General features: G+C 69.2%; 52 protein-coding genes and 6 pseudogenes (2 of these 58 running past the window's edge). 25 read left to right on the top strand and 33 right to left on the bottom strand.

Translation table 11 applies throughout. The features are described 5' to 3' along the window. Positions 1 to 143 carry the end of a hypothetical protein gene (locus AMK29_RS20050; protein ID WP_143202924.1) on the top strand. Its footprint begins 403 nt before the window's first position, so only the last 143 of its 546 coding nucleotides appear in the window; its start codon lies beyond the left edge, outside the window; its stop codon occupies positions 141 to 143. A 587-nt stretch (positions 144 to 730) separates the two neighbouring features. Further along, the gene (locus AMK29_RS20045) at positions 731 to 2,656 is read left to right on the top strand and encodes a potassium channel family protein (RefSeq protein WP_079196988.1); all 1,926 of its coding nucleotides are present in this window, start codon (positions 731 to 733) and stop codon (positions 2,654 to 2,656) included. A gap of 53 nt (positions 2,657 to 2,709) precedes the next feature. Here AMK29_RS20045 and AMK29_RS37255 read toward each other — a convergent pair whose 3' ends face one another. The 4 genes from AMK29_RS37255 to AMK29_RS20025 form a co-directional block, all read right to left on the bottom strand. Further along, positions 2,710 to 3,285: a DM13 domain-containing protein gene (locus tag AMK29_RS37255; protein WP_073814638.1), complete on the bottom strand. Its 576-nt coding sequence runs from the start codon at positions 3,283 to 3,285 to the stop codon at positions 2,710 to 2,712. A gap of 451 nt (positions 3,286 to 3,736) precedes the next feature. Beyond that, positions 3,737 to 5,365: an ABC transporter permease gene (locus AMK29_RS20035; protein WP_073814637.1), complete on the bottom strand. Its 1,629-nt coding sequence runs from the start codon at positions 5,363 to 5,365 to the stop codon at positions 3,737 to 3,739. Next, complete coding sequence (locus AMK29_RS20030) at positions 5,362 to 6,252, bottom strand: ABC transporter ATP-binding protein (RefSeq protein ID WP_073814635.1); 891 nt, start codon at positions 6,250 to 6,252, stop codon at positions 5,362 to 5,364. Before AMK29_RS20030 ends, AMK29_RS20035 begins: the two co-directional genes overlap by 4 nt. A 470-nt stretch (positions 6,253 to 6,722) precedes the next feature. Next, a complete protein-coding gene (locus tag AMK29_RS20025) occupies positions 6,723 to 7,943 on the bottom strand; it encodes a serine/threonine-protein kinase (RefSeq protein ID WP_158071336.1) in 1,221 nt (406 codons plus the stop codon). A 524-nt stretch (positions 7,944 to 8,467) separates the two neighbouring features. On the opposite strand from AMK29_RS20025, the gene AMK29_RS20020 reads away from it, so the two are divergent. After that, positions 8,468 to 8,671 (top strand): hypothetical protein, encoded by a 204-nt coding sequence (locus tag AMK29_RS20020; protein WP_073814632.1) that lies wholly within the window; start codon positions 8,468 to 8,470, stop codon positions 8,669 to 8,671. Between the two features lie 159 nt (positions 8,672 to 8,830). On the opposite strand, the gene AMK29_RS20015 is transcribed toward AMK29_RS20020, so the two are convergent. The 3 genes and pseudogenes from AMK29_RS20015 to AMK29_RS37670 all read right to left on the bottom strand — a co-directional run. Next, positions 8,831 to 9,373, bottom strand: a complete 543-nt coding sequence (locus AMK29_RS20015; protein WP_143202923.1) for a hypothetical protein — start codon at positions 9,371 to 9,373, stop codon at positions 8,831 to 8,833. 536 nt (positions 9,374 to 9,909) lie between these two features. Beyond that, positions 9,910 to 10,461, bottom strand: coding sequence for an SMI1/KNR4 family protein (locus AMK29_RS20010; protein ID WP_073814629.1), 552 nt, complete (start codon positions 10,459 to 10,461; stop codon positions 9,910 to 9,912). 44 nt (positions 10,462 to 10,505) lie between these two features. Continuing rightward, positions 10,506 to 10,835, bottom strand: a pseudogene (locus tag AMK29_RS37670) (DNA/RNA non-specific endonuclease); the annotation flags it as partial. Positions 10,836 to 10,917: 82 nt separating this feature from the next. Here AMK29_RS37670 and AMK29_RS20000 point away from each other — a divergent pair. Further along, the gene (locus AMK29_RS20000) at positions 10,918 to 11,550 is read left to right on the top strand and encodes a PASTA domain-containing protein (protein ID WP_073814627.1); all 633 of its coding nucleotides are present in this window, start codon (positions 10,918 to 10,920) and stop codon (positions 11,548 to 11,550) included. Positions 11,551 to 11,837: 287 nt separating this feature from the next. On the opposite strand, the pseudogene AMK29_RS37245 reads toward AMK29_RS20000, so the two are convergent. Further along, positions 11,838 to 11,927 (bottom strand): annotated as a pseudogene (locus AMK29_RS37245) (e9imm peptide); the annotation flags it as partial. A 71-nt stretch (positions 11,928 to 11,998) separates the two neighbouring features. Here AMK29_RS37245 and AMK29_RS19990 point away from each other — a divergent pair. Continuing rightward, positions 11,999 to 12,217: a DUF6233 domain-containing protein gene (locus AMK29_RS19990; protein WP_073814626.1), complete on the top strand. Its 219-nt coding sequence runs from the start codon at positions 11,999 to 12,001 to the stop codon at positions 12,215 to 12,217. A 54-nt stretch (positions 12,218 to 12,271) separates the two neighbouring features. On the opposite strand, the gene AMK29_RS19985 is transcribed toward AMK29_RS19990, so the two are convergent. Further along, positions 12,272 to 12,754 carry a hypothetical protein gene (locus AMK29_RS19985; RefSeq protein WP_158071335.1) on the bottom strand — a complete coding sequence of 161 codons (483 nt, stop codon included), beginning with the start codon at positions 12,752 to 12,754 and terminating at the stop codon, positions 12,272 to 12,274. Between the two features lie 226 nt (positions 12,755 to 12,980). On the opposite strand from AMK29_RS19985, the gene AMK29_RS19980 reads away from it, so the two are divergent. Beyond that, positions 12,981 to 13,400 (top strand): DUF3592 domain-containing protein, encoded by a 420-nt coding sequence (locus AMK29_RS19980; protein WP_073814623.1) that lies wholly within the window; start codon positions 12,981 to 12,983, stop codon positions 13,398 to 13,400. Positions 13,401 to 13,551: 151 nt separating this feature from the next. On the opposite strand, the pseudogene AMK29_RS35765 reads toward AMK29_RS19980, so the two are convergent. Then, positions 13,552 to 13,701, bottom strand: a pseudogene (locus AMK29_RS35765) (IS110 family transposase); the annotation flags it as partial. 22 nt (positions 13,702 to 13,723) lie between these two features. Then, a complete protein-coding gene (locus AMK29_RS19970; RefSeq protein ID WP_073814621.1) occupies positions 13,724 to 14,653 on the bottom strand; it encodes a glutaminase in 930 nt (309 codons plus the stop codon). Positions 14,654 to 14,733: 80 nt separating this feature from the next. On the opposite strand from AMK29_RS19970, the gene AMK29_RS37955 reads away from it, so the two are divergent. Further along, the gene (locus AMK29_RS37955; RefSeq protein WP_382620615.1) at positions 14,734 to 14,976 is read left to right on the top strand and encodes a hypothetical protein; all 243 of its coding nucleotides are present in this window, start codon (positions 14,734 to 14,736) and stop codon (positions 14,974 to 14,976) included. A gap of 126 nt (positions 14,977 to 15,102) precedes the next feature. Here the strand turns inward: AMK29_RS37955 and AMK29_RS19960 are convergent, their stop codons facing one another. From AMK29_RS19960 to AMK29_RS19945, 4 genes are all read right to left on the bottom strand, one after another. Continuing rightward, positions 15,103 to 15,423, bottom strand: a complete 321-nt coding sequence (locus AMK29_RS19960; protein ID WP_073814620.1) for a hypothetical protein — start codon at positions 15,421 to 15,423, stop codon at positions 15,103 to 15,105. A gap of 24 nt (positions 15,424 to 15,447) precedes the next feature. Then, entirely contained in the window at positions 15,448 to 15,783 is a 336-nt protein-coding gene (locus tag AMK29_RS36205; protein ID WP_143202922.1) for a hypothetical protein, read from the bottom strand. A gap of 406 nt (positions 15,784 to 16,189) precedes the next feature. Further along, positions 16,190 to 16,567 carry a nuclear transport factor 2 family protein gene (locus AMK29_RS19950; protein ID WP_073814617.1) on the bottom strand — a complete coding sequence of 126 codons (378 nt, stop codon included), beginning with the start codon at positions 16,565 to 16,567 and terminating at the stop codon, positions 16,190 to 16,192. A 1,069-nt stretch (positions 16,568 to 17,636) separates the two neighbouring features. Then, positions 17,637 to 17,912 carry a hypothetical protein gene (locus AMK29_RS19945; protein ID WP_241845532.1) on the bottom strand — a complete coding sequence of 92 codons (276 nt, stop codon included), beginning with the start codon at positions 17,910 to 17,912 and terminating at the stop codon, positions 17,637 to 17,639. A 165-nt stretch (positions 17,913 to 18,077) separates the two neighbouring features. Here AMK29_RS19945 and AMK29_RS19940 point away from each other — a divergent pair, with 165 nt between their 5' ends. Further along, a complete protein-coding gene (locus AMK29_RS19940) occupies positions 18,078 to 18,305 on the top strand; it encodes a hypothetical protein (RefSeq protein ID WP_198942293.1) in 228 nt (75 codons plus the stop codon). Positions 18,306 to 18,605: 300 nt separating this feature from the next. Here the strand turns inward: AMK29_RS19940 and AMK29_RS37950 are convergent. The 3 genes and pseudogenes from AMK29_RS37950 to AMK29_RS19925 form a co-directional block, all read right to left on the bottom strand. Then, positions 18,606 to 18,815 (bottom strand): annotated as a pseudogene (locus tag AMK29_RS37950) (pyridoxamine 5'-phosphate oxidase family protein); the annotation flags it as partial. A gap of 129 nt (positions 18,816 to 18,944) precedes the next feature. Beyond that, on the bottom strand, positions 18,945 to 20,021 hold the full coding sequence (locus AMK29_RS19930; protein WP_073814853.1) for a serine hydrolase domain-containing protein: 1,077 nt from the start codon (positions 20,019 to 20,021) through the stop codon (positions 18,945 to 18,947). A gap of 241 nt (positions 20,022 to 20,262) precedes the next feature. Then, entirely contained in the window at positions 20,263 to 21,159 is an 897-nt protein-coding gene (locus tag AMK29_RS19925) for an alpha/beta hydrolase (protein WP_073814615.1), read from the bottom strand. A 119-nt stretch (positions 21,160 to 21,278) separates the two neighbouring features. Here AMK29_RS19925 and AMK29_RS19920 point away from each other — a divergent pair, with 119 nt between their 5' ends. From AMK29_RS19920 to AMK29_RS19900, 3 genes are all read left to right on the top strand, one after another. Next, positions 21,279 to 22,367 (top strand): helix-turn-helix domain-containing protein, encoded by a 1,089-nt coding sequence (locus AMK29_RS19920; RefSeq protein WP_073814613.1) that lies wholly within the window; start codon positions 21,279 to 21,281, stop codon positions 22,365 to 22,367. A 1,566-nt stretch (positions 22,368 to 23,933) separates the two neighbouring features. Beyond that, positions 23,934 to 24,701 (top strand): SDR family oxidoreductase, encoded by a 768-nt coding sequence (locus AMK29_RS19905; protein WP_073814612.1) that lies wholly within the window; start codon positions 23,934 to 23,936, stop codon positions 24,699 to 24,701. 136 nt (positions 24,702 to 24,837) lie between these two features. After that, on the top strand, positions 24,838 to 25,761 hold the full coding sequence (locus tag AMK29_RS19900) for an RNA polymerase sigma-70 factor (RefSeq protein WP_073814610.1): 924 nt from the start codon (positions 24,838 to 24,840) through the stop codon (positions 25,759 to 25,761). Positions 25,762 to 25,899: 138 nt separating this feature from the next. Here AMK29_RS19900 and AMK29_RS19895 read toward each other — a convergent pair whose 3' ends face one another. Continuing rightward, entirely contained in the window at positions 25,900 to 26,184 is a 285-nt protein-coding gene (locus AMK29_RS19895; RefSeq protein WP_073814608.1) for a hypothetical protein, read from the bottom strand. Between the two features lie 392 nt (positions 26,185 to 26,576). Between AMK29_RS19895 and AMK29_RS19890 the strand changes: the two genes are divergently transcribed. Then, a complete protein-coding gene (locus AMK29_RS19890; protein ID WP_073814606.1) occupies positions 26,577 to 26,888 on the top strand; it encodes a hypothetical protein in 312 nt (103 codons plus the stop codon). Positions 26,889 to 27,355: 467 nt separating this feature from the next. After that, a complete protein-coding gene (locus AMK29_RS19885) occupies positions 27,356 to 28,225 on the top strand; it encodes a helix-turn-helix domain-containing protein (protein WP_073814604.1) in 870 nt (289 codons plus the stop codon). A 58-nt stretch (positions 28,226 to 28,283) separates the two neighbouring features. Here AMK29_RS19885 and AMK29_RS19880 read toward each other — a convergent pair whose 3' ends face one another. Next, the gene (locus AMK29_RS19880; protein WP_073814603.1) at positions 28,284 to 29,036 is read right to left on the bottom strand and encodes a ZIP family metal transporter; all 753 of its coding nucleotides are present in this window, start codon (positions 29,034 to 29,036) and stop codon (positions 28,284 to 28,286) included. 1,641 nt (positions 29,037 to 30,677) lie between these two features. On the opposite strand from AMK29_RS19880, the gene AMK29_RS36455 reads away from it, so the two are divergent. Next, positions 30,678 to 30,869, top strand: a complete 192-nt coding sequence (locus tag AMK29_RS36455) for a hypothetical protein (protein WP_158071334.1) — start codon at positions 30,678 to 30,680, stop codon at positions 30,867 to 30,869. Further along, positions 30,863 to 31,183 (top strand): outer membrane protein assembly factor BamB family protein, encoded by a 321-nt coding sequence (locus AMK29_RS37945; protein WP_158071333.1) that lies wholly within the window; start codon positions 30,863 to 30,865, stop codon positions 31,181 to 31,183. The genes AMK29_RS36455 and AMK29_RS37945 overlap by 7 nt, the downstream gene beginning before the upstream one ends. Positions 31,184 to 31,654: 471 nt before the next feature. On the opposite strand, the gene AMK29_RS19870 is transcribed toward AMK29_RS37945, so the two are convergent. Further along, complete coding sequence (locus tag AMK29_RS19870) at positions 31,655 to 32,044, bottom strand: STAS domain-containing protein (RefSeq protein ID WP_079197004.1); 390 nt, start codon at positions 32,042 to 32,044, stop codon at positions 31,655 to 31,657. Between the two features lie 126 nt (positions 32,045 to 32,170). Between AMK29_RS19870 and AMK29_RS19865 the strand changes: the two genes are divergently transcribed. Continuing rightward, complete coding sequence (locus tag AMK29_RS19865) at positions 32,171 to 32,530, top strand: helix-turn-helix transcriptional regulator (RefSeq protein WP_073814600.1); 360 nt, start codon at positions 32,171 to 32,173, stop codon at positions 32,528 to 32,530. Positions 32,531 to 33,722: 1,192 nt separating this feature from the next. Here the strand turns inward: AMK29_RS19865 and AMK29_RS19860 are convergent. The 4 genes and pseudogenes from AMK29_RS19860 to AMK29_RS19845 all read right to left on the bottom strand — a co-directional run. After that, positions 33,723 to 34,715, bottom strand: coding sequence for a LacI family DNA-binding transcriptional regulator (locus AMK29_RS19860; protein WP_241845528.1), 993 nt, complete (start codon positions 34,713 to 34,715; stop codon positions 33,723 to 33,725). Positions 34,716 to 34,829: 114 nt separating this feature from the next. After that, positions 34,830 to 36,998 carry an alpha-galactosidase gene (locus AMK29_RS19855; RefSeq protein WP_073814598.1) on the bottom strand — a complete coding sequence of 723 codons (2,169 nt, stop codon included), beginning with the start codon at positions 36,996 to 36,998 and terminating at the stop codon, positions 34,830 to 34,832. A gap of 38 nt (positions 36,999 to 37,036) precedes the next feature. Next, positions 37,037 to 39,085 (bottom strand): beta-galactosidase, encoded by a 2,049-nt coding sequence (locus tag AMK29_RS19850; RefSeq protein WP_241845527.1) that lies wholly within the window; start codon positions 39,083 to 39,085, stop codon positions 37,037 to 37,039. Then, positions 39,082 to 39,678: pseudogene (locus tag AMK29_RS19845) on the bottom strand (carbohydrate ABC transporter permease); the annotation flags it as partial. The gene AMK29_RS19850 and the pseudogene AMK29_RS19845, both read right to left, overlap by 4 nt. A gap of 45 nt (positions 39,679 to 39,723) precedes the next feature. Between AMK29_RS19845 and AMK29_RS19840 the strand changes: the two are divergent. Next, the gene (locus AMK29_RS19840; RefSeq protein WP_241845525.1) at positions 39,724 to 40,347 is read left to right on the top strand and encodes an amidase domain-containing protein; all 624 of its coding nucleotides are present in this window, start codon (positions 39,724 to 39,726) and stop codon (positions 40,345 to 40,347) included. Continuing rightward, positions 40,347 to 40,832 (top strand): hypothetical protein, encoded by a 486-nt coding sequence (locus AMK29_RS19835; protein ID WP_073814594.1) that lies wholly within the window; start codon positions 40,347 to 40,349, stop codon positions 40,830 to 40,832. The genes AMK29_RS19840 and AMK29_RS19835 overlap by 1 nt, the downstream gene beginning before the upstream one ends. Before the next feature lie 740 nt (positions 40,833 to 41,572). On the opposite strand, the gene AMK29_RS19830 is transcribed toward AMK29_RS19835, so the two are convergent. The 5 genes from AMK29_RS19830 to AMK29_RS19810 form a co-directional block, all read right to left on the bottom strand. Beyond that, positions 41,573 to 41,770 carry a DUF6207 family protein gene (locus AMK29_RS19830; protein WP_073814838.1) on the bottom strand — a complete coding sequence of 66 codons (198 nt, stop codon included), beginning with the start codon at positions 41,768 to 41,770 and terminating at the stop codon, positions 41,573 to 41,575. A 35-nt stretch (positions 41,771 to 41,805) separates the two neighbouring features. Next, the gene (locus tag AMK29_RS19825; protein WP_073814592.1) at positions 41,806 to 42,099 is read right to left on the bottom strand and encodes a hypothetical protein; all 294 of its coding nucleotides are present in this window, start codon (positions 42,097 to 42,099) and stop codon (positions 41,806 to 41,808) included. Next, positions 42,068 to 42,535, bottom strand: coding sequence for a hypothetical protein (locus AMK29_RS19820; RefSeq protein ID WP_073814590.1), 468 nt, complete (start codon positions 42,533 to 42,535; stop codon positions 42,068 to 42,070). Before AMK29_RS19820 ends, AMK29_RS19825 begins: the two co-directional genes overlap by 32 nt. 297 nt (positions 42,536 to 42,832) lie before the next feature. Next, the gene (locus AMK29_RS19815; RefSeq protein ID WP_143202921.1) at positions 42,833 to 43,318 is read right to left on the bottom strand and encodes an FG-GAP repeat domain-containing protein; all 486 of its coding nucleotides are present in this window, start codon (positions 43,316 to 43,318) and stop codon (positions 42,833 to 42,835) included. 63 nt (positions 43,319 to 43,381) lie between these two features. Further along, complete coding sequence (locus AMK29_RS19810; RefSeq protein ID WP_143202920.1) at positions 43,382 to 43,975, bottom strand: hypothetical protein; 594 nt, start codon at positions 43,973 to 43,975, stop codon at positions 43,382 to 43,384. 823 nt (positions 43,976 to 44,798) lie between these two features. Here AMK29_RS19810 and AMK29_RS19805 point away from each other — a divergent pair. The 5 genes from AMK29_RS19805 to AMK29_RS19785 all read left to right on the top strand — a co-directional run bounded on the left by AMK29_RS19805 (position 44,799) and on the right by AMK29_RS19785 (position 49,256). Next, positions 44,799 to 45,404 (top strand): dihydrofolate reductase family protein, encoded by a 606-nt coding sequence (locus AMK29_RS19805; protein WP_073814584.1) that lies wholly within the window; start codon positions 44,799 to 44,801, stop codon positions 45,402 to 45,404. 859 nt (positions 45,405 to 46,263) lie between these two features. Then, positions 46,264 to 46,953, top strand: a complete 690-nt coding sequence (locus tag AMK29_RS19800; protein WP_073814582.1) for a hyaluronoglucosaminidase — start codon at positions 46,264 to 46,266, stop codon at positions 46,951 to 46,953. A gap of 13 nt (positions 46,954 to 46,966) precedes the next feature. Beyond that, a complete protein-coding gene (locus AMK29_RS36750; RefSeq protein WP_198942282.1) occupies positions 46,967 to 47,128 on the top strand; it encodes a hypothetical protein in 162 nt (53 codons plus the stop codon). A gap of 780 nt (positions 47,129 to 47,908) precedes the next feature. Beyond that, on the top strand, positions 47,909 to 48,202 hold the full coding sequence (locus AMK29_RS19790) for a hypothetical protein (protein WP_073814580.1): 294 nt from the start codon (positions 47,909 to 47,911) through the stop codon (positions 48,200 to 48,202). Between the two features lie 343 nt (positions 48,203 to 48,545). Beyond that, positions 48,546 to 49,256 carry a bleomycin resistance protein gene (locus AMK29_RS19785; protein ID WP_073814578.1) on the top strand — a complete coding sequence of 237 codons (711 nt, stop codon included), beginning with the start codon at positions 48,546 to 48,548 and terminating at the stop codon, positions 49,254 to 49,256. Positions 49,257 to 49,437: 181 nt separating this feature from the next. On the opposite strand, the gene AMK29_RS19780 is transcribed toward AMK29_RS19785, so the two are convergent. Further along, complete coding sequence (locus AMK29_RS19780; RefSeq protein WP_073814576.1) at positions 49,438 to 49,962, bottom strand: MarR family winged helix-turn-helix transcriptional regulator; 525 nt, start codon at positions 49,960 to 49,962, stop codon at positions 49,438 to 49,440. A gap of 99 nt (positions 49,963 to 50,061) precedes the next feature. Here AMK29_RS19780 and AMK29_RS19775 point away from each other — a divergent pair, with 99 nt between their 5' ends. Continuing rightward, the gene (locus AMK29_RS19775; protein WP_241845521.1) at positions 50,062 to 51,576 is read left to right on the top strand and encodes an MFS transporter; all 1,515 of its coding nucleotides are present in this window, start codon (positions 50,062 to 50,064) and stop codon (positions 51,574 to 51,576) included. Between the two features lie 214 nt (positions 51,577 to 51,790). Here the strand turns inward: AMK29_RS19775 and AMK29_RS19770 are convergent, their stop codons facing one another. Next, positions 51,791 to 52,582: a bestrophin-like domain gene (locus AMK29_RS19770; protein ID WP_073814573.1), complete on the bottom strand. Its 792-nt coding sequence runs from the start codon at positions 52,580 to 52,582 to the stop codon at positions 51,791 to 51,793. A 453-nt stretch (positions 52,583 to 53,035) separates the two neighbouring features. On the opposite strand from AMK29_RS19770, the pseudogene AMK29_RS19765 reads away from it, so the two are divergent. Further along, positions 53,036 to 53,227, top strand: a pseudogene (locus AMK29_RS19765) (IS110 family transposase); the annotation flags it as partial. 386 nt (positions 53,228 to 53,613) lie between these two features. Here the strand turns inward: AMK29_RS19765 and uvrA are convergent. Further along, on the bottom strand, positions 53,614 to 56,045 hold the 3' portion of the coding sequence (gene uvrA, locus AMK29_RS19760) for an excinuclease ABC subunit UvrA (protein WP_073814572.1). Its footprint extends 37 nt past the window's final position; only the last 2,432 of its 2,469 coding nucleotides appear in the window; the start codon falls outside the window, past its right edge; the stop codon is at positions 53,614 to 53,616.

Genomic DNA, 56,045 nt, shown 5'->3' with positions numbered 1-56,045 from the left:
TCCCGATCAGCAGAAGCCAGTACGAGGAGCTACGCAAGAACGACCAGCGCATCGCGTTCGCGGCGTTCGGTCTCTTCGCGGCGGGCGGCGGCGGCCTGACGCTCCTCTTCGGAAAGCTGGACTCCCTGGCCGACCGGTCATGACCCCCCTCTCTCGCTGCGGCACGTCTTACAGCACCCGCCGACGCCTGTGTGGTGGCCGACCTGGGTGCCTATGTCTTCGTGCTGACGCTGCTCCCGCAGGGCGGAGACGCAAACCTCAGCACCTTCATCGCACTCTGGACTCCATTGACTGCGGCACTCGGCGCCTACCTGAGCCTGAGCCGCCGCTGTCCGCAGCAGCAGGCACCGGCGGTGAGCCCCACGCGTCCAGCAGACCTACAGGTGAGAAGCCCCGAGAAGGACAGATGCACACTGTGCCGACGCGCAACGCGAGAAGCGGCTTCCCGGAAAGCACAGGATGGTTGATCCTGTGCCTCCTGGCACAGGATGGACGGCTGCGAGCAGCGCCACCCCGTCGTGGACGCGCATCAGCGCGGGATTCGTCGCGTTCGTCTACCTCATCGCGCTGGTACGAACCCTGGCCTTCTGCACGCCGGTGGGACGCGCACCGAGGGAGAAGCGACTGACACTTGACCCGCCCGCCTGATCAGGCAGGTCCGCCTCGACACGGGGGAATCGTGAGCGCGCTACCGCACCAGGGATCCGGAGATCCACAGGACAGTGGCCACATGGTGGTCTGCGGTGACGATGCACTGGCGATCCGGCTCGCCGCCGAACTGCGCGAGGTCTACCGACAGCGGGTCGTCCTCGTCGCTCCCTCCGGTGACCACGCCGAGGAGACGGAGCCCATCGCCGTGGTGTCCCGCGCGGCGCGGCTTCTGCGCCGTCCCGACAGCCCCGGCGGCACACCCCCGCCCCCGCAGGACGTCACATCATCTTCTCCCTCGGAGGCGGCGCTGCTGCGGGCCGGGGTGGACCGGGCCGCGGCCCTGGCCCTGCTGTACGAGGACGACGAGACGAACCTGCGCGCCGCGCTCGCCGCCCGCCGCCTCAGCCCCGGCCTGCGTCTCGTGGTCCGGATGTACAACCGCAAGCTCGGGCAGCACCTGGAGGAACTCCTCGACCAGGCCGCCCTCCTGGCCGCGCCCGGGACCGACCGAGCCCTTCTCGACGCGTCCACCACGGTCCTGTCCGACGCCGACACCGCGGCCCCCGCGCTCGCCGCCACCGCCGTCGCCGGGACAAGCAAGGTCGTCCAGGCCGACGGAGTACTGCTGCGCGCCGCCGAACGCACACCGTCCGAACGCGGCGAGGCGGCGGATCCCGGCCTGTGCACCCTGGCGCTCCTGTCGTCCACCACGACCGACCCGGCGGGCGCCGAGGGCTCGGACACCAGCGGCCCCCAGGCACCCCTCCTGCTCCCCGACGACGAGGCCGTGGCGAGCGCCGCCGGACGCGGGAGCGTCGTCCTGGAGACCGTCCGGTACGCCGGCCACGCCCTCTCCTCCCGGCGCCTGGCCCGTCGGGGGGTGCCGTTGCGCGACCTCTTCTCCGCCCGCCTGCGGTGGGCACTCACCGGCATCGTCGGCTGCGTCCTCGCATTGACGCTCACCACGACACTGCTCACCGACGCCGACCCCGTGCACGCCGCGTACCTCACACTGCTCGACCTGTTCTCGATCAACGACCCCGCAGTCGAGGAGTCGACCACTCGCCAGATCCTCCAGCTCCTGACCGGCCTCGTCGGCCTCGCCCTGCTCCCCCTCCTCGTCGCCGGCGCGCTGGAGGCGCTCGGCACCTTCCGGGCCGCCGGTGCGCTGCGCCGACCGCCGCGCGGGCTGTCCGGCCATGTCGTGCTGCTGGGTCTCGGCAAGATCGGCACCCGTGTCCTGGCCCGGCTGCGGGAGCTGGACATCCCCGTCGTCTGCGTCGAGGAGGACCCCGACGCCCGTGGCATCCCGCTCGCCCGCGGCCTCGGCGTCCCCGTCGTCCTCGGCGACGTCACCGAAGAGGGCATCCTGGAGGCCGCCAAAACCCATCGGGCGCACGCCCTGCTCGCCCTGACCAGCTCCGGCACCACCAACCTGGAGGCCACGCTCTACGCCCGTACGGTCAAGCCCGACCTGCGCGTCGCGCTGCGCCTGTACGACGACGACTTCGCCACCGCCGTCCACCGCACCCTGCGCACCGCCCACCCCGACGCCCTCACCCGCAGCCGCAGCGTCACCCACCTCGCCGCACCCGCCTTCGCCGGAGCGATGATGGGCCGCCAGATCCTCGGCGCCATCCCCGTCGAACGCAAAGTGCTGCTCTTCGCCGCCCTCATCGTCGCCGGGAACCCCCAGTTCGAAGGCCGCACCGTCGCCGGCGCCTTCCGCCCCGGGGCATGGCGCGTCCTCGCCCTCGACACCGCCTCCCCCGGAGCACGCCGTCCCGACCTCGCCTCCTCACACCAGGAAGGCGACGAACCCCAGCTTCTGTGGGACCTGCACCCCGGCTACGTCCTACGCCCCGAGGACCGCGTCGTCATCGCCGCCACGCGCCGCGGCCTCGCCGAACTCCTGGACACCTCAACACAGTCTCGACCTGCAACACCGTGGCCTGGACCGCCTATCGTGCACCGGCGGGCGGACGACGGGAACGCGGCATGCTGATGCCCGGGCACAAACCGTGCTCCAGGGCATCAACTCGAAACGTCCGGCGGGTGTCAGACCCGCACCAGCGCCGCGGCGCCGAAGGAGACGTCGAACCGGTCGCACCAGATGCTCACGCTCGGGAACGTCGACCAGTCGATGTCCGGGGGCAACGGATAGTTCTGGTCCCCCTTGTTGCCCTTGAGCTTGGCGAGATTGACATACCGACCGTCGTCGAAGACGCCCCAGCCCGCCTTCCCCTCCTTCACCGGTGCATCGCTCAGCCAGACGCGGAGGTCGGGGCCGTTGCTCGTGTCGAGCCCTTCGAGACGCAGCGTGTGGCTGCCGTCGGCAAGGCGGACGACCTTCACGGAGCCGGCGGTCGAGTGCTCATGGCTGATAAAGGTGCCCCGCGCGAGGGTGACGGGATCCGCGGGCCCGCTGGGAGATCCCGCCGCGGACGAACTCGTGTCCGTCGTGGGTGACGCCACGGGCACGGTCGCGGGTGCGCCGGGCGCGGGCAGCGCTTCGTTGACTGTCTCGTCCACCCACAGGGCCCACGGTTTGAACCACACGAGTCCCGCCACCACGGCGATCGTGACGGCGATGCCCAGCCCAGCCCACAGTCTCTTCCGTCGGACGCGTTCCACAGGCTGCTCTCCTTCATGCTTCGTCGACCTCGTTTGGCGTCCAGCTAACGCGCCCCGGGGTATCCGTGGAAGACCCAGCAGGAAATAACGCCCACTTCGCCGCCACCCTGGACGCCCGCCTGGAGCAGAACGTCCCCGCGACCCGCCCCTGAGAGCGGGCGAATGCCAGGGCGCTGGGCGGCCGCTTCGCCGTGCGGTCCAGCTTTGCCGCAGCCCGTCATCGGCTTCTCCCAGCGCCACCGGGAGAGCTGCGGATCGGCGTACTGCGGGGGCTGCGCCGGTTGTCCAAGAGCCTGGCCCGCCAGCCCCGGTCCGACGATGAGGGCCGTCCACCAGGCAACGACGGAGCAGGCCGGAATCCATATGCCTCGAAGCAGCTCCTCTGCACCAGCTTGTCGGCCGGTCGAGTGCCGAGCGGCGAAGGTGCATCTGCGCCTTCGCCGCCGTGTGGTCAGGTGCGGAGGTCGCGATGTTGATAGCGGATGATGCCCGCGGCAGTGGCGAGCGTGGCGGCAGCCGTCATCAATATGACCGCAGGCCAGTTGACGGGATCGCCGGGTACTGCGGCCAGGTGCGCGAACGGAGATAGCTGACCGACCCATGCCGGCCATCCGGAACTGTCGGCAATGACTTTCAGCAGGAACCCGCCTGCTGCTGGGAGCGCTCCAACGATGGCGACTGCGCGCGGGGCCCAGCCCAGGGCGAAGACACCGGCGCCGAGGCAGAGGAGGGCGATGGGCACGACGTTCCATGCGCCGGACAGCGCGGCGGTGAGGCCCAGTTCGGCACCGACGGCTTGTGTCCCGCTCCAGGTGGCGAGGCCGGCGATGGTGGTGAGAACGATGACGCCGCCGAGGGCGGCGGTGATCTCGGCGGTGAGCACTCTCGTGCGGGTGAGGGGCTGGGCAAACAGGAGGGTGAGGCGTCGGCCGGTCTCGTCGGCGGCGAGCGTGGCGAGTCGGACCGCGGCGAAGGTACCCGCCGGGACGGCCAGCAGCGCGAACAGCGTGGCGGTGTAACCCTGGACGGTGCCGAGCCCGGCGAAACCGGCCTGCGCGGCGAGATCGGCGAAGTGCGGGTTGCCGGTGAGAAAGTCCGTCATGGACACGGCCAGCACCCCGATGAGGAGGTAGTAGGCGCCGACACCGGCCGACCAGGCGACCAGTGGCCGCGCGAGCCGCCGTACGGCGAACGCCTGGACCGAACCGAGCAGCCTCATGCGCGGGGCCCGGCCGGAGGGAGCGCGCAGATAGCCGTCGCGGATGTCGCGCCGCTCTGCCGCAACCGCGGCTGCTGTGGCGAGCACCAGGCAGGCGGCGAACAAGGCGAGCAGAGGCCAGATCCGGTTCCCGTCGTAGGGGCGGGCCAGTGCCGTCAGGCCGAACGGCGAGAGCCATCGCAGCCATCCCACGGCGGCGACACCGTCGCCGACCATCCGCAGCAGCATGCTGATGCCGAGCACAGCAACCGCCGCGCCGCTGGCCGAGGCCCGGGTCGCGAACACCTGGGCGGTCATCGCGCCCACCGCGGCGAAGAACGCTCCACACAAGGCCAGCCCGGCACTGTGCACGGCTGCGCCACCCGCGGCGACACCCGCTGCGGTCAGGCCGGCGAATGCTGCCGTGCCCGCGAGGAGCGACGCCGCGATCAGGACGGCGAGGTGGCGTGCCACCACGGTGGTGACCGGCAGTCGCCCTGCGAGCAGGACGTCCCACCGGCCGGCGTCCTCCTCGCCCCGGGTGATCCGCGTTGCGGCGAGCAGGGCCCACACGGCCAGCACGACCGCCAAGGCCGTCCCGGTGCGCCACACGGCGAACCCGCCGGCGTCGTGCAGAGCGATCGGTTCGCCGAACAGGGTGCGGATCGCCGGGTTCCCCGCCAGCGCCTCCAGGGCTGCGGCATCCGCAGGGTCCTTGACTGTGCTGCGGTGGGCGGCGACCGCCACCGCCGACATCCCGGCCACCACAGCGGTCACAACGAGCGCGCCGCGTCCAATCTGGCGCAGAGCCAGAGCTGTCACCGCCCGCCCCGCCGCTTGACCCGGGCCGGTCTGCTCGGGCGGCGCGTCGACGGCGGTCACCGCTGCGTCCCGCCGTAGTAGCCGAGGAAGATTTCCTCCAGCGAGGGTTCGCGCACCGCGAGGCTGACCACGTCCGCCTCCGCCAGCTTCTGCAGCGCGGGCCCCGGCGGGCCGGTGAACGTGAACCGCACCGACGCCGCGCCGGTCACCTCTACCTCCTCCACGCCGGGCACGCGGTCCAGGTCCGGTGGCATGCCGGTGAAGCTCACTGTCACTTCGGTGCGGTGCAGCCGTCGCAGTTCCGGTACGGCGGCGACGTCCACGAGCTGTCCGGCGCGCAGGATCGCCACCTTGTCGCAGACGGCCTCGACCTCGGCGAGCTGGTGGGAGCTGAGGAACACAGTCTGGCCGCTATCCCGGGCCTCGCGGACCGCGTGACGGAACTCGCGTTCCATCAGCGGATCCAGGCCGCTGGTCGGCTCGTCCAGTACGAGCAAGGGTGCCCGGGTAGCGAACGCGGCTACCAGTGCCACCTTCTGGCGGGTGCCCGTGGAGTACGCGCGGCCCGGCTTGGACAGGTCGAGGTCGAACCGCTCGACCAGCTCATCCCGGTAGAGCCGGTCAGTTCCCGGGCCCGTGCGGGCCAGCAGCTCCAGCATCTCTGCGCCGGTCAGCTGTGGCCACAGAGCCACGTCGGCCGGTACGTACGCCAGGCGCCGGTGCGTCATGGCGACGTTGGCCGCGTCGGCGCCGAAGATCGATGCCCGGCCGCTGGTAGGGCGGGCCAGTCCCAGCAGCAGCCGGATGGTGGTGGACTTGCCGGCGCCATTGGGGCCGAGGAAGCCGAACACCTCACCGGCCGGGACGCTCAAGTCCAGCCCGTCCAGTGCCAGGACACGGCCGTAGCGTTTGGTCAGGGATTGCGTACGGAGGACGGGCGAGACCATGAGGGCCTCCAAGATGGCGCGGCGGGCACAGGGCCCCTAATCGCCGACCAGACTTCCCGGCACACCGCTGGTGAACATACTCGCGCCGGACCACCCCGGACAAGGCGTAGAACTTAACGAGTCCGCTGACTCCCGCCGTGCGGGACGCGAGACCGCTCCTTGGCCGCTAGCACGCTGTCCGGCCGCCCGGCCGAGCCGTCCACCGTCTTCGTATCCAGTCACCGGTCTCGCCGACCGCGACCCGGACAGCGGCGGATGCGGCGCACCCGGCAAGTGGTACGCGGTGGCCGCGGCCGACCTCGTAGGACCTTTGGAAGGGGGAGGACGCCAGGGGGTGTTGCGTGTTGGAGGGCGTACGCGGGCGTCGGCGGCATCCGCTACTGGAATGTGCGACGGCCAGGTTCAAGGACGTGGTTCTGGTGCGGCCGCTGCTCGGAGTCCATCGCTGGCCGACTCTGCACGGCCGTGGCCTATGGCCGCGCGCTCCCCCGGCGAACACGGACATCGTGGTAGACGTACATGGCGATAGTCACCGCCGTCACCAGATAGAAGAGCCACAGGCCATAGACGACTTGATGGACTCTGCCGTCATAATAGGGCGGGTCGGTCACGGCCTGGTAGCCGAGGCACACCGCGATGAGCACCGCTGCGCCATAGCCCGCCAGCCTCGTCGGCACCCGAGAGCTCAGGACGAGCAGCATGACCGCTACCAGCAGCGCCGCTATCCCGACGCCGGCTCCGACGGTAGTCAGGGCTCCCCAGGCTCGTAAGTTCCACTCGAAGAAGTCCTCTTCCTCCGCATAGACGATCTGTTTGCCGAACGCCCTGACAACGGTGTCGTTCCAGCCTGTCCTGTAAGCGGGCTGGAACAGGACGATCGTGTGCAGCGCCAGCAGTACCGTCGGCGCAACCAGCCGTTGCCGCCACTCCTTTCTCGTGGACGGCACGTGCCGCGATGTCGTGGGCGTCTCGGACGCGCGCAGCAGCGGGGCGCACTCGGCGGCGGAGGGCCGCTGCTCGGGACGTGCAGCGGTCATCCGGGTAAGCAGGGACAGTACGGGCTCGCGAATGGAGGATTGGACCTGGGGCATGAGCTGCGTGACGGGCAGTCGGTGGCCGGTGAGCTTCTCGACTAGGACGATCCCTAGCGCGTAGACGTCCGAAGCCGGTGTGGCGGCACGGCCTTGGAGCTGTTCGGGGGCCATGTAGCCGCGGGTTCCGAAGTATTTTCCGGTGGTGGTGGCTGTGCGGGTGAGTGAGGCGTCGTCCCGGGCTATACCGAAGTCCATCAGCACGGTGCGCCCGTCGGCACAGATCATGATGTCGGCGGGCTTGATGTCCCGGTGTACAACCTTCGCCGCGTGAACGTGCGCGAGAACGTCCGCCAAGCGCGCCCCGGTCTCCACGATCGAGTCCACGTGCGAGAATTCCCAGGTGGCGCCGTCCAGTAACTCCATCACGAGGTAGGGCAGAGACTGACCGTCGTGGTCAGCCGTTCCGGCGTCGTGAACGGTCACGACGCTGCCGTGGCGGAGCGAGGCGAGCGTGCGAGCCTCACGCGCGAACCGCTGAGCCGTCTCTGGGTACTGCATGACGCCGGTGACGAACTTGATGGCGACCCGCCGGCCGAGGGTACGGTCCGTCGCTTCCCAGACCTCGCCCAAGCCGCCCCTGCCCAGGAGGCGTTCCACGCGGTAGCGGCTCCCGACGGCCATGCCCTTGCGCACCCAACCCCCTGGCGTCACCCGAGTCGATGAGGTGACCAATCTAGAGCAGTTCGCCACGACTGCGTAGGGACTCAAGGCCAGCAGTCCACTCACGACTAGATGCTCCGCCATAGAAGCCGAAACGGTTGGGTTCGCTGTCAAACGCCTCGATTGGATGAGAAAGGACAAAGGAGTCGGGGCCCGCGTCGTTGTGCGGCCACCGCCGCTCAGCGCGGGATCGTCCAGCCGGTGCGCGGGTCGAGCTCAAGCACCTTGTGGTGACAGTTCGCCCCGCAGATGCCTCGGCGATGCGGTGGTTGACGGGGGCGGGGAGAAGCCTCCCGAGGCGTGCAGGAGCGGCGTAGGAGGACTGCCTCGCGCTTCCAGGCCATGCAGATACCAGGACGGTCCGAGAGGACTCCGGCGGGCACTACGCTCAGGAACCACACGAACTGCCCCGGGAACGAACGGTCCTACTCCGCTGTTCCCCGCGCCCACCGAGGACAGTGATGGACACCCCGAACGAGCCCGAGCCCCAGACCGGCAACACGCACGATGCCGTCGTCGCCTACACCATCGTGGCGCTCCTCGTCGCCGGCGCCGCGACCGCACTGTGGGGGCCCGCGGAAAAGAGCGCCCGCGGCTTCCGGATGCTCGACTGGCTGGGCCCCTTCTTCAAGGCCGCGCCCGAGACCCCGGAGTCCGACCAGTAGGCACGGCCTCACGAGAAGCCGGACACCCCCGGGCCAGCCCGGGCAGCCGATGAGCACTACTTCTGGGGCGGGCTCTCTTGCTCCCGCTGGTCACTCGATCTGGGCGGGGCGGCTTCGTCCACGGCGGGCTGGCGTCGGTGGGAAACCCGAGAGGTGCGTTTACGCGTCTTCGCCCGGCCAACTGACCCTGCCGGATGGACGGCCGTCGTCAGGCGGCTCGCGCGGGTTGGGGCCGGTCCCGCGCACGTGCCTGGACGCGGGACCGGCTGGTGGCACCCGTCCTGTGGGGTCCGTGTAGACCGTATGGGGAGAGCGGGGGCGGACGCAGGTTTTGATGGCCCGCCAGGGGCGGCGGCGGGTCAGATGGAGCTGGGCTTGTTCAAGACTGCCGCCAGTTCGTGGAGGACTGCCCTGGAAGGTGCGCCAGTCGCAGGTGACGGCCTGGGCGAGGCGGTAGCGGCTGTCACCTGTGTCCTGGACCCGCGGGAAGAAGGCCTCGCCATCGGCGTTCTTGCCGAGCCAGGAGCGGGTCCTGGAGATGACGGCATTGCGCATCTGCTTGTTGACCAGGCGGCCAGGCCAGAGGGCGTCGTCGATGGCGTGGTGGTCGGCGTCGGGGTTGAGCGCGAGGTAGGAGACGAGTTCGACGGCTGCGCTCTGCCGGTTGGAGTCGATCCGGCCTGTGGCGCCTTCGATGACCACTCGTCCGAGCGGTAGCACCGTCGGCGCGGTCTCGAACGTGGCCTCGGTACCGTCGGCGTCATCAACGGCGCGGGCCGGGGCAGGCACCGGGAGGGGCGCCGGGATCGGATTCCCGGCCTCAGGGATCGCCTCAGAGGGGCCGGTCTCACGATTCGTCAGCGCGGGGGCGGCTTCGGCCGTCGGTGCAGGCGCGGCAGCTGGCGGAGCTGGGGCTCAAGGGGCGTAGTAGCGGTCAGAGGGGGTCCAGCCGCTGGTGCCGTACTCGGCCTGGTCGTCGGGGTCACGCTAGCCCTCAACCTTGCCGCCGCCGACCGCGACCTGCCGGTGGTCACCGCCGTCGTCCTGCACGAGCACAAGGTGTGGGGCGGGCGGTAAGGGCCGAGGCAAGACGTCGACGGGCGTCGCGCCGTCGGCACAGGCTGAACGCAAATGTCATACACGCCGTGGAAGGCAATGTGGCGGCCGTGCTTGTGTCTGTTCTGACCAGCCTCACTCTCCAGCGGTCACCCAACGACCGCTCCTCACGCACCAGCTCGTTATTCAGTCGGAGCCAGGAAGGTCGGTGTCGAGTCGAAACTGTGCTGCGTGTTCTCTGGCTCGCCGAGGGTTCCCGAGTGGATCTGCCCACAGAGGACCCCGGCGACGAACGCTACGGCAGAGACGGGATGGTGTTCCCACTCAGGTCCGCGGCCTTCATTAGCAAGGACGGTCCACTCGTCGGGCTTCGCCGTCTCCTCGGTGAGCCAGTAGAGGTAGGCGCCGGTGCCTTCGATGTAGGCGAAGGGGAGCACGTTGGTGCCGTCCGCTGCGAGTTCGGCCGGTTTCGGCTCGCCGCCTCTCCAGAGGTTACCGAGGACTTCGGCCTGCTCGTCGGCGACCGCTGCGAGGTCGTAGTCCTGGTCGGCGCAGTCCGGCTCTAGGATCCAGATCGTCTCGTCGAAGACGCCGCCGCCATAGGTGTCGACGAGGTCTTTGTAGTCCTGGGGCAGCGCTGTGCCCAGACGATGCTCCGTCTCGGTCCAGGTGCGGGGGCGGGCTGTGGCTGGCGGGGGGACAAGTCGGGTGAGCTCCTCGACGGCGGGGTGCATCGTGAGGTCTCTTTCTGGGCTGGTGTGGCGGGGTTGTAAGGGTGTCAGCGTTTGGGGACGTTCAGGATAGTGATGTGGTTGGTCGGCGCTCCGCCTTCGTAGGGGGTGAACTGGAATCCGCGGTTGCCCGTGGCATGGATGATCAGGCCTTAAGGGACGACATCGGTAGGGCCGTTGGTCGCATAGACCGGGCTGACGGAGCACTGGATGGTCTCGCCGTTGTCGACCGCTGCTCGGATCCGGTCCTCGATCTTGCGCATGACCGGTGAGTTGGCGAAGCGGTGCAAGGTAACGAAGTTCCTCGGATCCTTGTTGGATCCGCCGATCTGGGCACCGCGAAGATGAGTCTTGTTGAGCTTCTTGTACTTCTCGTACCTGGGGCCCCTGCGCTAGCCCGACCATTACGAGATGGTCACTCCGTGCCACCATCTGTGCACAATCAGGCAGGCTGGCCCGATGCGTACGAAACCCACCCTCAGCCTCATCGCTGCCGCCGCATTCACCTTCACCCTCACCGCGTGCGAGGGCGACAAGTCCGGCAGCGACAAGCCCCAAGCCGCCCAGCCCACGGCCGCCGCCCCCACCACGAAGGCGCCCGAAGCAGACCCAGATCCGGCCGCCCTCCCGGACATGACCGGCAAGGGACTCCAGTCCGCGCAGGACCAGGCGCAGGCGGCCGGCTTCTACAACCTGCACTCCCACGACGCTCTGGGCCGTGGCCGCGCCCAGGCCCTCGACCGGAACTGGAAGGTCTGCGGCCAGACCCCGGCAGCAGGTGAGCACCCGAGCGACGTCAAGATCGACTTCGCCACGGTCAAGCTCGAAGAGACCTGTCCGGCCGCCGACCATGGCGCCGACGAGCCGCAGGCGAGCAACATCATGCCCAACTTCGCTGGGAAGTCCGTCAAGGTCGCCCGCCAGTCCCTGGACGCCTCGACCAGCCTCACGGTCACCGACGCATCCCCGGAGGGCCGCATGGTCCTTATGGAGTCCAACTGGAAGGTGTGCACCCAGGAGCCCACTGCTGGCACCAAGCTCGACGGGCAGCCCGTCACCCTCACCGCCGTGAAGTTCGAGGAAAGCTGCTGAGTAGAAACAAGCCGGGGCCCTACCCCCAACGGGGTCCCGCTGCACCAAGGGCGCACGCCCTCCATCAGTACCTGACCGCCGAACCATCCTGCGGTCGCGTGTCGGCACCGTGTCCCGAAGACCGGGCTGCGCTGATCGAACAGCGAGTGCTCGTGCAGCGTCTCGATGCGGTCGTGGCCTACTCCAGGTAGAGAGCCGTCAGTCGCGGTAGGTGGCGAGCCAGGCAGGCCCGGGGTTCACCATCCAGTCGCCAATGGCAATCTGGCCTACACCTGAGCGCGTGTGCCTCACGACGCGATCGCCCGATAGCCCGATGCCTGATCGACCACCTCATCGGCAGAGAGCTCCCGCTCTGGTGGCCAGAAGATTAGGCCGCTGAAGTGCGATCCGGGAGCTCGAGGCCCAGCAGGAGCAGGAGCGCCGGCGCCGGGAGGTCGCCCGCCGGGAGATGTCCTGGAAGGTGCTGCCCTCCCGCGCGGTCGAAGGGCATCCGGTGCTGCACCGCAGGAGCTGCTCGATCGCCAAGAACATGCCCAGCCTCCTCAGCAAGGAGGACGTACGGATGACGTTCGAGGAGTTCCCCGGGCTGGAGATGTGCGACCTGTGCGCCCCCTGGGGAAGCCTCGGAATCGACAAGCCTCCGGCACATCAAGGGCGGCGGCCCTGAAGTGGAAACCATGGTTTCCCTTTCAGGGCTGGCCCGCGGGGGCGCTCGGGTGGGCTAGGACGCGCGCTTTCGGGTGGTCTTCTTGGCGGCCGTCTTCGTCGCGGGTGTCTTCTTGGCGGGCGTCTTCTTCTTCGGCGTGGGCATCTCGTGGACGGTCGCCTCGCCCCCGGACGTCTCGCCGCGGCGTTCGCGGGCGTCGGTCACCGGTGCCTCCAGCGCGGCCATCAGGTCGACCACCTGCCCGGCCGGCGCCGCCTCGGCCTCGACCGGCTTCGGCGCCCGGTGCTCGGCTTTCGCGGCGATCACCTCGTGGAACGCCTCGGTGTAGTGGTCAGTGACATCCAGCTCCGTGACCGAGTCCACGGTCATCGTGTCCATCAGCGCGAGCGCGCCCTCGATCTCCTCCTCGGTGAGTTCGGTCTCGGGCGGGGCGACCTCCCCGGAGGAGCGGATCTCGTCGCCCCAGTGCAGCCCGGACAGCAGCAGCGCGTCGCCCATGGGGCGGAGCAGGCCCAGGCGCTCACGGCCCCGCAACAAGCCTTGGCCGCACCCGAGGGCCCCTGCGGCGCATGAGGTCGGGGCTGCCGACCACGCGTCGCAGCGCTGATTCGTTCAGCACGCAGCTCCGCCAGATCGAGGAGGGCGATGCCGGGAATGCCGGGGAGGAGGTAGGCGGCGCCGGTCTGAACCGGCTGTGCAGGGCGGCCAGCAGGGCATCCCCTGTCCCAGCAACCGACGTCCCTGCTCACGCGTCGGACACCACATGGAACACGAATGGCTCTTCTTGCTCATACCCCTGGTGATCGGCGTGACCTTCCTCTGCATCGGCGCGCACGGCCTCCGCTTGGCCAGGGCGCTACGGCGCACCGGTACCACCGCAGCAGGGCGAGTCGTCGGTCATGACACCCGGCGAGACGACGACGGAGCCACGTACCACCACCCGGTCGTCGCCTGGACGGCCAGAGACGGCCGCGAGTACGCCTACCCCTCCAGGCTCGGCCGGAGCCCCGCACGCCGCCTTGGCGTCGGTACCTCGATCACGGTCCGATACGACGAGGAAAACCCCCGCCGCTTCGAGATCCAGGGCTGGGACTCCACCACGATCCCCGCCGTATTCACCGTGGTAGGGGCCGTGCTCACCACAGGCACCCTGTCGCTTCTCCTCCTGCTGATCACTGTGTGACCGTCACAGGCAGCCCGGCACCACGGTAACCGGGCGGGAACCCGCGCCATGGGGCCGTCCTGAGCCCGAGCACGACGCCACAGTGCGCCCCGCGTGCGCCGCGTACGGCGCGGGGCTCGCGCGCTGTGGGGTGCGGCGACGTGCGCCATGCCCTGGTGACCGCCAGCGGCAGGGCCCCGATCGAGGCCAGCTGGTCGACCGCGACGAGCACTGTTCCGTGCTTGGCCTGGAGTTTTGCGAACAGCTTGCGGAGCTTGGGTTCGGTGTTGGGATGCCGTTTGTCGAACGCTTTCCGGTCAGGCCGGTCCCGGACGGCAGGTTGGTCAGAAGACGGACAGCCCGGTGAGTGTGGTGAAGCGGTCGAGAGCCGCTACGCCTGCCACCGAGTTGCCTCGTCGGTCGAGTCCAGGACTCCACACGCACAGAGTGCACACGCCGGGCACGACCGCGATGATCCCTCCGCCCACGCCGCTTTTGCCCGGCAGGCCCACCCGGTAGGCGAATTCTCCCGCAGCGTCGTACGTGCCGCAGGTCAGCATGACGGCGTTGACCTGCTTGGCCTGGCTGCGTGTCAGCAGTGCCGAGCCATCGGCCCGGGCACCCTGCCGTGCCAGGAACCCCGCGGCCAGTGCCAGATCCGCGCAGGAGGCCTCGATGGAGCACTGCCGGAAGTAGGCGGCCAGCAGTTCGGGGACGGGATTGGCGATGTTGCCGTAGGAGGCCATGAAATGGGCGAGGGCGGCGTTGCGGTCACCGCGGGCAGCTTCCGAGGCGGCCATCGCCGGGATGAAGTCGATGGCCGGGTTCCCGCTTTCGGTACGGAGCAGTTCTCCTATGTGGCCGGCCGCGTCCCCGGTCAGTGTCTGCAACCGATCGGTGACCACCAGGGCGCCGGCGTTGATGAACGGGTTTCGGGGGATGCCGTTCTCGTACTCCAGCTGCACCAGGGAGTTGAAGGGGTTGCCGGAGGGCTCGCGGCCCACACCGTGCCAGATCTGTTCACCGTACAGGGAGAGCGCCAGGGCCAGGGCGAAGACCTTGGTGATGGACTGCGTCGAGAAGGGCTGCTGCCAGTCGCCGACACCGTAGACCGTTCCGTCCGGTTCGGCGACGGCCATGCCGAAGCGCCGGGGGTCGGCGTCCGCGAGCAGCGGAATGTAGTGGGCGGGGCTGCCGCGTTCGTCAAGCGCGGCAGTCTCTTCTTCGATGCGGTCCAATATGGCGCCGAATCGTCCTGTTCCGGTTGTGGTCATGGTGTCCGTCCGAAGGCAGTGGGGCTGTCAGGCATGGGGTACTCCTCAAGATTGTTACGGGTCAAGCGGTCACCGGAGGGTTGCTCACGTCACCATCGGAAGCACCGGTCCCGAACCGTGTCGATCAGCTCGCCGGACAGAAACGGCGCCGGGAACGGCCCTGCGGCTTCGACACGGCCGCCTATCGGCGTCGCAACGTCGCCGAACGCTGCTTCCACCGGCCCAAGCAATGGCGCGGCATCGCCACCCGCTACGACAAGCGTCCCGACCGCTACCTCGCCGGCACCACCCTCGCCAGCACCCTCATCTGGCCCGACACATGATCGACAAGACGGCCCCAAAGACGCGTGCTTTCGGGCGGTCTTCTTCGCCGTGGTCTTCTTGGCGGCCGTCTGCTTCGCGGGCGTCTTCTTGGCCGCCGCCTTCTTCTTCGGCTTGGGCATCTCGTCTCACCCGCAGACGTCTCGCCGCGGCGTTCTCGGGCGTCGGCCACCGACTGCTCCAGCGCGGCCGGTCAGGTCGACGACCTGACCGGCCGGCGCCGCCTCCTCCGTTACAGCCATTAGCGCCCGGTGCTCGGCTTTCGCCGCGACGACCTCGTGCAGCGCCTCGGTGTAGTGGTCGGCGACGTCCAGGTCAATGATCGAGCCAACCTCGGAGAAGCCGATCTCGTCGCCCGAGTGCAGACCCGCCCCGTGATCGCACGCCCCGTGCGTCCGCAGCGCCCTACGCAGGGTGGAGATGCGGGCACCGCCGTGCCCGGTCCGCACGAGATCAGCAGAGCTGGACGGCGGTCAAGGCCTGACGCTCGCGCGCGAGAGGGTGGGGCGGCCCGGCGGTACGGCCCCCAGACACTGGGCGCCGGGCCTCACCCGCGCGCGCCGTCTCGGCACGGGCCGGCGCGGACCCCATCCGCCGCCGGGCGGGAGTGTGGAGCCCGGGTCGGCCGGACCGCCGACGAGGCGCCGCCGGGCGGGCCGGGACGCCAAGGGCGCGGAGGCGGCGGGTTCCGCGGTCCAGTCGCCGGTCGCAGCGCGCTCGGCGGCGGTCATCGCCCGCGGGTCGCGGGCGGCCGGCTCGGGCAGATCGGTGCGGCCGGGGCCGAGGGTACGGCGTCGTGCTGTGCTCACCGCCCCAGTCTTCCTGGCGTCCGCGTCCCGGCCTTTCGCGGGTTCACCTCTTCGTACGGCTACGCGTACAAAGACACCTCATGCGGCTAACGGGTCAAGGTGTCCGTCAGAGACACTGGCCTATGGGCGCCGGACGCTTCATGATCACGTTGAGGTATCAGGCATGAAGGCATACGTCCGGAGCGGATCGAGGTGCAGCTCGTGCGGGCCCATGCAGTCCGCGGTAAGAGTGGCCACGCGTGTCCCGCACCTGCACGCCATGTTGCGGCCTCCCCACAGCGCATCATCGGTCTGCTCGTGGCCAAGCGCGGACGACCGAAGCGTTGTGAAGATGATCTCGGCTGGGCAGGTCCGGAGCCCAGAACGGGGCCAGTTCAGGAGAAGGACCGCGCCAGAGGAGACTGGCTCAGGAGGCGGGCGGCTCGATCTCCCCCGCGAAGACGATGACCTGGTCGATGAGGCTCCGCCGCAGATGGACGACGTCCGTTCCCGCCAGGCGGGGGCCTCCACCCGGCGTCGTGAAGACCCACTGGTACCGGGCCCACTCGTCCGGCATGTCCACCGCCGAACAGCGCACCATCGTGCCGGTCCCCGCGGGGTGGCGCCGGATGTCCAGCACGAACCGCTCGACCGCCTCGATCCCCTCACTGCGGCCCAACGGGCCCCAGAAGACCACGTCCGAGGTCAGGGCCTGGGAGAGCAAGACAGTCACATAGCTGTCGTCCGAGGCGTTGAACGCGGAGATGAACGTGTCGATTGCGGACCGCGCGGTCTCTTCCTGCATGCACCAGTAATACCAGTCGCCTCGCGGAACGCGCTCGTCCCCTGAGCCGTCCTCCGGCCACGGTGAACCATCCCGGTCACAGCACTAGGGAACGTAGTTGTGTCTGCGCGAGGAACAGACCGTCTCAGCGCTGCCGCGGCCACGTTCGCTCGCCGTTAACGGCCGGAGGGTGCCGAGGCGTCATGCGCCGGCCTACGTCCCCGCGCGCGGCCTGCTACGACGCGGGTACGCGGGTGCGGTGTGAGCGCTGCTGCCTCGGGTAGCCGGACCGGCATGTTCAGACACCGCCGTGTAAGGGTTGCGTGCGTCCTGCTGGTCAGCTGGGGGGGGTGCTGACCGCCGTGGGGCGCTGGGCGGAGCACGCCCCTTGGCCGAGGGCCACGTTGGACGGACTGCTGCTGGCGTGCGTGGTGGCGGGTACGTGGTAGTTCGCCGAGATGACACAAGGGCAGTCATCACGAAGGAGGGCTCCGCGCCCCGATCCCTCGGGGCGGGCCGGTACGAAACCGGAGCAGGAGTCAGCACCTGGGGGTTGGGCAGAGGAGGGGGGTCGGTGATCCCGCGTGGGCGAGGCACTGGGCGCGAGAGGGATAACAGCCCCTTGCCGAGTGCAGGGGCTTCGTACTGACGAACAGACGACACGCCACCTGCGACACGGATCGAAGCCGCTCTGGCAACCCGGCCGATGGCAAATGCCGAGTTCGCGGGCGGCAACTCGCGCCAGTCCCACAGCACCGCTGCAACCTCCTTTCGGGCTGTGCCGTGCCATGGGAGCTCGCAGCTCGTTCAGATGATCGCCGCTGGTCTGGCAGGGACAGGCTGGGAGGTCAGACCGCTGCAGGAGCGGTAGACCGTGAGGCGCCGGCTGACCAACACTGGGGGCACGCCGGAAGAGATGAGGCATTTGTCGCGCTGGCCACCCCCGACCGCTCGTATGTCGAGGACCGGTCGCCCGACCCCATCGTCGAACGGCACCACATCACTCAGGCACAGCTCCCACGGCATAACGTCCTGAGCCATCCGACCGGGAAGCTGCCGGCCGACTCCCACGGACGGGCCAATCGCTCAGTCAGTAGCGGAGGCGAGCTTCAGCCCCATAGATACGCACCATGCAGTCCTTGAAGAGCTGCAATGGAGTCTGCTGACCGTCCACCGGAGCTAGTGCGAGCCCCAAATCCTGCAACGACTTGGCCAGGGCAACGAATCTGAGCCCATCCGGGTCCGGCCCCCCGTAGGTCGCCCATGCCTCGAACAACTGCCTCACGCTCTCCCAGCCAGGTCCCGGGGTGAAGCGCGCCAGGAAGAACGGCTGATCACAGCCGTACTCACTGAGCTCACCGACCAAGACGTCTCCCTGCAAGAGCTGCCACCGCGTCATCTGGTGCCCCCGTCCCCCACCGCCCAGTCGAATCCGCATCATCGCAGCGCGTAACTCTCTGGCCAAGCACTTCATTCTGAAACGATCAGTGAGTCGTGGCTGACCAGTTCGTCAAGGCGGTCGCCGACCTACGTGACGAACGCTGAGCGCGCGATGGTGATGCTGCTCGAAGAAAAAGGCGATCCCGGCGAGCATGCCGTGGACCCCGGGGCTCAGGGGTCGAGCGGCGGGTTCGTCCTCTCCAACGGGCAGGACGACGAGTATCCGGATCAGGACACAGTCCCCATCCTTGAGGCGTTCAGGCTCGTGAAGCAGATCGTTGCCACGGGGTCCTGGCCACTGGATACGACCTGGTCATGATCATATCCAGTGGTGGACAAGGTCACTGCCGGGGGCTCAGGTCTCTTCGATGCGGTCACTGGCGAGAAGATCGCACGCGACCGTGATCCCGCCACCAGCACCCCCGACGGGCACCCGGACCTCACCTGTCCCGGGTCTCGGTCGTAGGCCACCCTGGTGGCGCTGCCGAGGATCACGGTCGGCGTGATGCGGTCGACCACGCGGACCTCCTCCGCCGGAGCCTCCGCGTACTCCCTTGCCGCCGCCCGGACCGATGTACGCCTCGGCGACGCGGACGGCCACCGCCCGGCCGGTGTCCCCGATAACGGTGGCCGTGCCGCGTATCTCGACGTACAGGTCGGGGCAGGCGGCGTCGAAGACCGTCAGGCCGACGAACGGGTCCCGGAGCATGTTCAGGGCCTTGCGTCGGCCCTGTGTGGTGGAGATCAGGAACTCTCCGCCGCCGCGGCTGACCCACACCACCGAACTCTGCGGGGCCCCGTCGGGGTTGAGCGTGGCGAGCACGGCCATGTGCGGGGCGTCGAGCAGGCCATGTACGGCGTCTTTCATCTCAAGGGGCATGCCGGGGACGCTATGCGGGCGCCCGGAGAGGCGCACCGAAATTCCGGCGCGCCTCGGCGGTCTCGCGCCGCGCGTGGGCTACGCGTCGCAGAGGGACCGGTCGTACAGGGCCTTCAGGGCCGTGTCGATGGGGTGGGGCTGCGTGATTCCCGCCGCGCTCCGGGGGTTCCAGCGCTGGATGTTGACCGCCATCGACATCTGGCGGCCGCCGTCCGCCCGGGTCAGGGAGATCGTGCCGGCTCCCCACACCGTGCCGTCGTGGCCCCAGAAGGTGCCGCAGTCGGGGATGACGACCTTGTGCAGCCCGAGGCCGTACTCGATCATCGTCCCGTCGAGTGCGCGGACCGGTACCGTGCGCTGCATCTGGGCCAGGGACGACCGGCTGACGATCCTGCCGTCGAGCAGCCGCGCGTAGAAGCGGTTGAGGTCGTCCATCGTGGAGATGAGGGCGGCCCCCGTGCCCGTCCACGACATGTTGTAGACGCTGTAGTCGCGCGGCGGTTCGAGCAGGCCCCACAGGGACTCGTACATGCGCGCGTGCGGCCCGTCGATCGTCGGCCCGTCCGGGAATCGGGTGTGCCGCAGCCCCGCGCGGTCGATGACGTGTCGGGTGATGTAGCGCTCGGCGGTGGTTCCGGTGACCCGTTCCAGGAGTTGGCCGAGCAGCAGCCAGTTGGTGTTGGAGTAGACGCCCGTGGGGTCGCCGGGCTCGCCTGCGGGCGGTGCCGCGAGTCCCAGCGCGATCAGCTCGGCCGGCCGGAACTCTCGGTAGCGGTTGTCGTCCAGGCTGGTGGGTGAGTTCCGCTGGAGGGAGGGGAAAGCGTACGGGATGTAGTCGGGGATGCCGCTCGTGTTGTTGAGGAGCATCCGGACGGTGATCCTCCTGCCCCGCTCCCCCGGCACGAGGTCGGGCAGGTAGTCGCCGACGGGCGCGTCGAGCCGGATCCGGCCCCGCTCGACCTGCTGCATGACGGCCGCGGCGGTGAAGGTCTTGGTGATGCTGCCGACGCGTTGGTGCATGTCGGGGCTCACGGGCCGTCCGGTGGCGAGGTCGGCGACCCCGGAAGCCCCGCGCCAGGTCCGGTCGGCGTCCCGCACCTCGCCGAAGACCCCGGGGACGCCCGCCCGGTGGACGGCGTCCAGGGCGGTGCGCAGCCGTGCGGGCTCGGCGCGGTTAGGCGTCGCCGCCGTGCCGGCCGTCGTCGGTTTCAGGGCGGGGGCTGCCGCGACCGTGCCCGCGCAGGCGGTGAGCGCGGCCACGCCGGCGATCAGGTAGAGGCGGATCTTCGATCGGAGTTTCACGGTGTACGTACTCCTTCGGTCGGGTGAGACGGGAGGGTGGGGGTGATGCGACGGCACGCGAGGGGGTGCGCGCTCGGAGCTCGTCCGGCCGGCCTCATCCGGCCAGGGCCCGGCGCAGGACGGCGCCGAGTTCGGCGTTCTGCCGCTGCGAGACCTCGGCGGAGAGGATCGCCTGTGAGCCGTGGAAGGTGCCGGGCCATTGGTGGATCTCGACCGACACTCCTGCCTGGAGCAGGCGCATCGCGTACGCGATGCCCTCGTCGCGGTTCGGGTCGAACTCGGCGGTGGCGAGGTAGGCCGGAGGCAGGCCTGTCAGGTCCTCGGCGCGGGCCGGGGCGGCGTACGGGGTCGCCTGGCCGCCGCCCAGGTAGTGCCGCCACGAGGCCGTGAGCTTCTCGCGGTAGAACCACGGCGTGTCCGTGAAGTTCACCGCCGACCACGAGTCCTGCCGATCGTCGAGACCGGGCTGGTTGAGCAGCTGGAAACGGATCGGCGGCCCCTGCCGGTCGCGGGCCCACAGGGTCACCGCGGCAGCGAGGTTGGCGCCCGCGCTGTGGCCGCCGATCGCGATGCGGTCGGGCTCGACGCCCAGTTCGGCCGCGTGCGCGACGGCCCACGCCAGTACGGCGTACGCGTCGTCCAGGGCGGCCGGGTAGGGGTGTTCGGGGGCGAGCCGGTAGCCCACCGAGATCACCACAGCGCCGGAGGAGGCCGCGATGCGGGCGGCCCAAGGGTGTTCGGTGTCCAGGTCGCCCATGAGGAATCCGCCGCCGTGCAGCCAGACGACGGCGCCTTGGGCCTGATGTGGGCGGTAGACCCGTACCGGCACGGGCGAGTCGGCGGGAACCGTGTGGTCCTCGACCTCCATGTCCGTGGTGTCGGGGATCGGTACGGCGGCGGCCAGTTGGCCGAAGTTCTTCCGCGCGACGACGGGGTCGGTGAGGTCGGTACGGGGGAAGAACGGTACGAAGGCTTCGAGTTCGGGGTCCATGACGATCATCCTCGGGGAACCGCCCGCGGCGGGTCGTCCGCCGTCCGTCGGGCATCCGAGGCCGATCGCGCGCCGATCGGCGCCCGCCCCCCGCCCGCCCGTCCTCCTATCCTGCTCCCATGGAGGCTTTGGCCGTACGGCTGTCCGGACTCGATCCGCACGTCGAGGGCGCGCTCCGCATCGTCGCGTTCTACGACACCCTGATGCGCAGGCGCGTGGACCTTCCCGCACTCGCCCGGGCCTCGGCCGGTCTCGCCGAGTGCGTCACCGGCGTGGGACTCCACGGCACCGGGCGGACGATCCGCGTCGCGCCGGACGGCCGCGAGGCCGCCGGCCCGGCGGGGCCCGCGTCCGGCAGTGCCCCGGTGGTACTCGACGAGGAGGAGATCGGCAGGGTGTGGCTGGAGCGGTCCGGCCCGGCCGGACCGCTCGACGAGGTGCTGCTCGACCGGCTGGCCCTCGCCGTGGCGGGGGCCGTCGAACGGTACGGTCCGGCCCGTACGACCATGGCAGACCCCGCGCTCGTCGAATTGGTCATCAGCGCCGAGACCGACGAGGCGGCCCGTGCGCGGGCGCTGCGGCTCCTCGGGTTCGCCGCCGGGCCGCCGGTCCGGGTGGCCGCCGTACGGTCGCCACGACTGCCGCTCGACCAGGTGAGCGGAGTCGTCTGCCCCGGCCGGCCCGTGAAGGCGGCGCGGATCGGCAGAGTCGGCGTGATCCTGGCCTCGGCCGTGGACCGGACCCTGTTCCCCGCGGGTGTGCGCGCGGGCATCGGCGCGGCGGACAAGCCGGACCTGGCGTGGCGGGAGGCCCGCACCGCCCTGCGTCTCACCACCGCGCGCGAACCGGTGCTCGACCACGCGGATTTGGGCGCCCTGGCGCTGCTCGCGGAGGTGCCGAGAGAGGTGCTGCGCGACAACCCCGACGTCGCGGCGCTCATCCGGGTGGCTGGAGCCCCGGGGCACCCCGAGGAAGAGACCAAGGAGACCCAGGAGGCCCTGGAGAGCCGGGAGACCCTGGACACGCTGGAGGCGTACTGCGCGGCGGGGTCTCTGCGCCGGGCCGCCGACGCCCTGCACCTGCACCACAGCAGCGTGGCCCGCCGCATCGGCCTGATCGGCAGAGCCCTGTCCGTGGACCTCACCACCCCAACAGGCCTGACCAGGGCGCGTGTGGCCCTGACGGCGTGGCGGTTGCTGGACGACTAGGCCGTGTATCAAAGTGGATCTTGAGCTGTGAATGATCGTGGTCCATGGCGCGGGGAGATATCACGGACGAGCAGTGGGCGGCGTTGGCCCGTTGTCGCCAACGGGCAGGAAGACGGGCCGGCCGCCGGTCTCGCCGCGACGGCAGCTGATCGATGGCATACGGTTCCGGGTCCGCTCCAGCCCACCGCCGAGCTCGACGATGGCGGCGAGAAGGTGAGCGTGGTGATGGCGTGCGACCGCCTCGAGCAGCGTGGCGCGGGCCTGGCGGCACCCGATGTCCTCGGTGCGGCCGGCGTCGGTGGACCAGCCGGGGAGCGGTCGGCGGTTTCAGCGCCGCCGCCCCGCCCGAGAGACCCGGACGAGGCAGAAGGCCAGGGAACAGCCATGCAGACGCCCAGAAGGACACCTGCGCCGCAGGCCGGCCCGAGGCGCACGGCGGGGCGCGTTCGGGGATGCGTTCCTTGGTGGGCTGCGTCGTGCACCGCATCAAAAAGATCAAGAGACAGCTCTACGGACGAGCCGGCTTCCACCTCCTTCGGAAGATGATCCTGCTGCCGTAGCCCGGAAGCAGGCTCTTGCCGATGGGGCTTCGGCGGGCTAAGACTTCGTGTGATCACTTTTGTGTGTGCCGCCTGCGCCCGCCCTCTGACCATGGTCGTGCAGCTGTCCGAGACCCTGGTCAGGCCAGAGTTCGACGGGCGAATCGGACCCGACGGGTATCGCCGGGCCCCGGCCACGATGCATGCGGGGCTCTATGCCTTGGAGCCCGAGCCTTGGGGAGCCCCGTTCCTACCGATTGACGAACCCGTCGCAGTGTTTCCCGGCGGGCCTTGTGTCGGCGATCCGGACGGAGCAGGACTCCTGACTTCCGCAGGTCCCCGAAACACGATCGTCCTCCATCCCGACGACGCACCTGACTTGCTGCCCGACCTTGAGGGAGACCACGCGGGCTGCTGCGGCTGGCATGGACAGAGCGGCCTGAACCGACTGTGCCCATGTGGCGCTGCGGTAGGAACAGAGATCAGCGAGTGTTACACCGCGTACGAACTCCACCTCGACCCAGCACAGGTCCACGCCCTGGGCGCCAACACCGTCAAAGTTCAGTGAAGCAGACAGTAGGTGTGGAGCCCATCATCGAACGCCACGATGGCTCTCCGCGACGGCTCCCCAAGATCTGTGCCAGAACCCCGCTCATCGACATTGATCAAGCGACCGGCCCACGCGGTGACTCCAGAAGCCGTCGACAAACGACTCCCTGAGCCGAAGCACGAGAGTTGTCACCTTCCGGACGGGGGTGAGCGGCGGTTTGGGCCTCGTGAAGCGAACTGCTTGTCACCAACTAAGGCATTCTGCTTGTCGCTATCGGCCATTTTGCAGCCTTGCTGTAACCGGTTTCTGCTTCGGGAACCTCGCAGGCGAACAGACCGTCCTGCCTGGCTCTGGCATGGGTCGCCCCAGCCGAAAACAGTTGATTCTGTCCGCGTGTCAGAGACGGCCGGGCTGTCTCGTCTCAGATTGCGAAGACAGGTTCAGAGAAGAGCCCACCTCGACAACAGGGAGCTGGTCATGAGCGAGCGGATGACACATCAGAAGGTCGCGCTGGTTACCGGGGCGAACAAGGGGATCGGTCGCGGGGTTGCCGAGCAACTCGCTGCGCTGGGCATGACGGTCCTCATCGGCGCCAGAGACCTGCGGCGTGGCGAGGAATCCGCGGCGGCGATGCGCGCGGCCGGCGGCGACGCGCACGCGGTCACCTTGGACGTCACCGACCAGGCCACCGTTCAGGAGGCGGCGAAGCAGGTTGAGGAGCGCTTCGGCTACCTCGACGTGCTGATCAACAACGCCGGCATCACCGGCTCCGGGCAGGTCTCGCCCGACGAGGCCCACGACCAAGTCCCCAGCTCTGTCGACTTGGACATGGTCCGGGCGGTGTTCGAGACCAACGTCTTCGGAGTGATCGCGGTGACCAACGCCATGTTGCCGCTGCTGCGGCGGTCACCGGCGCCACGCGTCGTCAACGTCAGCAGTCATGCCGCGTCGTTGAGTCTCACCAGCGATCCGGACGGCCCCTTCGCAGCACTGCTGCCGTCGGCTGCGTATTCGCCGTCCAAGAGCGCACTGACCGCGCTGACCGTGCAGTACGCCAATGAGCTGCGGAGGGACGGCATCCTCGTCAACGCAGTCGCCCCCGGCTTTGTCGACACGGACAGCAACAACCACACCGGATTCCTTACGGTCACGCAGGGCGCCGCAGTAGTGGTGCGCTTGGCCACGCTCGGCGCGGACGGCCCGACCGCCGGATTCTTCAGTGAGGAGGGCTCAGTGCCCTGGTGATGGCGGCCCAGGACAGCGGTGCGTTCTCCGGGCCGGGCGCCAAAGCCGGTCCGGAGGTGCCCGGCCCTGCAACCGGCCGCACAACAGGCAGTGGTCACTGATGGCCGCGGGGGTGGCGATTCGAGGAGGAATCAGCATGACCAAGACCGAAGAGTTCCAGGAGCAGCAGCCGCTGCTGTTCTCGATCGCCTACCGGATCCTGGGCAGTGTGAGCGAGGCTGAGGACGCGGTCCAGGAGACCTGGCTGCGCTACCAGGCCACCTCCACCCGGCCCGGGTCACCCAGGGCATTCTTGTCGACAGTGGTCACTCGGATCTCGATCGACGTGCTGCGTTCGGCCCGCGTCCGGCGGGAGGAGTATGCCGGGCCGTGGCTCCCCGAACCGCTGTTGACCGATCCGTACGAGGATCCGGCGCGGTCGGCGGAGCTGGCGGACTCGCTATCGATGGCAGCTCTGCTCCTGCTGGAGAGACTCACCCCGCTGGAGCGTGCCGTCTTCGTGTTACGGGAGGTGTTCGCCTTCGGCTTCCCGGATATCGCATCGATCGTGGGGCGATCGGAAGTGGCGTGCCACCAGCTCGCGGTGCGGGCGCGTCGTCACATGGAGGCGGGCCGGGCCCGGTTCGAGGTCGATCGGGAGGAGCGCGAGATACTCGCCGAACGCTTCTTTGATGCCTTTCGGGAAGGGGATGTCGACGGGCTGGCCGAGCTGCTGGCCGCGGACGTTCAGATGATCGGCGACAGTGGCGGCAAAGCCCCGCAATTCAAGCCGGTCGTCCTCGGTGCCGGGCACGTGGTCCGGGTGCTCGCGGCGTTGGTGCCGTTTATTATCAGGGGCGGTGGCGTCGTAGAGCCGCAGCAGGTGAACGGCCAGCCAGGTGCGATCTTCCGCGACCGGGACGGCCAGGTCCTCAGCACCTGGGCGCTCGCTGTACTCGACGGGCAGATCCAGACGATCCACACGGTGAACAACCCCGATAAGCTCGGGCACGTCGGTCCCGTAGCGGACGCCTGGGTGGCTCTTCGCGAGGCGAACCGGGCACACCAGCCCAAAGATTGATCGAAGAGCCGACAAACGCGCCTACATATTCCTCGGCACGGTCACCACCGCGGCTCTTGCGGTCTGGCTCCGCTCGTGATCGCCATGACAGAGCCTAGCGGCCTGGGAGCCTCATTGGGACGGGCAGGTGTCGCCTGTTCAGGTGCCGACGGCCGTGACACCGAACATCAGGGTCCGGCGACCGACGTCATAGTGCACGGTCGGTGTGCTGCGCAGGAGGTCCTGGAGCACGTCGGCGTCGTCGGCGTCGACGGTCAGCACCTCCTCCCAGGCACCTTCATCGAGTACGAGCTGCAGGGTGAGGGTGCCCCGGGCGGCGGGCTCACCGGCGACCCAGCTGAACTGGTAGTGGCTGAGCTGACGCACCTTGATGCTGTCGTCCGTGACGGGCTGGGTCACCTTGGTCGTAGCGGCTCTGGGCATGATGGCTCTCCTCGCGCGGGGGATGGGGGTACTCCAGCCGCGGCTGGAGTACAAGACATGGACGCCCTTGCGGCCGCGGCCAGTGGAATCAGGCTCAGCGTGAACGGCGGCTCCTGCCAGGCGAGGCGCCCACTTGGCCGAGTCCCGTTCCCACAGCTCTGCCTACGACGGCCCCGGACCCGTTCTCGAGCCCCTCGTCAGCCGCGCGACGCCACTCCCCCGGGCCGGAACCGATACCGGGGCAGGGGCAGCGGCAGCGGCAGCGGCAGTGGAGTGGCAGGGAGTACGTCGGAGCGCTCGGCGGTCCAAGTGGCGTATCCCCGGCGTGCGGGTAGAAGCGGGCGCTGGTTGAGTCTGCTGTGTCCCTGACCTCCACTTCCTGGAGATACATCATGCTGTCCTTCCGCAAGACCTTCGCGGCCGTTGCTCTTACTGCTGCCGCGGTGATGGCCGGTCCTGGCATCGCCTCAGCCAACGATCACTCCGAGCGGGGCGAGGAGCCGGCGGCCTACGGGCTGTGCAACGACTCCACCACGCAGTTCGGCGCGGTGAACGTCAACCAGGGTCCCGTCTGCGTCGACTTCGGCCCCCTTGGCGAAGCGGGAGAGAGCAAGGGCGGTGACGTGAACTTCAGCTGCAACTCCGCCGTCACCCAGGCCGGCCTCATCAACGTCAACCAGGGTCCGGTCTGTATCGACTTCTGACCCACGCGCTGATAAGCGGACTGCTCCCGCGCCACACCGTCGTCCACACGCCCTCGCGGCGGGCGGACGATGGCCGGGAGCAGTTGCGGGCGGCCGGGAAGAGCTCCTCTTACGCCCTCCGGCTCAGCGCCGCTCGCTTGCCCGGGGAGGAGACCTGGACCAGGCCGAAGGTCCGGGAGACAGTGACCCATGCGCCCGGAAGGGCATCTGCGCCGCAGGCGGCACGAGCCGCGGCGGGGCGCGTGTGGGGAGCTGACCCCGCGCCGGGTACCACCAGGACGTGGTCGATCAGTGGCTGTTCTCGATTCCTCCAGTCGGCGACTGACGCCTGTACCGCCGTGCGGCAAATGCCAATGTAACCGTCCGTTTCGGCTGCCCATGAGCCGACGGCATGGCGCTTGATCGGCAAGCCCCTCTTCGTGGCAATCTGCGGGCCGGAACAGTGACTTGTCGGAGGTACACCGGGCGTGGCGGCGAACAGCAATCCCACCGTCAAGAAGCGGCGTCTGGGGGCCGAGCTCCGTCGGCTGCGTCAGGCCAGCGGGCTGAAGGGCACCGAGGTGGCCGAGCGGCTGATGGTTTCCCAGGCCAAGATCAGTCACCTGGAGAACGGTAACCGGACCATCAGGCCCCGCGATGTACGCGATCTGTGCGCTCTCTACGGAGTGACGGACCAGCAGGTCGTCGACTCGCTCATGCGGATGGCCAGAGAATCCACACAGCCGGGCTGGTGGAACATCTACGGCGACATCCCCCAGAGCTTCTATGTCGCCCTGGAGACCGATGCCGCCACCCTCCACACCTACGAGCCCATGACGGTCCCGGCTCTGCTGCAGACCCCCGCATACGCCCAGGCCGTCATTGGGGAAACGATCCCTCAGCTCACTGCCGAACAGTCCGCCACGCGTCTCAAGGTGCGGCTACGCCGTCAGCACCGGATCTACGACACGGCCCGCCCGCTGCGTCTGTGGATCGTCCTGGACGAATCAGCACTGCGCCGCGTCATCGGCAGTCCCGACATCATGCGCGAACAACTGGAGCACCTGATCACGCTCGGCTCCGAACCGCACATCACCGTGCAGGTCCTCCCCTACACCACGGGTGCCCACCCGGGCCTGTCAGGACATTTCTCCATCCTGAGATCCGCCGACAGCCCAGGGGCCGTGGTGTACCTGGAACGGTTCACCAGCGATCTCTACCTGGAGAAGCCGTCCGACGTGCAGCACTACAGCATGATGTACGACCACCTCCAGGCCAAGGCCCTCGACCCTGACAGCAGCCGCCACTTCATCACCGACGCCATCAAGACATACATCACCGCAACGAACCAGCCCTGAAGGGCTGCCGGGTGCCCGAGGCGCGCGGTGAGGCCCGCTCGGCTTCCCTCCGCCGCGCCTACAGATGAGCCATGGCGAACGCCGACAGGAATCCGACCACGGTGACCAGTCCCGTCAGCAGATGCACCTTGCTGTATGCCTCGGGAATCATCGTGTCCGCGACCATCGCCAGGATCGCACCGCCGGCTACAGCCGTGATCATCGCCATCGCCGCTTCGGACGCTCCCCCCAACAAGGCGTACCCGGCCAGCGCGGCCAGCCCGCTGATCACGGCGATGCTTCCCCACAGGGTGAACACATACCGGCGGCTGCGCCCGGCGCCGCGCATTCCGGCAGCGCTCGCGAGACCCTCGGGGAGGTTGCTGATGAACACCGCCCCCACCGTCGCCACCCCCAGATGCCCGCCACCCAGCAGGCTGGTGCCGATGACCACGGACTCCGGGATACCGTCGAGCAGTGCCCCCAGGGCGATGGCATTGCCCGACCCCGGCGCCTCGGCCTCGGACGGCTGCTGCTCTCCGGAGCGCTTACGGTGCTTGGCGCCACGCCGGGCCAACAGGGCGTTAGCCCCCGAGTAGACGGCCGCCCCGCCGACTGCCCCGGCCACCACCGGCCACATGCCGGAGCGTTCGTACGCCTCAGCTATCAGCTCGAACGACACCGCCGCCATCAGCACACCACTGCCAAATGCCATGACCAGGGCGATCAACCGTGGCGGAACCCGCACCAACGAGCCGACAGCAGCCCCCACCAGCAAAGCCGCACCCGCGAACAGGCCCCACCCGCCCGCAACCCACGCGCCCGTCACCATCGCCCCTCTCGAAGACCGTCACCAGAGGTCCCCGCCTACCCGCCAAGCCTGAGACCAACAGGTTCGCTGCCTCGACCTCCCCATACCTCGGCGGGGAGTTGCCTGGGTCGCGTCGTCACCGGCAACAATCTCGGACGTCCTTCCTTCACCGACAGAACGCCGACATGGTCCACACCAGGGACGGCGCACTCGTCCTGCGCCAGAACACCGGCTCGGGCTTCGTAGTCATCGACCGACTGGATCTCACCCCACCGGCACCTCAGGCCTCCTGCGAGGCGTGCGCGGGACGGTGTGATCGCTGTTGCCTCGGGTAGCCGGGTCGACATGTTCAGACACCGACGTGTAAGGGTTGCGTGTGTCCTGCTGGTCAGCTGGGGGGCGCTGACCGCCATGCACCGCTGGGCGGAGCAAGCCACCTGGCCCAGGGCCATGTTGAACGGACTGCTGCTGGGGTGCGTGGTGGCAGGTACGTGGTGGTTCGCCGAGATGACACAGGGGCGATCGCCACGAAGGAAGGATTCCTGTCCCGTTCCCTCGGCGCGGGCCGCCACCGACCCGGAGCAGGAGTCAGCACCCGAGCGTTGTACGGGAAAGGGCCTCGGGCGTGCTCGGTGAGCGGCGGCCGCGCTGGTCCGGCCAGGACGTCCTGGCGTGCTCGCCCATGCTTCCATCGCCTTCCACCGAGCTGGGCGGGCCCGCAGCCGCCGCCCGGTCACCGGCCAGGACACGATGATCAATATGTCTGTGTGCAGACCCCTCATCGCCCGTCGGCACAGCTGGAGCCGCTGTTCCCGGCAGTGTGCGGGGGTCCTCTGCCGCAGGTCGCGGCGCGGCAGGCCCCGGCGTACGGCGCGGCGGGCGGCGTCGAGGTCGGGGAGTGGAGGGTCCTTTGGCCAGGCCGCGTTCGGAGAGCGTGGTGAAGCGGTCCCAGTCGCAGCGGACCTTGGGCGAAAGCCGGCAGATGCCGGTGCGGTCCCTGGGGAGGTAGAGCGCGCCGTCCAGGTCGGCGCCGAGTTGGTTACGCAGCTGCGAGATGCGGGTCTGCAGGTGGGCTTGGACCAGGGCGAGCATGGGCCCATGGCCTCGCGGACGGTGTCGGGCTCGCCGGGTTTGAAGTAAGGGTAGGTGACGATCTGGGCGAGTTTGGGGCCGTGGCCGGTGGAGGCGATCCCGGTGACGGTGATGGGCCCGAGGACTTGGACCTCGGGGGCGTGCAGGTCACCCGGTTCGGGCGGCTCTCGCGTGCCGAACTCGGGCTCGGTCTCGGGGCCGCGCGGGGTCGTGGCGGTGTCGGTGTCGGTGCTGCCTGGGTCCTCGGTCTTGGACGGCTCGCTCTCTCCCGCCGGAGCGTCGGCCGCGGTCTGCGCCACGTCCTCAATCGACGAGGGCGGGGCCGGGGGGGAACACTTCAAGCGTTTCGGGCGCGGGCAGGGACGGGACGGAGGCCAGGGGCCGGGTCTCGGTGAAGGCCGCGAACGGCGTGGAGGGCAGAGCGGTGGGGAAACGGCAAGGTGCGCTCCCGAAAGTACATGGGAGCAGCTCGTCGACGAGGAAGGCGTCTGGATCGGCTTCGACGACCTCGCCTACCAGCGGCTGGACCGGGCGACCGGGAAGGAACTGCGGCGCTACGACAGGCCTGACATGTCCGGAGGGGGCGGGAACCCCACCGCGTCGGGCGACGGCGCCCTGTGGTTGCGGAACAGCTTCGCCGACGACTCGAACGTCGTCGCCTACGACCGCCGGACGGGCGCCGTGGTGCGGAAGCTGCCCGCCGACGCCACCCCCGCGTTCGGCACGGGACGGGTGTACGTCGCCAACCGAGGGGGGTGGTAAAGGCCCTCGACACCACCGCCGGATACGCCACGCGCTGGACGTACACGAGCCCGCGCCAGGCGGCGACGGTACGCCTGGTCGCCGGGGGGCACGTGTACGTGGCCGACGGCTCCGGCGAGCTGGTGGTCCTGGAGGAGCAGACAGGGAAGAGGGTCTGGTCGTACCGGCTGTCCGCGGAGCCGCATCCGATGGAGAACGTCGTCGCGGAGAGCGACTGGCGGGGCTACCGTGTCGGGGCTCGGAACGGCGCAGGGGAGGGTGTTCGCGCCGGCGCAGGACGGATTTCTGATCGCGTTCGGCGACGCCTGACCTAGCGGTCGCGGCTGCGACGGGGTGCCCGGTGGCGGCCCGGCGCCCCGGCAGCATGTACGGGGGCTGGGCGTGCTCGGTCGACGGCAGGACAGGACTCCACTGAAGCTGGATAGCGCCCGACGCGGCGACGGAATCAGCACCGGGCGCCATGCCCGCTACCTGCGTCCCGACGCGGCGTTGTCTCATGCATGAGGTTGAAGGACGAGAATCCCAGCGCGGTCCGCCCAGAGGCAGCGTACGAGTTGCACGAGCAGGATCTGCCTTGTCCGCAGTGTGGAACGCCACTTCAGTCACACAGCGCCGGGCCCGGCGTCACAGGCCGGGGTATCAGAGAGCAGCTGTCCCGGCTTCGGGGCGTCATGCTCCCGGTGGCCGTACTCACCGCCATCGCCGCATCCGCGCTGAGGCTTGTTCACTGACACACCGGCCGTCCATCGCTCAGCCTCTGGGGACCGCGTCGGCTTCCGCCAGTCCTAACAGGCGGTGGCGTCTTTCAGTGTGTCCCTCATCTTCAGGACGGTGTCGAGCCCCGTGATCTCCAGGATCCGCTTCACCTGCGGTGTCGGGCCGGCCAGGCGCAGATCGGTTCTGCGATGGGTGGAGACCAACAGATTCAGGAAGGTCGAGTCCGCGAAGGTGACGCCGGAGACATCCAGAACCACCCTCTCGTACTTCTCGGCCGCGGTCTCCAGCGCTGCCGACAGCGGGGCGATGGTCTCCATGTCGTAGGCGCCGCTCGCGACGACCACCCATGTGCCGTGTGCTTCGTACTGCAGCACCGCGGGCCGGTCCAGGAACTCTCCAGCGGCCTGTTCGGCCGCCCCCTGCCCGCTTGTAGCGGCACCGGACTCGCGCCTGGTCATGACGGTCCCGTCCAGAGACATCGTCGGCCCCTTCCTGTGGTTCCCGCTCAGAATCATGCCACCTGTTGCACGAAAACTATGTCATGTATTGCTTCTCATGCAATGCCGGTCCCTAGAATGAGGTACATGACTGCAGTGCCCGAACCCCACAGAGGCTGGACGTTCCTCACCAACCACGCACGCGTACTCGCGGCCATCGCCGACGACCCCAGCGCCCGGGTCCGCGACATCGCCGCCCGCTGCCGGGTGACAGAGCGGGCCGTCCAACGGATCATCTCCGACCTCGAGCAGGGCGGATACCTCTCCCACACCCGCGACGGACGCAGCAACACGTACCGCATCGAGCCGGACAGGGTGCTGCGCCACCCGGCGGAGGCGGGCCTGCCCGTGGCCTCCCTCCTCTCCCTGCTCGTGCAGGACGAGGCACACCGCGCCCGCGGGACAGAAGCACAGCCACATCTGACCGGCGCCCCTCCCACCAGGTAGCGGAGTCCGGAAGCCGACGACGCTCCACCCCGCTCCAAGCGGACGCGCATCCTGCGACGCTCAAGCCCTTGGTGCCGCAGGATGCCAGCGCGGTGCGGGCAGTCGGCTCCCGGTGAGCCGTGCCCGGCTGCATTCTCATCGCCGACGGCTGCCGTCGGCGATGAGATCTGCGCATGCCCGCCAGTCCTACTCACGGAGCACAGCCCCTACGCCATTGATGCGGACGCGACCGACGACGTCCGTCGACTTCTGCGTTCAGGTGCACTCAGAGGGCAGGCCGAGGAGGGGATGGTGCGTACGCGCGCCATCCGCCGCGCGCTTCCAGCTGGGTAATCCGAACTGCGTTACAACGACTTCGAAAAGCACGACGTATCCACCTGAGGGCCACGGCCCACGGCCGTGACCCTCAGCGTTGCTTCCTCTTCTTGCGGACCGGGACCGCTCTGGTTGTTCAGTACGCCGACTACACGAGCGCGGGAGCCTTCGGTACGACCCAACCCGACGACCTACGCGGTCACAGCGCTAACTAAGGGACACGGACACATGTGCTGCCGCTCACCGGCTTGTGCTTGACGACCTTCCGAGTGAGCGGACCGTAGTCGCCATCCACGAGTGGTGCCGGCCTTCTGCTGTGCGCGTCTGAGCGCAGCTTCGGTCGCGCTTCCGAAGTCCTGGTCCACCACCAGCTTCTCTCCGTAACACATGGTGAGGGTTTCCTGCAGTGCGCCCACCGCAACGTTGTTCATGGCCCCCTGGGAGAGTGCGCAGTTGACGTTGCCGCTCGTCGTGCCGCAGTTGGGCACCCAGGCGCCGGCGTACGAAGCGCTCCAGTTGCATGTCGGGGTCGCCGCTGCGGCCGAGGTGGCGGAGGCGAGCGTTACCCGAGACCGCCGGTCACGGCCATGAGGGTCGTGAGCAGTGCGTTCACAGGCTTGCGCACAATGGACTCCCTTGTTGGGAATCTGCTGGCAGAACGTCATCGGTGCACATCACAGGACGTCCGCTCCGACGAGCGGTAACCCTGGTCTATACCTGGAGAGTTGGTCAATGCATATGACAAATTCGCGCCGCCGGGATTCAGCGTGCGGCGGGCTCGCCCTCCTCTACTGGCTGGACACCCATGGCGAGCTGGAAGAGCCCACTGACATCCTGTGCGGCGCTGGCAGCGAGGCCGGTGCGACGCCAGCTTGCGTCAGATGGATGAGCGGGACACGAATTCGGCTTTGACTTGCACCGCTCTGTGGACCTCACGGCCGTCCAGGCGTTCGGTGAGCAGTTTGGCGGCGGCTCGTGCGACCTCGGCCGCCGGGTAGCGGATCGTGGTCAGCCGGGGGCGCACCAAGGAGGCGAAGGATGCGTCGTCGTGACCGATCAGGGCAACATCTCGCGGGATATCGAAGCCCAGCTCGTGCGCCTTTTCCATGGCTCCGACTGCGATCACGTCATTGCCGCAGAAGACCGCGTCGGGCCGGTGGCGGCGGCTCATGAGTTCGGCGAATCCGGTAGCTCCGGCTTCTCTGGTGTGTTCGCCCCGGACGACCAATTCGTGGGGAAGCGCCATGCCCAGCTGGAGCGCCAGGCCTCTGAGCTGTTCCAGACGAGGATCGCCGCCCGTGGCGTCCCGGGGCCCCGCGATCATGGCTATGCGTCGCCTTTGCGCTGCCGCCACCTGTTCCAACGCGGAACGGGTGGCCGCGCGGGCATCGGGTGTCACTTGGTCGATCGGGCCGAAGGAGACATCGGCACTGACGACGACGGGCAGACCCGCTTCGACGAGGGGTTCGAAATCGCGTGGCTTGAGCCGGAAGGGGGTGATGATGACGCCCGCGAACCGCTGCTGCACGGCCTCCGCAAGGAGTGCCTGCTCCTCGTCCCGGCGTGCCCGCGTATTGCAGACGACTACGTGTAGTCCCCGCTCTCGCAGTTCCTCCTGCAGCGTGGCCGCGAGCTGCGCGTAGAAGGGGTTGGCGATGTCGGGAACGATTAGCGCCACCAGGCTGGACCTGCCCGTACGCAGGCTGCGTGCCGTGGTGTTGACGGTGAACGACAGCTCGGCGATGGCCGCCTCGACCGCGGCCCGGGTTTCGGGGGCGACCTGCCGTTTCCCGGAGAGCACGTAGGAGACCGTCGCGGACGACACTCCGGCCGCACGGGCGACATCCGCCATGGTGACCCGCTCGCGCACAGCACACGCTCCCTTCTGCGGTCACCCTATGCCACGGCTGGTGCCGCCGGGCAAGCGCTTGTACCTGAGCCTCGTGGGCGCCGGGTGCCAGTGCGGGTCCGCGTTTCTCGACGCCTATCGGGTGCCTCGTGCCCGAGCGTCGACCCGGCGCAGCCGTACCAGAGCGCTGGCGCAGTCGCCCGGAGGAAGACTTGGGAGCGGCAGACCGAACCCCGTCAGAGTCGCCCCAGACCACTCCCGCCCCGTGTCCTCGTCGCGGTACCGGCCTTCCTGCTCGAGTCCTCGCAACCGCAGCGGCGGGTGCGACGGTCCGAAGGCCGTGCGGGGCCGCCAGACCAGCACGACCGCGCGTTCGCCAGACGCGTCGAGGTACTGCACGGCTGTCAGCGGCCCGTCGCCTGGAGCCAGGAGGCGAAACTGCTTCCCCTGCTGCACTACGGGACGGATGTCCTTGTAGACCTGGACGAGTCGGCCGGCCTCGGTGAGATCGGCTTCGGTCCAGCAGCTCAGGTCCCCTCCGATGCCGAGCACGCCCGCCATCGCGCTGTGGAAGCGGAAGGACATCGGGACCACGCGGCCCGTCAGGGGGTTCGGGCTGTCGGTCACCCATGCGGACATGACACCGGCTGGATACATCTGGCTGAAGCCGTGCTGGATGGTGAGGCGATCGACCGCGTCGGTGTTGTCCGAGGTCCACACCTGGTCGGTGCGGGCGAGGATGGCGGGATCGACGCGTCCTCCGCCACCCGCGCAGGCTTCGATGCGCAGATGCGGGAAGTCCGCGCGCAGGCGGTCGAGGACGCGGTGGACGCCCCGGGCGTGTTCCACGTGGACGCGCCTGGCATCAGGGACGGGACCCGGCACGCCGGCTTCGCTGAAGGAGCGGTTGAAGTCCCATTTGAGGAAGTCGACCCCGTTCTCCGCGATGACCTGGCGCAGCCATGAGAGGGACCAACTGGTGACCTCAGGTCGGGAGAAGTCAAGTACCAGTTGGTTGCGTAGTTCGGTCGCAGTGCGATCGGGCAGGTGCAGGACCCAGTCGGGGTGCCGTCTGTAGAGGTCGCTGTCGGCGTTGACCATCTCCGGCTCCACCCACAGGCCGAAGGCCATGCCGAGGCGGTGCACCTCATCGGCGAGCGGGCGCAGTCCCTGGGGAAAGCGCCGGGGGTGGGGTGTCCAGTCGCCGAGGCCGGCCCGGTCGTCGTCGCGGCCGCGGAACCATCCGTCGTCGAGGACGAAGAGCTCGGCGCCGAGGGCGGCGGCACGTCCAGCGAGAGCGATCTGGTTCTCCTCGTCCACCGCGAACGTCGTCGCCTCCCAGGAGTTGTAGAGGACGGGCCGCAGTTCTTGCGGGTGGGACAGGATGTGGGTGCGCAGGTGGTGCTGGAAGGCGCGGGAGGCGCCCCCGAATCCGCGGTCGGTGTAGAGCGCCAGGCTGACCGCCGTGCAGTGGCTACTACCGGGGGCGAGGCGCAGTTCGGTGCCTTCGTGCCCCTCGCCGGCCACGATGCCGGTGCGGCCGGCCGCGGTGCGCTGGGCGGTGAGGCGCCAGCTGCCGCTCGCGGCGAGCGCGACGGTCCAGACCTCGCCGTGTTCCTCGCTCGCGTCGTCGGCGTCGAGGGTCGCCCAGGGGTTGGCGTGGTGGCCGGTGTGGCCGCGTCGGCTGCCCAGGACGGTCTCGCCCACCGGCAGCCCGGATCTGTCGAGGCGGCCTTCGCCGGACCAGCCTCCGTGGACGGAGCCGATCCGCCAGGTCGGGCGCTGCGGCATCGGCCAGTGCGCAGAGGCGTACCGCAGCAGCAGGATGTCTCCGTCGGCGGCGGTGCCGGTGTGGTGGAACTCAGTCCAGCGTTCCAGTACGTCACCGGCTACGGGAAGGCGGTAGTGGAGGTCCCAGGCCAGCGGCCGGGTGCGGTCCTGGAGGCGGACGATGACGTGGTCGTCCGCCTCCAGGACCACGTCCCGGACCATGGGTTCCACGGGGCTGGAGCCGTCGGCGAACCGTACTTCGAGGGCGGGTACTCCGAAGCGTGCTCCGCCGTCGACCGGGAACTCCTCCACCCCGTCCCAGCGCCCGGCGAAACTGTTGTCGTGCTCGGACCACACCGGCAGGGCGACCGCGTCGGCCTGGGGCAGGACGGCGCCCCAGTGAAGGTGCAACACGGATCCGGTGGCACGGTCCACCCGTAGGGCGTATGCACTGCGGGCGGTGCGCAGCAGGACGGTGCCGCTCGCCTCGTCGATCTGAGCCGACGGAGCGGGTGGGGTGTGCTTCGGCTTCATGGGGCGCTCCTCTCGCGTGTGTTCTCCGGCAGCGGCGGTCAGGCTGAGATGGTCGCGAGGTCCTCACGGACGACGACGCCGCCGGGCGGTACGGCCGCCCAGCCGTCGGTGATCGTGGCCCCGGCGAGCCCCGTCCCGGTGACGGCGACCTGCACCGTGTCCTGCGTGTGGTTGATCAGGAAGAGGTACGCGTGATCAGGCCCAGTGCGGCGCACCGCTTCGAGCCCGGGCGGGGCTTCGACGACGGGGGCGGCCCCGGCGTCTGCGCAGAGGGTACGAACCAGTTCGCGCAAGGCCGGTGCCGGCAGGCGGCAGGCCGTGTACCAGGCGGCGCCCTGGCCGTAGGTGTGCCGGGTGACGGCGGGGCCGTTGCGTGCCGGACCGCCGTCGGCGGTATCGGCGAAGCGCGTGACGGTGGTGCAGCCCCGGGGTTCGACGCGTTCCGTCCATTGGCGGACGTGGGAACCGTCGTCGAGCAGGGCGTGGTCCTCTGGGCGCAGCGGCAGGTACTCGTCGACGACGAGGCCGAGGAGCTCGCGCAGCGCCCCGGGGTGTCCGCCGAGGCGGACCCGGTCGTACACGTCGACGACGCCGCTGAAGCAGCCGACGGCAAGATGACCGCCTTGGTCGACGTAGCGGGTGAGGTTGTCGGCGTCGGAGTCGGAGAGCAGGTACAGGTTGGGGGCGACGACGGCGCGGTAACCGGTCAGGTCGGCGCCCGGCGGAACGAGGTCGCAGGTGACGTTCAGCGTCCACAGCGCTTCGTACCAGTCCCGGACCACGTCCAGGTAGCGCAGGTGTTCCGAGGGGCGGGCCTGGAGTTCCAGCGCCCACCAGGCGTGCCAGTCGAACAGCAGCGCCACGTCGCTGCGGACGCGGCTGTCGGTCACCTCGCTCAGGCGGGAGAGTTCGGCGCCGAGTGACTTGATCTCCTTCCAGACGCGGCCCTCGGTGCCGGCGTGCGGGAGCATCGCGGAGTGCCACTTCTCGGCGCCGGCGCGGGACTGACGCCACTGGAAGAACATCACTCCGTCCGCGCCGCGGGCGAGGTGGGTGAGGCTGTTGCGGCGGGCCTCGCCGGGCTGCTTGGCGACGTTGACCGGCTGCCAGTTGACGGCGGAGGTCGAGTGCTCCATGAGCATCCAGGGTTGGCCGCGGGCCATGCCGCGGGCGAGGTCGGCGTTGAGCGCGAGGTCGATGTGGCCGGCGGGGTCGTCGGCCGGAAGATAGTGGTCGACGGAGACCAGGTCGCACGCGGCGGCGAAGGCGTGCCCGTCGACCTTCTTCTCCAGGGTGCCCATCACGTTGGTCGTGAGCGGCAGATGGGGGGCGAGCCGGCGCAGGATGTCGGCCTCGGATTGGTGTCGGGCAAGCAGCGCGTCGGACGAGAAACGGCGGTAGTCGAGTTCCAGCCCGGGGTTGCGGAAGGCGGTGGTGTCCCGCGGCGGGTCGATCTCGGCCCAATCGCCGTAGCGCTGGCTCCAGAAATCGGTGCCCCACATGTCGTTGAGGGTGTCGAGTGTCTTGTACCGCTCCTGGAGCCAGGCGCGGAACGCCTCAGCGCTGGTCTCGCAGTAGCACAGGGCGTTGTGGTTGCCCCATTCGTTGTGGACGTGCCACATCACGAGGGCGGGGTGTCCTGCGTAGCGGGTCGCCATGGCCGTGACGAGGGCGTCGGCGGCTTCGGCGTAGGCGGGGCTGCTGGGGCAGAAGACCTGGCGGCTGCCGTGGGCGAGGCGTGTGCCGGAGGCGGTGACCGGGCGGGCTTCGGGGTGCTGCCGGGTGAACCACGGGGGCGGGGCGGCGGTGGCGGTGGCGAGGTCGACGGCGATGCCGTGCTCATACAGCAGGTCGAGCACCTCGTCCAGGAGGCTCCAGTCGTAGGTGCCGGAGCGCGGCTGGAGGCGGGACCAGGAGAAGACGCCGAGGGTGACAAGGTTGACACCCGCCTCCCGCATGAGACGTACGTCCTCCTGCCAGACCTCTCTGGGCCACTGTTCCGGGTTGTAGTCGCCGCCGTATGCGATTCCGCCCAGGGTGCGCGTCACGCCGGTGAGGTGGTGGCCCGGGGCGTCGGGGTGGTTCACGATTTCACGGCTCCAGCGGCGAGTCCCGCGCGCCAGTAGCGCTGCAGGAGGAGGAAGGTCAGCACGATGGGTACGACGGAGACCAGGGCGCCCACGATGGTCAGGGTCTGCAGTTCGGGCAGGCGGCTCGTCTGCGTCTGCCAGGTGAACAGGCCGAGGGTGACGGGGTAGAGGCGCTCGTCCTGGAGCATGATCAGGGGCAGCAGGAAGTTGTTCCAGATGACGACGAACTGGAACAGGAAGACAGTCACCAGAGCGGGTGCCATGAGGCGCAGGGCGATGGTGCGGAAGATGCGGAACTCGCCCGCGCCGTCCATACGAGCGGCTTCCATCACCTCGTCCGGGACGGAGGCGGCGGCGAAGACGCGGGAGAGGTACACGCCGAACGGGCTGACGACGCTCGGCAGGAACACCGCCCAGAAGGTGTTCGTGGCGTCGAGTTCGGCGAACATCAGGAACAGCGGCAGGGCCAGCGCGGTGGCCGGCATGAGGACGCCGCCCAGGACCACGGAGAAGACGGTGAAGGGCCCTACTACTACTCCTTCTCCAGCGGCACGAGCCCGAAGCTGCGCAGCAAGGCCAGCGCAGGCCAGGTCGAACAGCGTCTGGCCACGGACGAGAGCGCCTTCAACGCGGTCGTGTACGGAACCGTCGACAATGACGGGCCCGGATCGACCTCCCCGCCCCAGCGCACGGCATACACGGCTACTGCCCCCTCCTCCACCGATGTGCAGATCGCCCCGTTCGCCTCGATCTCCGCCAACGGCACCGCGCAATGGGCGCGGAACAACTGGAACGCCCGCCACGACTACCCCCAGGACTGCACCAACTACATCTCCAAGGCGCTGCACTTCGGCGGTGGCATGCGGATGAAGGGAGTGAACAAGGACAAGAAGAACGTCGACAACTGGTACCGGACGAAGCACATGTCCCCGCCTCACTCCGGTGGCGGCATGTACTACCTCTGGTCCCACACGTGGACCGTCGCCGACAACATGGAAAGGTTCCTGTCGAGGAACAGCAACGGGGCCGTGTACCAGGAATCGCACCAGCGGTACGCTGCGGTCGGTGACGTCGTCTTCTTCAACTGGGGCGGCAAGGGCGGCTGGGACCACGCTGGAGTCGTGACCAAGATGGCCGGAGGCAAGGCCTACGTCAGCGCCCACAACAACAACCGACTCAACCAGCGACTCGACGTCTATGTGCAGAGCCAGCGCGGCACGTGGGCCAACATCGTCCGAGTCAAGCCAAGGTGGTACTGATGCCGGAATCCACGCGCACCAAGTGGGTCGTCGCCGCGGCGCTCTCTGCCGCCCTCGCGGGAGCCGGGACCACCTGGTGGGTCCTGGGGGATGACGAGCCATACTCCCTGCTCGACTCGCCGAAGGTACAGGTGGACATCCAAGCGGCTCCGTCCTCCGACTCGAAAGCCCAGGAGGTCGCCGAAGAGGCCGAGCTCCTGATCAAGGCATACGTCCAGCGGCTGCGTATCGGCGACGACAAGGACCTGGCCGCCCTGGGCGCGCCGTGGTTCACGACCAAGCAGCAGGCGGCCAAGGCCCTCATCGACCAATACGGCGACAAGGCGGACAAGGCGGTCAAGGCGACAGTCGCCGACCCCGTCGTCCCCTACCTGGCGAGCGTCGAGCTCAAGTACGCCGACGGAACGACCCAGACCGTGCAGCTGTCCCACGCCGATGACGCGTGGTGGCTGCAACTGGGAAGCGGCGACCCGGTCCAGCCGTAGTCCTGCACGACCGAAACCGAGGCCCTTGCGGATCGACGAACGAGTCGACCGCAAGGGCCTCGGCCACATCCGACCTGATGGCGGACTATGCGAGCACGACCCGAGCCTGGTCGACTCCTTCCACCGGGCGGGCACCGCGCCGATCACCCCAACGCGCCAGGAGCGCATCGCCACCGATACACCTTCAGCAACGACCCCCAGCAGGGATGGGACCGTTGGGCCGTGCGGGACGACACCGGCAAGGTCATCGACATGTGCGACACCAAACGCTGACACGGCGCTGGGCGCACCTGGACCCTTCCTTCAACGGCCGAGGACCGGGAGCACGACCCCCGACTGCTCATCGGCGGGCGGGACCAGCTGCGCACCAAGTCGCCGGTGACGGCGCGCCGACGACGTCAGGGCACACCGACCGCGGACGATCAGACCGAGGAACGGCGGCACCTTAAGGCCAAGGCCCGACGTCGTGCAGACTCCCCCCGATACACGCAGCCGCCCGGCACACGCACGGCACCACGCGCCCCGACGCCGAACGGCCCGCACCGTCACCCGGTGCGGGCCGTTCATCCACCCAAGCGCCCGCCGGAAGGGGGGGTCGGCAGGCCCTGCATATCCAGAGCGGTCCCATGCGCTCACCACCCGCATGCCCCCGAAATCACGGCCCACACCCAGTAACGCGACCAGGCAGCCCGGACAGCCGGCCGGGGCTGGCGCAGCCGCCCGCAGAGGCGGGTTGTGGGTCAGCGGCGCATGTCGGCGTAGAGCCGTGCGGTCACACCCGGCTCTCCGGGGACGCGCCGTTCCCGCGATGTCCCGGAGGTCGCCCGGTACCGGCCGAGTTTCTCGACAGCTGCCTGCAAGGTCGCTTCGTCGGAGGCGGTGAGGTCCAGGACGATCAGGCCGGGCTCGCTCACGTGGGTCGGGTAAACCGGCTCCATGCCCGCAAGAACACCCTGGGGGTGAGTCGGGAGCATCACCCGGACCACCTCGAGCTCCGCGCGGCTTTGACCCGGCGGACGGTCCCGCGAGAGGACGATCGTGAGCGGTTGTACTCTGCCGGGTAGCCGAGCGGCCCGTGCTCGGCGAAGCGGTCCGCCGCGCGGCTGAAGTTGTGGGCCTCGGCCCCGTATTCGGGGGAGAAGGCGGGTTCGGCCAGGGCGAGCTCCCGGTAGATCTCGGCCAGGTTCCTGCACACGGCGACGACCCGTACGTTGACGGGATGCTCGACGCCGGCGTCATCGTCGTCGGCCAGCGCGTTGAATTCCACCCAGGCGCTGGCGTACTCCTGAACCGGCTTTGGCCGAGGCCGTGTGGAGATGCTCGGCGCGGGCCCGCTGATGCGCCTCGAACTGCGCCGAGCCGGGGAAGCGGGTCGCGTCCAGTCCCTCGGTGACCGGGCGAGGCGTGCCGGGGGTCTGTTCCGCGGCCCATGAGTCGAGGCTCTCGGTGAGCGCCGGGGCGGGCATGCCGCTGCGGTTGCGCCGGCCGTCGCGCGCCCAGTGCAGTACGGCCTCGTTCCAAGTCCGGCTGCCGGTGAATTCCTGGATCCGGGCCGGGGTCAGGCCCTGCTCCCCCTCTGCCACGACGGCTGCGCGAAGCCGGTCCTCCACCAGCGCCTGAAGTGTGGTCGCTTGTGTGATCAGGTCCCCGGGCCTGGGGGCGACCGCGACCCGGACCAGGGCGGCGGCCCGTTCGGCGAGCATCCGGGCCCGCGAGGAGAGTTCCAGCCGGGCTCGTCGCGCGGCGAGATGACATCGAGAATCTCGGTCGTACCGGAAACGCCAGGTCCGGGCCGGCGGAGCTGTCAGCCGATTCGGCACTCCTGCCGGCCTCGAGGCCGGGTACAGGCTCTCGGTCGCTCTGCTGTTCGAGGCGCTCCGGTCCCCGGCCGCTTCCATTTGCGCTCAAGGGATGACCGGGAACTGTCCTTTGATCGTTGCTCGCAGAAGGCATACCCGGTCACCGGGTACGCCTTCGGGGTGTGCGGGGTTCATCCGGGCTCAGGAGATGCTGTTGTACGGCCCGCCGTCGAAGGTGAGGGCTGCGAGCTGCGGGCCGCGCAGCGGGACCTTCCAATCGCCTGTGCCGCGGTAGAGGTACTCGCCCTGAGTGCCGACGCCGAGGACGTCGGGGCGGCCGTCCCGGTTGGCGTCGCCGAGGCCGACGAGGTGTTGGTACGCGTTCCAGCCGCCGCCCACCCTCGTGCGGGGCGCGAACGTCCCGTCCCCCTGGCCCAGGTGCTGCCACAGGACGCCGGCCCTGTCCCGGGCGAAGAGGTCGCCGGCCGCTCCGCGGGCGACGTTGCCCACGGCGACCAGCTGGTTGTAGACGCCCCAGCCTGGTCCGATCTTCTTGCGGGCGGCGAACGGGGTCGTGGCAGATCCCGTGCTCTTGTGCAGCCAGAGGTCGCCGGCCTTGTCGATGGCCACGAGGTCGGCGCGTCCGTCGCCGGTCACGTCGCTGCCGCCCGCGATCTGCTTGTACACCTGCCAGCCGCCGCCCACACGGACACGGGCGGTGTATCTCCCGCGTCCGTCGCCCTGGTGCAGTCAGAGGACACCGGCCTTGTGCCGGGAAACGAGGTCGGCGACCGCCGAGCCCGCGATGTTCCCGGTGACCTCGATCTGGTCGTAGACCTGCCAGCCCGGTCCGATCAGCCGATGCAGGCGAGCGTGGAGCTGCGTGTCGTACGCGGTGTCGGCACGCCACAACTGACCGGAGCCGTCCCGGAGGAAGACGTCGGGGGCGCCGTCGTCGTCGAAGTCACGCGGCGCGGTCTTGCGGACCACGGTGAACGATCCGGTCACGGTGAGCGCCGGACCGATGTAGTTGGACGGTACGACGGTCAGCTCCCAGGTGTAGTCGCCGTTGTGCCCGCCCTGCCAGTCGAACGTCGTCCGCGCGATGCCCGGGTCGTCGTAGAACTTGTAGTCCGCCCCGGTCCTGGTGTGCCGGATACGGAGCATCGTGTCGGCGGGCGGCCGGGACAGGTTCCAGGTGAACTTCGCCGTCCCGCCGTTCTTGTCGAGGTCGACAATGGCGGGGACATCGGTGCCCGTGACCTGTATCGCGGTGGGCTCGCCGGTGCTCGCCACCAGCGTGACGGCCGGGGCATCGTCGCCCGTCGCCGTGACCTTGTACATGCCCTCGCCCTGGGCGACGCTGCCACCCCGCAGGGTACAGGCTGCCGTCACCGGCCATGGCGGCCGAGGTCATGTGGTCAAGCAGCTTCTTCGTCGTCTTCGTCGCCGGGTTGTACGCGGCGACGTCGGCCAGCGTGGAGGCGACATTGGTGCTGTCGAAGACGCCCGTGGTGGCGTAGACGACCCAGCCGCCGACGAGACGGACCAGGAACTCGCCATGCACCGCCCCGCTGACAGGGACCTCTTGGACGGTGCCCGTGGCCCTGTCCAGGAGGAAGATCTCCGGGTGCGTGTCGGCGTCGCCCTTGGACCAGGCGACGTGGGTCTCGGAGACGGCGCTGATCGTGGCCCCCGCCGGGACGTCGTAGCTCTTCCCGATCGTGTCGGTGGCGAGATCGAGCAGAGCCCACTTCCGCACGTTGTCCACGGTGAACTGGACCAGGGCATCGTCAATCGACGGCGAAGAGCGACACCCAGAATGGGCCCTTGAATCGCCGAACTCGGCATGCCTGGTATGGATCGACCTGCGACCAGCCGGGAGGCCCGCACGTGGCCTCTCGTGGCCTTCTGAGCTCTTGGGCAGGTCGTCGGTTACGGAAAACGGGTGCCTTTCGCTCGGCTGTGACGGAGCGCTTTAGTTGGGCCCCGCTCGTTGTACTTGGCCCGGCTGAGCGGGACGGTCGGCCCGGGCCGACCGCGGGTGGGGCCCCGCCAATCTGTTCGGCTGCTGCGTCATGGGTTTCTCGTTACTCCACGGCGCGGCCGATGAGTTTGTGGCTCCCGGCCAGTCCAAGCTCGTGACACCACAGGAAAGGACACCGCCATGTCAGAGCTTCTCGTTGACTTCATCACCTCCCTCGACGGCTACGCATCGGGAGAGGGATGGCCCGGGTTCTGGGGCCTTGAGGGACCGGAGTACCTCGCATGGCTCGGCGAGCAGCCCGACGCCACCTACCTGATGGGAGCGAACACCTACCGCCTTATGTCGGGCTTCGCTGAAGGCCAGGTCCCCCATGGGCAAGACGAGTTCAGGCCCGAAGAAGAGGCCTCCGTCGACGAGCTCACGCAAGCGTCCAAAGTGGTCTTCTCCTCCTCGCTCGAGGAACCACTGACGTGGGCCAACTCCACGCTCGTCCGCGATGACGCCGTCGAGGCGGTCCGCGCCATGAAGTCGAATGGCTCGGGACTCCTCAGCACGATCGGCAGCCTCAGCCTGAGCCGGTCCCTGCTACGAGCCGGACTCGTCGACCGCTTCCGGGTCGTAATGTTCCCGGTGATCACCGGGAGCACGGGCGAAGAACGCATCTACGACGGCTATCCAGACGTTGCCCTCGAGATGATCGAGCACCGCACCTTCGACGGCCGTATCCAGCTGGTCGAATACAAGCCCCGCGTGCTCGATCATCCGCCACTCGGCGTCCCTGCGTGAAATCCCCCCGTCCGCCGGTCTGGACAGCCGCCAGGCCGACGCCGTCGGGTGCGGAGCAAGACCTAGTCGGGGGCCAGCCGACGTCAGGGCGCCGAGCCGTCGCTGGTCAGCCCACGTAGGCCTCCCAGACCGCAGCCTCCCCCAAGGTCAACCTTCCGGCTGAGGATTCGCCGCTCGACGCTTACCTGGGCAGAGCCTCGCGGCCTGAGCGCTCCACATGGCCGATGGGGCCAACTGAAGCGCTAAGGGTCCGGGCACGATGGCTGGAAGCGGGGAGACACCGTCGGCTGAAGCGAGCGTCGTGGTTCACGATGGCGCCACGAGCGAGGACTGGCGCCGCGTGATTGAGGCCCGCTGGGTTGGTGGCGGCGTGGCCGAGCTGGCCCGGCAGGACGCCAAAGGCGATCTGGTCCAGCCGGCCTGGACGGGCAGCGGCTCGATCGCCCGGACGGCCGGGCGGCTTTATACGTCGTCGGATGGGAGCGGCGGCTCGGGCGCTTGTACGGCAACCGTCGTCGGGTTCCGCACCGTGATCACTGCCGCGCATGAGGACACTGACCGAGGGAGCACCTGCACGGGCTGCTGCCTGGGATCAGAACCTCCTTTTTCCGTACCGGGGCATGCGGGTGGCGCGGGCCTCACGGTGCCTTCACCGTACGCCCAGTACGGATGGCTGAGGACTAGCAGGCGGATGGACGAGAGGACGTCTCCTTGCAGATCGCCCGCGCTGTAGAGGACAAGCGACGACCGGAGCGCGGCCGTTTCCGGTACTCCCTAGCGCTCGGCTCCTGATGGATGATCACATGGTCTTCACGCAGCTTCGGCGGCACAACCACCTACAACGAGAGTGAGTTCCCCCATGGCAGTGGGACGAAGAGTGTTCCTCGGCGCCTTCACCGCAGGCGCGGTCACCGTCGCCGCAGGCTCGGAAGCCGCGGCCGCAGACAGCGAGTACACCCTGTACACCTCGCCGGCCCAGTTCTATGGGGCGTCGACGACGGCGCACACCGTCACCATCAACCACAAGGCTCCCTCGGGGGACACCGCGGCGCTGAACGTCACATCCGACAACCCGGCCACCTCGGCCATGTACCTGACCGGCGTGGAGACCTCGCGCGGCACACTGAAGATCTCACACAAGGGATACGCCGACGGCTCGGACCCCGGGGCCTCCGGTCTCTCGATCGACCTCAAAACCGCCGGGACCGCCGCTCAGGGCATCTTCGTCACCGCGACCGACGGTCCGACCAAGGGTGCCCTGATCGTCCTGCGGAACAACCCGGGGGTCGAGGACTTCGTCGTCAAGGGCACCGGCCGGACCGGCATCGGCGTAGCCCGCGGCGCCACGCCCCAGTCCCAGCTCCACGTGGTCGCGGCGGCCGACGCTCCCTCCGCCATCTTCGCCGAGGGGTCGGTGCGGCTCGCCAACGTCCCCGCCGCACCGACCAACGCGCCCGCCGCAGCCGGCGGCGGTTCCCTCTTCGCTCAGGACGGCAAGCTGTTCTGGAAGGGCGGCAACGGCACCGTCACCGAAGTCGCGTCGGCGTAAAGGGAGGACCAGGGTGCAACTGACCCCGGAAGAGCTGATCTCGGAGTTCCACGATGCTGTCATGGAGCTGTACTTCGCCCGTAAGCGCATTGCGCGTCTGGAGGCGGAGAATGCCGAGTTGAAGGCCCGGTTGGAAGCGGCGGAGGCGAAGTCCGGCCCGGACCCCGCCGCCTGAGCGGGACGGCCGGGGAGCCGTACGCAACTGAGGAGGGCCTCCGCCGCTACGGCGGAGGCCCTCCTCAGTTGCGTACGGCCGTAATGCCGGAACCGACGCCGCTCGCCGAGCCAGGCCCCTCTTGCCGTCAACTCCGTTCCGGGCACGCCTACGGGGTCCAGAAGGGACGTGCTACCTGCCGCCCAGGTGAAGGGCCTGCTGGCGCCTCGCTCCTGCGCAAGCACGGTGTGGTTGCAGTAACCCTTCGGTAGCAGCGGCTGACCCAAAGATCCTGTTCCGCCGGTGGCAGCGGATCGGCGCCTGGCAGCGGATACTCACGCGGCTCCAGTCCCTGGCCGACGCGAAAGGTGTGCCGTCTGCGAGTTGAGCGTCGACTCCACGGTCTGTCGGGCCCACCAGCACGCGGCCGGATCCCGCAAGCAGGGCGCCCTGCAGAAGCGACTCGCCTCAGTTCCACGTCGTGCTGGACAAGGCTGGTGTGCGGTGGGAATGCCGGATCTCCCTCCCTTTGATGATCCCGACACCGCACTGGAACCGACCTGGGTCTGGGGTTCAGTGCGAGTCGTCCGCAGTGTGAGATGACCTTCCTGGCGGCAGCCGGGTTCTGCCAGCATGCCCGTATGCAGCAGCAGCTGATTATCAGCGGCAGCGTGCCGGCACCGAGCCCGCAGGAGTAACCCTCCCCGGTTCACCGCCCGCACGCAGACCTCTCGCGCCTCGCGAGAGGTCTTTCTGTTTTCCGGCCCCACGACGGCCCTCCGCAGACAGGACCCCCACCCCATGGAACACGCCCGGCTCACCGTCACACTTCGCCCCGGCCACGGCACGCTCGCGCGTCTTGCCGCCACCCTCAACAACCACCGCGTTCTCGACCTCGCTTACACGATCTCCTCACCGGGCTCGGCCTCGGCCGTCGTACGCGTGCCGCTGTCCGACGCCCCGCGCGCACGACACAAGCTGTGCAGGCTCGTCGACGTGATCGACGTGTCGCTGGATCCCGCTTCGGCCGGCCCCGTCGAGGGCCCGAGGCTTCCCACCAGCCGCCACACCGCCACTGGTGCAGCCAGGCCGTGAACGGTTCGGCCGCTACCTGAGCACCGTCGTCCCTCCCGCATTGACGCCACGGTGGCCCGATCCCTGGACCGCGCGCCCTACGCTCCAGGGGGGGGCGCGGCTGGGGAGTGCGAGAGCCTCCGCCCGGTGCCGAGCCGCTGCGACTGGTGAGCCGTCGGTTCATCTGTCGGCAGTGGCTGTGGTCGACCCCTCGACCCATGGCCAGCAGGTGCGGAGGTTTGGCGCTCCGCCCGTACTCGACGGTGAGCAGCTCCCTCAGTGGCTTGGGTCGCACCTCGGCCGTCGTCAGCCATCCGGCGCGCCCCGACTTCCCACTCTAGTCAAGTTTGACTAGAGTGGACGAATGAGCGAGAAGACCATTCCGATCCTGCCCTGCAGGACCATCCAGCCCGTTCTCGACTTCTACACCGCTCTCGGATTCGAAGTGACGTTCCAGCAGCGGAGCCCCAACCCCTATGCGGTTGTCGCACGAGGCGGCATCGAGCTCCACTTCTTCGGGACGAGGCAGTACGAGCCGGCCGAGTCGGTCAGCACGTGCTACGTCGTGACCGACGACGTGGACAGGCTGTACGACGCCTTCCGAGCCGGCCTCAAGGCCACCTTCGGAAGGATCCCCACGCGCGGCCTCCCCCGTATCGGGGCGCTCAAGGACACCTCGCACGGCATGCGGCAGTTCCTCATGACCGACCCCGGCGGCAACTGCATCCGAATCGGGCAGCAGACGAGCGAGGACCCACACCACCGCCCCGCCCCCAAGGAGACCTTCGCCAAGGCCCTTCACATGGCGAGCCTCTTCGCGGACTCGAAGGACGACCCGACAGGAGCCGCGAAGATCATCGACCGTGCGCTCCGCCTCGAGGACGAGCGGCCCACGCGCGTGGAACTGTTCCGCCTCCTGGTGCTGCGAGCGGACATCTCCGAGCGCCTCGGTGACAGGACAGCCGCGACCACGGCCCTCGACCGAGCCGCCGCGCTTCACCTCACTCGGGAGGAGCGGGAATCGGTGCACGACGACGCCGAGCGCCTCGAAGACCTCCGAGACCAGGGATTGTGAGGAATACGCGAGGTCGACGACCCTCGTTCCGCTAGGGGCGACTTCGGCACTCTCGGTGGGCGGTTGAGCGCCCCCCCTGGCCGCCTCGTCTCCATGCGGCGCGCGCCTGACGTCCGCGGTCATGGCGTGGCGGGCAGCCGCGAGACCGCCCGCTGCCGTAGCGGCACCGCACGGTTGCCGGTCAGGGAGTAGGACTGTCAGGGGCGGGGGCCGAGCGCGGTGCCACCGCATCCTGTTCGGTCAGATGGCTGCCCATGGTGCCGTTCAGGTCGGCCATGAACGCTTCGAACTGTTCCAGTAGCCGCAGCGGATAGTGCGACATCGTGGCATCGAGGCGGCTCGCGAGCGGACCGAAGAACTCGTCCGCCCGTTCCTGGATGTGCCCGCCACTGCGCAGCGTCACGATGCGCCGGTCGGAGTGCTCGCGGGCACGGGTGATGTGCCCTGCCGCTTCGAGGCGGTTCAGCAGCGCGGTCGTGGCGCCCGTGGACAGGGAGATCCGCTCGCTCAACCGCGCCGGCGACAAGGGGGTGCCACGCTCCTCGGCGGCAGCGATCTCCAGGACCGCGGTCGCGTCGGTGGAGTGCAGACCCAGCCAGGCGGCGAAGCGTCGGCTGAGCTCGGCGTAGTGGCCGCCATAGATCCGCAGCGACTCCATCAGCCGCTCACGCTGCTCCGCCACACCGTCGCGCACGACGTCGTCCATGCCGGCTCTTCACCCTTCTCTCCTGTTGTTTCAGAGCGGTCGACCCACTTTGACAACCTACCTGCAACGACTTTACCTTCATGATGGAATTACTTCACCATGGAGGTATCTGACGTGCGTGCCCCCTCCCCCACCGACGGGACGACCGAGCCGTACCGGTGGCGTTGGCTGATCCTGGCGGTGATGATCGTCGCGGAGATCATGGACCTCCTGGACGCCTCGATCGTCAACGTCGCCGGGCCGGACCTGGAGAAATCCCTGGGTGCCGGTTCCGTCGGACTGCAGTGGGTGATCGGCGGTTACTCACTCACCCTCGGCGCAGGACTCGTGCTCGGCGGACGGCTCGGCGACCGCTACGGGCGACGCCGGATGTTCCTGATCGGCCTTGCGGCCTTCACCGCCAGCTCGCTGCTGTGCGCGATCGCGCCCACCATCGGGGCGCTGATCGCCTTTCGCCTGCTGCAGGGCACCGCCGGAGCGATGCTGCTGCCCCAGGGCCTCGGCCTGCTGCGGGAGAACTTCTCCGGCCCCGAGCTCACCAGGGTCTTCGCGATCTTCGGGCCCGTCCTCGGCCTGGGCGGGATCGTCGGCCCGGTCCTGGGGGGCTTCCTCATCGAGGGCGACTTCTTCGGCCTGGGCTGGCGGTCGGTGTTCCTGATCAACCTGCCCATCGGCATCGGAGCACTGATCGTCGCCGCGAAATTCGTGCCCAAAAAGGCGGGCGACCGCACCCTACGGGTCGACCTGACCGGCGCCGCCCTGGTCGTGGTGGCCTGCGCCCTGTTGGTGCTGCCGCTCAACCAGGGACAGGAGGATGGCTGGCCGCTGTGGACGTGGCTCTGCATGGCCGCCTCGGTGATCGGTTTCGCCCTCTTCGCCGTCCAGCAGCGCCGCACCGCCGCCGCGGGCCACGAGCCGTTGGTGACGCCGGGCGTGTTGCGCAAGCGTGCCTTCACCGTCGGACTCGGCGGCATCGCCCTCTTCTTCGGCGGGCTGATCGGCACCCAGCTCGTACTGACCCTGTTCCTCCAGATCGGCCAGCGCTTCACCGCCGGTGACGCGGGACTGGGCAACCTGCCCCTCGCGGTGGGCACGGCGATCGGCGGCGCGGTCAGCGGTGCGTTCCTCGCCGACAGGATCGGCCGCAAGGTGCTGCAGATCGGGCCGCTGGTCCAGCTGGCCGGCGCGGCGGTGCTGTGGTTCGAGCTCGACGGCCTCGACCCCGCCTCGTTCTCGATCTGGGACATCGTTCCCGGAACTGCGGTGGCGGGCATGGGCGCCGGCATGGTGATCGCCGCCCTGTTCAGCTTCATCCTGGCTGCGGTCGACGACGACGAGATCGGATCCGCCTCCGGCGTCCTGACCGCGGTCCAGGCGGTCGGTGGATCCGTCGGCGTCGCGATCTTCGGCTCGGTGTTCTTCGCCCAGGCCAAGACCGGTGACTTCACCACCGCTTTCCACCACGCGCTGCTCGTCCAGGCATGCCTGCTGGTGGCCTTCCTCGCGATCACCTTCCTGCTGCCCAAGAAGGGCCGCCCCGAGGAAGAGCAGCACGGCGTCACCTCCGAGACCGCTGCCGACGGCTCCGAGACCAAGCAGCACCTCGCCGTGTGAGACCTGGCAAGGGACCGTGGGCTCCACGCGGCCGCCCTGCGGACTCGAAGGAAACGGACGCCGGGCCGGCACACGGCGCGCGACGCACGGACGCCGGACCTGCACACTGAGCGCGAGATCACGAGGAATCCTCGGGGCAGCACTTCCGGCCCCGAGGCCTTCCAGTCCTCCGGCTGCGCCTGCTGTTCCATCCGCGAGACCGCCGCCGGCCGGCTCACTGGGTCCAGTACTGGGCGAGGGCGCCCTCTCGGTACGGAGCGGGGCTCACGCTCAGTTCGCCGGCGAAGGGGCGGTCGAGGACGAGGACCAGGAGCAGGCTGAAGCCGATGAGGGCGGCGACCGAAGCGACGAAGAGAAGCTGTACGCGCAGTCTGCGCATGCCGTACAGGAAGGTGAGGGGGATCAGGACGACCGCTCCGCCGAAGGCCAGAACCTGGAGCAGCGGGGGGAGTTCCTGCTCGGCCATGGTCAGGCGAGCCCTGCGCTGGGCGGCCACGTCGTTGAGATGGCTGACCGCCTCCTCGTAGAAGACTTCTTCGCGCGGGGTTTTCGGGTCGTACGCCTGAAGGACGTCGAACGCGGCCCGGAGGTGGACTTCCGTGGCCCCGTAGTCCGGCTGCCCCGCGCGCATCCGTGGCCACTGGTCCTCGACGACGGCGTGGACGTAGCCGCTCAGCGCGGCGTCCAGGTCGGCGCGGACCGGCGGCGGGAAGGCGACGGCGTCACGGGCGATGAGCGCCATGTCGGTGGCCTCCGACGCGACGACGGTCTGCGTGTTGTCCAGCTGGGTCCAGAGGGTCACGATGACGAACGCGAGAATGATCCCGTAGATGGCGCCGAACATCCCCAGCGTCACCCCGACCATGTCGTTGTGCTCGCCCCGGGCCAGCGACGGATACCGGCGACGGAGCAGTACGCTGCCGGACACGGCGACGAGGACGGTGCCGCCGACGGTGACCACGGCCAGGGTGAAGGTGCTGAGATGGTTGAGCAGCCAGAGGGACATGGGAGAAGAGCCTAGGAGGGCGACGTAGGACAGCCCCGCCTCGGATGGTGTGGCGGTCGCGGCCTGTCTTGGCCGAACTGGCGGTGGATCAGGCCCTCATCGCGCATGTGGCACGAACGTTCCTCTCGTGGAAGTCCACACCATCGAGTGAGCGCCGCCGCGAGCCTGGAGAGAAGGGCTGTCGGTTCAGCTCACCACGTCGGCGTCCTCGGTGGGGTGACGAAGCGGGCCGGGCCACGGGCAGCGGAAGACGGGCGGCAGGAGGCGTCGCTCGAGGTCGGTGCGTGCCCGGCCGTCGGTGCGGCGGCTCTCTGACGGGCGTGGTCAGCGGTGATCAGTTCGGTGGGCCCCCTCACGTTCCGGCGGTGCGGGCCGTGCTCGGGCGCTGGAGTGTCCGGGGATGCGGACGGCGAGGCTGCGGCCGTCTCCGGCTACTTCGCGTAGTTGTGGACCCCTTCCAGACGAGGAAACAAGCTGCTCAAACGGGCCCTCATCCTCTTCGTGTTCGCGGCCCTGGGCGATCCGGCATCGCGGGCCTACTACGACAAGAAGATCGTCCAGGGCAAGCACCACACCCACGCCCTGCCCTGCCTCGCCAGACGACGAGCCGACGTCCTCTTCGCCGTGCTCCGTGACGGAACCTTCCAGCCTCGACCGGCTGATCCTCAGCGGCCTCGCCGCACACAGGGCAGTCCCGCTCATCGACCGAGTCCATCACGACTGGATGACCACAGAAGTCGCACAGCCGCATGCCCTCGCCCGCTGGCCTCGGACAGACACGTCACCACTTATGCCAACCACAGTGCCACCAGACCACCTTGACCAAAGGCATAGAGGGGCACCCCCCCATTGCCGGCGGCCCGTAGGCCGCCCATCAGCGGCGATCGGCACTAGCGCGCGATCCGGCATCGATGTTCCTCAATCTCCACTGCTCAGCCGTGAGCCCACGTGACAACCTTGCGTGGCGGTAGAGCGGTCGCACACCGGCGAGGTCGCGCGGAGCTGACCGATGCTCAGCGCTCGCGCTGTCGTCAGGAGCGCGCCAGCCGGGCCACGAGATAGGGCGCGGTGACGCTGCGCCGGGTCTTCGCGACCTTGGCCGGCGGGCCCGCCGCGACCACCCTTCCGCCCGCGTCGCCGCCGCCCGGGCCGAGGTCGATGACCCAGTCGGCGGTGGCGATCGTGTCCAGGTCGTGCTCGACAAGGACGACCGTGTTGCCGGCGTCGACGAGCCGGTGCAGCTGTCGCAGCAGTAGCGCGATGTCCGAGGGGTGCAGCCCCGCCGTCGGCTCGTCGAGCAGGTAGAGCGCGTGCCCGCGGCGGGCTCGTTGCAGTTCGGTGGCCAGTTTGATGCGTTGCGCCTCACCGCCGCTGAGTTCCGTCGCGGGCTGGCCCAGCCGCAGGTACCCCAGTCCTACCTCGCGCAACGTCTCCAGACTGCGGGAGGCGGCGGGGACGGCGGACAGAAACTCGGCGGCGGCGTCGACGGACAGCGCCAGTACGTCCGCGATGTTCTTGCCGCGGTAGGCGACTTCCAGCGTTTCGGCGTTGTACCGGGCGCCTTCGCAGGTCGGGCACGGCGCGTAGGTGCCGGGCAGGAACAGCAGTTCCACCGCGACGAATCCTTCTCCCTGGCAGGTCTCGCACCGCCCCTCGGGCACGTTGAAGGAGAAACGCCCGGCCGAGTAGCCACGCGCCCTGGCCTCGTCCGTCGCCGCGTACAGCTTGCGCACCGCGTCGAACATCCCGGTGTATGTGGCCAGGTTGGACCGGGGCGTTCGGCCGATGGGCCGTTGGTCGACCCGGACCAGCCGGTCGAACGACTCGACCCCCGACGCGTCCTCGACGTCAACCTCCAGCTGCGCCTCGTCGGGCTCCTCGGGTACGAGTCCGAGGTGGCCGCGGACGACCTCGGCGAGCACCTGCGTCACCAGTGTCGACTTCCCGGATCCGGACACGCCCGTCACCGCCGTCAGTACACGGAGCGGTACGTCGACGGACACGTCGTGCAGATTGTGTCGGGAGACGCCGCGCAGGTGCAGCCAGCCGTGCGGTGTGCGCGGGCGGTGACCGAGCGGCCGGGCGCGCCCGAAGAGGTACTGGCCCGTGGCCGACTCCCCGACCCGCTCAAGACCGGCGACCGGACCGCTGTACAGCACGCGTCCGCCGCCCTCGCCCGCACCGGGACCGATGTCGACCACCCAGTCCGCCCGCCGTACCACGTCCATGTCGTGTTCCACGACGAACAGCGAGTTGCCCGCAGCCTTGAGGCGGTCCAGCACCTCCAGCAGCGGTTCCGCGTCAGCCGGATGCAGGCCCGCGGAGGGTTCGTCGAGGACGTAGACGACACCGAACAGCCCCGAGCGCAGCTGGGTGGCGATCCGCAGGCGCTGCGCCTCGCCCGGCGACAGGGTCGTCGAGCGGCGCCCGAGGCTGAGATATCCCAGGCCCAGGTCGAGCAGTACCTCGACCCGCGCGACAAGATCGCCGCAGATCCGGACCGCGACCTCGGTCGTCTCCCCCGAGCGGGCGGTCGACGTGGTGGCGTCGGCCTCGGACCGCCCCGCGACGGGCCGCAGCAGCGCCACGACCTCGGCGAGCGGCATCGCGTTGATCTCGGCGATGGAACGTCCGGCGAAGGTCACGGCGAGCGCCTCGGGCCGCAGTCCGCTGCCGTGACACGCGGGGCAGGGCACACTCCTGACGAACCGCAGCGCCCGGTCGCGCGTCTTCTCGCTCTTGGAGTCGGCGAGGACGTGCATGACGTGCTTGCGGGCGCTCCAGAACTTCCCCTGGTAGCCGTAGTCGACGCGGCCCTCCTCCGGCTCGATGTACACGGAGGGCTGCTCGTCGGTGTACAGCAGCCAGTCCCGGTCCTTCTTCCTGAGCCTGCGCCACGGCCGGTCGATGTCGATCCCCAGGCCGTTCACGACACTGCGCAGGTTGGCGCCCTGCCAGGCGCCCGGCCACGCGGCGATCGCCCCCTCGCGGATGCTCAGCGAGGGATCCGGGACGAGCAGGTCCTCGGCGACGTCGTGCACGACGCCCAGTCCGTGGCACTCCGGGCAGGCGCCGGCCGCAGTGTTGGGGGAGAACGACTCGGCTTCCAGCCGTGCGGCCCGGGGCGGATAGGTGCCGGCGCGGGAGTACAGCATGCGCAGCAGATTCGACAGCGTGGTGAGGGTTCCGACCGTCGAGCGCGAGCTGGGCGACCCGCGTCGCTGCTGCAGGGCCACGGCCGGCGGCAGTCCCGTGATCTCCTGCACGTGCGGTGCGCCGACCTGTTGCAACAGCCTTCGGGCGTACGGTGCCACGGACTCGAAGTAGCGCCGCTGGGCCTCCGCGTAGAGCGTGCCGAACGCGAGCGAGGACTTGCCCGAACCGGAGACGCCGGTGAAGGCGACCAGCGCGTCCCGCGGAACGTCCACATCGATGTTCCGCAGGTTGTTCTCGCAGGCGCCCC

This window comes from Streptomyces sp. CB02261, assembly GCF_001905665.1.
Taxonomy (GTDB): domain Bacteria; phylum Actinomycetota; class Actinomycetes; order Streptomycetales; family Streptomycetaceae; genus Streptomyces.
This window is presented reverse-complemented; position numbering and strand designations above follow the sequence as displayed.

Excerpts from the sequence above, each read along its gene's own strand:
- AMK29_RS19790 (WP_073814580.1), top strand. The coding sequence starts at position 47,909 with ATGGAACACGCCCGGCTCACCGTCACACTTCGCCCCGGCCACGGCACG.
- AMK29_RS19890 (WP_073814606.1), top strand. The coding sequence starts at position 26,577 with ATGCTGTCCTTCCGCAAGACCTTCGCGGCCGTTGCTCTTACTGCTGCC.
- AMK29_RS20030 (WP_073814635.1), bottom strand. The coding sequence starts at position 6,252 with ATGGTCTCGCCCGTCCTCCGTACGCAATCCCTGACCAAACGCTACGGC.
- AMK29_RS19970 (WP_073814621.1), bottom strand. The coding sequence starts at position 14,653 with ATGACCACAACCGGAACAGGACGATTCGGCGCCATATTGGACCGCATC.
- AMK29_RS19880 (WP_073814603.1), bottom strand. The coding sequence starts at position 29,036 with ATGGTGACGGGCGCGTGGGTTGCGGGCGGGTGGGGCCTGTTCGCGGGT.
- AMK29_RS19925 (WP_073814615.1), bottom strand. The coding sequence starts at position 21,159 with ATGGACCCCGAACTCGAAGCCTTCGTACCGTTCTTCCCCCGTACCGAC.
- AMK29_RS19900 (WP_073814610.1), top strand. The coding sequence starts at position 24,838 with ATGACCAAGACCGAAGAGTTCCAGGAGCAGCAGCCGCTGCTGTTCTCG.
- AMK29_RS19835 (WP_073814594.1), top strand. The coding sequence starts at position 40,347 with ATGCCGGAATCCACGCGCACCAAGTGGGTCGTCGCCGCGGCGCTCTCT.
- AMK29_RS19870 (WP_079197004.1), bottom strand. The coding sequence starts at position 32,044 with ATGACCAGGCGCGAGTCCGGTGCCGCTACAAGCGGGCAGGGGGCGGCC.
- AMK29_RS19855 (WP_073814598.1), bottom strand. The coding sequence starts at position 36,998 with ATGAAGCCGAAGCACACCCCACCCGCTCCGTCGGCTCAGATCGACGAG.
- AMK29_RS19905 (WP_073814612.1), top strand. The coding sequence starts at position 23,934 with ATGAGCGAGCGGATGACACATCAGAAGGTCGCGCTGGTTACCGGGGCG.
- AMK29_RS19775 (WP_241845521.1), top strand. The coding sequence starts at position 50,062 with ATGGAGGTATCTGACGTGCGTGCCCCCTCCCCCACCGACGGGACGACC.
- AMK29_RS19830 (WP_073814838.1), bottom strand. The coding sequence starts at position 41,770 with ATGGAGCCGGTTTACCCGACCCACGTGAGCGAGCCCGGCCTGATCGTC.
- AMK29_RS20020 (WP_073814632.1), top strand. The coding sequence starts at position 8,468 with ATGGACACCCCGAACGAGCCCGAGCCCCAGACCGGCAACACGCACGAT.
- AMK29_RS19780 (WP_073814576.1), bottom strand. The coding sequence starts at position 49,962 with ATGGACGACGTCGTGCGCGACGGTGTGGCGGAGCAGCGTGAGCGGCTG.
- AMK29_RS19920 (WP_073814613.1), top strand. The coding sequence starts at position 21,279 with ATGGAGGCTTTGGCCGTACGGCTGTCCGGACTCGATCCGCACGTCGAG.
- AMK29_RS19785 (WP_073814578.1), top strand. The coding sequence starts at position 48,546 with ATGAGCGAGAAGACCATTCCGATCCTGCCCTGCAGGACCATCCAGCCC.
- AMK29_RS20000 (WP_073814627.1), top strand. The coding sequence starts at position 10,918 with ATGCGTACGAAACCCACCCTCAGCCTCATCGCTGCCGCCGCATTCACC.
- AMK29_RS19865 (WP_073814600.1), top strand. The coding sequence starts at position 32,171 with ATGACTGCAGTGCCCGAACCCCACAGAGGCTGGACGTTCCTCACCAAC.
- AMK29_RS20010 (WP_073814629.1), bottom strand. The coding sequence starts at position 10,461 with ATGCACCCCGCCGTCGAGGAGCTCACCCGACTTGTCCCCCCGCCAGCC.
- AMK29_RS20045 (WP_079196988.1), top strand. The coding sequence starts at position 731 with ATGGTGGTCTGCGGTGACGATGCACTGGCGATCCGGCTCGCCGCCGAA.
- AMK29_RS19770 (WP_073814573.1), bottom strand. The coding sequence starts at position 52,582 with ATGTCCCTCTGGCTGCTCAACCATCTCAGCACCTTCACCCTGGCCGTG.
- AMK29_RS19990 (WP_073814626.1), top strand. The coding sequence starts at position 11,999 with ATGTCCTGGAAGGTGCTGCCCTCCCGCGCGGTCGAAGGGCATCCGGTG.
- AMK29_RS19820 (WP_073814590.1), bottom strand. The coding sequence starts at position 42,535 with ATGCTCGCCGAACGGGCCGCCGCCCTGGTCCGGGTCGCGGTCGCCCCC.
- AMK29_RS19805 (WP_073814584.1), top strand. The coding sequence starts at position 44,799 with ATGTCAGAGCTTCTCGTTGACTTCATCACCTCCCTCGACGGCTACGCA.
- AMK29_RS36455 (WP_158071334.1), top strand. The coding sequence starts at position 30,678 with ATGTCCGGAGGGGGCGGGAACCCCACCGCGTCGGGCGACGGCGCCCTG.
- AMK29_RS19810 (WP_143202920.1), bottom strand. The coding sequence starts at position 43,975 with ATGTACAAGGTCACGGCGACGGGCGACGATGCCCCGGCCGTCACGCTG.
- AMK29_RS19950 (WP_073814617.1), bottom strand. The coding sequence starts at position 16,567 with ATGCAGGAAGAGACCGCGCGGTCCGCAATCGACACGTTCATCTCCGCG.
- AMK29_RS19980 (WP_073814623.1), top strand. The coding sequence starts at position 12,981 with ATGGAACACGAATGGCTCTTCTTGCTCATACCCCTGGTGATCGGCGTG.
- AMK29_RS19895 (WP_073814608.1), bottom strand. The coding sequence starts at position 26,184 with ATGCCCAGAGCCGCTACGACCAAGGTGACCCAGCCCGTCACGGACGAC.
- AMK29_RS19800 (WP_073814582.1), top strand. The coding sequence starts at position 46,264 with ATGGCAGTGGGACGAAGAGTGTTCCTCGGCGCCTTCACCGCAGGCGCG.